Genomic DNA, 57235 nt, shown 5'->3' with positions numbered 1-57235 from the left:
AGCTCCATATTTGCAACGCCGCGACGAGATCGGCGCCATGGCTGCGGCCGTTGAAGTTTTTCGTCAAAATGCGATTGAGAAGAGCAGGCTGGAAGGTGAAGCCGTCCTGCAAAGGTCCAAATCCGACCAAGAGGTTCGTGCGCGGCACGCGGCTGAACGCAAACGCACCGAGGAGATGACCTTCGCCACATCGAGTATCGCTGCCGGATTGCGTGCGCTTTCGACCGGCGATCTTTCCTTTCACCTCGATCACCCATTCTCGGGAGAGTTCGAGACCTTGCGAGAGGACTTTAACAGTTCAATTGCAGAACTGTCGCGCGTCCTCATGGCGGTGGCTGCCAGCACAAGGTCAATAAACGATGGCTCAGGAAAGCTAACGTTGTCCTCTGAGGGCCTCGCGCATCGAACCGAACAGCAGGCCGCGTCCTTGGAACAGACTGCGGCGGCACTCGACCAAATTGCCGCCAATTGCACCAGCTCGGCGCAACGAGCCTCGGAAGCCCAAAAGGCGGCTTCGGCTGCGAACCAAAGAGCCTCAGAGTCGGCTACGATCGTCAAGTTGGCGCTCAGCGCGATGGACCGGATTGAGAGCTCATCACAGCAAATTTCCATGATCACCACGTTGATCGACACCATCGCTTTCCAGACGAACCTCCTTGCTCTCAACGCGGGGGTAGAAGCTGCACGCGCGGGCGACGCTGGGAAAGGATTTGCAGTTGTCGCCCAGGAGGTGCGCGAACTGGCTCAGAAGGCGGCCACCGCCGCTCGTGAAATAAAGCAGCTGATCGGCGTGTCTACCGAACAAGTCTCCGGTGGGGTAGCGCGGGTGAAAGATGCGGGGGACGCTCTAATAGCAATTGGACAATTGATCGATACGCTGAACGAACACATGCATGCCATCGCTATCGCGACTGGCGAACAAGCGTCGGGCCTCAAAGAAGTCGCCTCCGCCGTTAATATCATGGACGAAGTTACGCAGAAGAATGCCATAATGGTGCAGGATAATACGAGCGCTTGCGCTCGACTCGCTGCGGAGAGCAATACACTAGAGCGTTACATTGCCCGTTTTACGCTCATTCCACGCCATGAGAGATCAAGGCTTGTCGCCTAAGATGCGCTAATGGCTGAGGGCGTTCGTACGAGCGCCCTCATGACCGAGATTTCCTGGACTTGCTGCGGATCTCCCATGAGCTTTGGCGGTCGAAAGGCCACTAAGGCAAAATTGGAGAGCCTTGGTCAAGTAAGAAAATAGGAAGGCAGAAAGAACTCTGCAAAATCAAGGGCGATGCACATGATCCGGACCACCACTTCGTGAGCAACAGTCCTACCAAGAAGATCTTCGCCACGCACTTCACCGCGGTTAGCCGACGAGCTAGATCACGACGAGGCAACAAAGCCGGAATTATCCGGCATTTATGCTTGTTGATTTTGGTTGGTACTCGGCCGAAAAGCGTTTTGCCTGCATACGTTGCCGGAGTTTCAAACCGTTAGTCTAGGTCGATTCGCCGCGGCTACATTATGAGGTGATGAGATGGAGCTCAGCCGACGTACGAGCAACGAACATTGCCAGGATCGGGTTGCGCACCAGGCTGCATCGGAAGCTGACCGGGATGCTACATGCAAGCTTCTGGGGGGGGGGCCGCTCACTATAGGGCGCCCAATAGCTTCGCGGATCCTCCAATAGACGCCATTCGGACTGCCTCGTATGCCTGATCCAGAACTTCTCCAAAACGATGCGCCCGGCGCCATGCATTGGCGCGTTATCATCGCTGCCACGATCGGTAACGTGCTGGAGCTGTATGTTTTTTTTATCTATGGCGTCCTTGCCGTTACCATGGGCAAGTTAATCTTTTCTCCGAAGGTTCCCGAGCCGGGAGTATTCCTACAAGCGCGCAAAAGGCTTTCGAGGTCTGAAGACAGAGCCTTGCAGCATCCCAGTCGCTACTTATTGCTCGCATTCGGCCTGTTGACGATATATATGATCGCAGGAAACGTGTTGTTCGTCTACATGCCGTCCCTTGCGGCCCACGAATTGCGCCTTTCGAGCTCGGGCGCATTAGTCGTGTCGACTTGTTTGATAATAGCAACGACGCCCGTTTTGGCCGCTGTCTCAGACCGATTTGTCCGCAAACCATTGTTCGTGATTTCGACTGCCGCCCACTTGTTGCTCACCTTCTCCGCGCTCGTGTTCCTGGTGGACTTTCCATCCGTCACCCCCCTGACCGTTGTCCAATCATGCTTTGGTCTGGTGACTGCGACGTATGTCGGCCCCCTCTTGTCGGCATTGGCTGAGATCTTCCCTACGCGCATCCCCGCCGCTGCGATCTCATTGTTATACACCCTTGTCGCAGGCGCGTTCTCGCCAGCCCTGGCCGCCTGGGTAATCGCCGCGACCCCTGACCTGAACGCACCCGCATTTACCCGCTGCGGGCTTGGTCAGCGGTGCGGCTCTCTTTCCACTCAAAGACAGATACCGCGAACCACTGTTATGAGCTTAACGATGCCGGCAATCGCATTGTTCTTCGTGAGCCTTGAACACCTGCCGCCTCAATCGACGTACACAGGACGATTACCACCAATTTCGCGGAGCCGGTCGCCGGTGTTCCCGGACAAGTCCGACTTATGTTGGTTAAACGGGAAGGGTGCGCATGCAAAAGAACGTTGACGAACCTGAGATGTTCGAGTTTGGGCCCTTTTGCATTATCGCCTCCGAGAGGCTGTTGTTGAGAAACGGCGATCCGGTTGTTCTCGGTGGTCGTGCCCTCGACATACTCATCGCCCTGGTTGAGCAGGCGGGAGAGATTGTTAGCCATAGAGAGTTGATCAAGCGAACTTGGCCAGACGTCATCGTCGAAGAAACCAGTCTCCGAGTGCATGTAGCGGCGCTCAGAAAGACGCTGGGTGACGGTCAGAGTGGCGCGCGCTACATCACAAATGTGCCGGGTAGAGGCTACAGTTTTGTCGCCCCGATCCGCGGTTTGAAGCAGCCAGGGCCGGCAGCGGCTGCGCCGGTTAGCCGCATCGGGGAGTCGACCTTGCCTGCGAGTTTGCGGCGGATGGTCGGCCGAGACGAGAGCATCGCGACGATTTCCTCGGAGGTTATCTCCCGCGGGTTTGTCAGCATCATCGGCCCCGGCGGAGTCGGGAAAACAACCGTGGCTATCGCTGTTGCACACAGATTGGCGGCAGACTTCGCCGATGGCATCTTGTTCGTCGGCCTCAGTGTCATCCGGGACAGCTCACTCGTGATTACTACGATCGCGGGGGCGATTGGATGCTTCGAGCAGACGCAGGTCTCACTGCAAACACTGATCGCCTGCCTTGCAGATAAAAAAATCCTCATCATTCTCGATAGCTGTGAGCATGTGATTGGCTCGGTTGCAACATTGGCGGAACAGATCTTCCGAGCCGCCGCTTCGGTAAGCATTCTCGTCACGTCTCGCGAAGCGTTACGGGTCGACGATGAATTCGTCCACCTCCTCCAGCCGCTCGACATTCCCATGGACAATCTTTCTGCGCTGACTGCATCCGAGGCGATCGCCTGGTCCTCGGTACAACTCTTCATGGATCGAGCTAGCGCCGGTGGATATCGCTCCCCCCTTACCGATGATGAGGCGCCGATAATTGCGGAAATTTGCCGGCAGCTCGATGGGATGCCGCTAGCCATCGAGCTGACTGCGTGCAGAACGAGTACATATGGCATTCAAGGCTTGGGGCGATTGATTGGCGATCGCGTGATGTTGCTGTGGCAAAGGCGACGGAGCGTGCCCCGACATCAAACCCTCGAGGCCATGTTAGACTGGAGTTACGATCTTCTGCCGGAGTTCGAGCAGGCGGTATTCAGAACCCTATCCATCTTCGTTGGCGCATTCACCCTCGAGATGGTGCAAGCCTTGTTGCTCTACCTCGACGGCGATGGAATTCGTGTTGCAAATGCCCTTGCAGATTTGTTGGATAAGTCGTTGATTTCGGTATCCCGGAACGACGAGGCAACCTTTTACAAGCTTCTCGACACGACGCGAGCCTATGCTGCAGGCAAGCTGCTGGAGCAGGGTGAAACCAATGCTACAGCGAGGAGGCATGCGTTGTATTATGCGGAACGCCTTGCCGGGACGGCGAGCAGGCTCCAGAACAATCGCAATCTAACCCTGTACTCCCAACACGTCGGCGATATCAGGGCAGCGCTCGAATGGGGTTATTCGCCATCGGGAGATCGGTCCGCCTCCGTACCGCTCGGTGCCGGGGCAGTCCCTCTATTTTTGGGCATGTCGATGTTGCGTGAGTGCAGACGGTGGTCACTGCAGACGCTTCAATCCCTGCCGGAGGAAGATCTCGGATCATTGATCGAATTGAAGCTACAGTTGGCGTTAGCCGTTTCATCAAATCATGCTCACAGTGACAGTGAAGAAGTCAAGGCTGCCTTGGATCGCGGGCTTGTGCTGGCCGAGTCCTTGGATGACGTCGAGCATCAACTCGAGCTGCTTGCGGGATTAAACCTTTATGGCGCTCGAGTCGCGGACCAAGGCGGATCGTTGGCAGCCGCTGAAAGCTATGCGACGAAGGCGAGAAATCTCGGGCGCGCGCGGGAGATGGTTCTGGCTGAGTGGATGCTCGGCGCCAGCCATCACCTGGTGGGGAACCAATCATTAGCCCATGAGAGCTACGAACGGGGCTTCAAGCATGCGGCCACGGCCGGGATCAGTGACGTGCATTCATTTGGATACGACCATCAAGTGCGGGCTTTGATCGGGTTTGCTCGAACATTATGGTGTCGGGGCTTTCCGGATCAGGCTGCAGAGTTCGCGCATCAAGGTATCGAGGTAGCCGTCAGACAGGACCATCCCGTGTCGCTTTGTATTTGCCTTTTATACAGCGCACCGATTTTTCTGTGGCGGGGCGATCAACTGATCGCGGAAGAGTTAATCGACCGGCTGATCGCGAATGCCACCAGGTATTCCCTGCCCTTCTACAAAGCGGGTGGCCTAGGTTTGAAAGGCGATCTCATGCTGCGGAGAGGTAACGTTGAGCTCGCGGTCGAGATCTTGCGCACCGCGCTGTCCGCCATGCGGATGGAAAGGCGCTACATTCTCGCATCCACGATCTCACGCGCCTTGTCGGAGGGTTTGGCGCGTACTGGGCACTCGGCAGAAGCAGCGTTGATTATTGACGCGCTGGCGAATGAGGCTTCGTCTGGCCCCGGGACATTCGAACTCCCCGACTTGCTGCGCGCCCAGGCCCTGGTGCTCTTGAGCGCCTCCCCGGATAATTGGCATGCGGCAGAAACCTGTCTCCTCAACTCTCTCGACTGCGCGCGCCAACAGTCGGCGCTGGGATGGGAACTTCGCTCCGCGATTTTGTTGAGCCGCTGGTGGTCGGGTCGTGGACGTGCCAACGAGGCCCGACGTCTTTTGAAGGACGTTTTCGGCAGGTTTACCGAGGGGTTCGAGACCGCCGATCTGCGGGAGGCAAAGGATCTACTTAAGTTGCTCGAGTCAAGGCGTGTGTGTTGAGCGCCGCCGATGTCCAGATCGCGCCCATAAATTATACTTACACTTTATGACAACGATAAACTCGCCACCCAGCGTTGAGCCGAGCACTCCTCGCATGTTTGCAATGTCACGCCGCACCGTTTTGCCGCACTTTACCTGGACCGCCACGGCACGGTCTTTTTCGCAGGGCGTGTGGCGATCGAGGCCTCGCTCATGCGTCAATGGGCTGAACTGGTCGAGTATCGGCTGATCACCAAACTCTGGAGCTTCTCGGGCAATCGACAACAACTCGGCTTATGAACGCTCCGACACCATCGGCACTTAGTACAGAGCGTATGGTAACGACAATTGGGAAATCGATCAGGAACGGTTGATACGTTGGCGCTTCGCCACCGTCAACGAACATCCAATTGCCAAGAGCCAGCGAACGCTTGCGTGGCCCGTACGGCGCCGCCCTGAGGGCCATCCTGAACTTAGTAACTTTGCTTTTTAAATGCTTTCCAAAGCGATTGCCTAAGCAGTATGGAGCGGTCGATCACTCACTTGGCTGCCGCGCGGCGCCAATAGGATGCCGCAATCGCTGAGATCCCAACCTAACACCTTGCGAGACCACCGTTGCACGGACTACGCCCAGGTTTTCTGCGGGGACGTCGTTGTCGAGCTCGGTCAGTCGGCAGGCCAATTGCAGACTGACCCAGACGCGGCGAGCGCGACGGATCGGGTTCCGACGTTTACGGATGCTCGCGCATTTTCACGGAAATTTACGCGTTCGATCGTGGCTTCGCCGTTACAAATCTCATCGGCTGTTTCGTCATCGATCCAGCGCCGAAGTTTTGATCCTCAGCTGCATTCTTTGGGAGAAATCGATGAGTGACGAGCCCGTTTCCAACCGACTGGATCGCCGCGGCTTTCTGCGAGGGGTTGCCTTGGTTACCAGCACGGTCTCTTTCTCGGCACCAGTGGTCGCCGCAGAGGAGACCAAAGTCGAAGCGGGCGACCCAGCCGGCGAAAATCCTTCTCAAGACTTACCTGCCCCCGAGGCGGGATACCTGTCATTCGGACCCAACGAAGCAAGTTTTGTTGAAGCCTTGGTCAACGTTATGTGTCCAGCCGACAAACTTACGCCGAACGGCGTCGACTGCGGGCTGGCAATTTATTTCGATCGACAGCTCTCAGGTGGTTTCGGGAAGGGCGAGCGGCTCTACATGCAAGGGCCCTGGAAACCGGGGAAACCGCAATATGGTTATCAATTGCCGCTCACCCCTGAAAATTATTTTAAAGCCGGGGTTGCGACGGCGAACGAGGCAGCGCTTGCCAAGTTTGGGCGTAACTTCGCCGAGCTGAAACCTGAAGAAGCAGACGGCTTTTTGCACGAGATTGCTGCCAACAAGGTACAGGGTACGACCTTTCCGCTCGGGCCTTGGTTCAATGAACTCATCTATCCGTTGTTTGTTCAGGCCTGCTTCGCCGACCCGATCTATGGCGGCAATGTCGGCAAGGTGTTCTGGAGGATGATCGGCTACCCCGGTCTGCCTGCGGTGTATGCCGACGACATGATCCAATTTCGCGGTCGGCCATATCCAGGTGCGCGCGATCCAAAGGCGATTGCAGATTTTAGCTGAGGAGGTCGGTTATGGCGAAGATTTCGAAGCAGCGAACCGTCGTTATTTGTGGCGGAGGCTTCACGGCAGGCTTGGTTGCCAGGCAGTTGACTGCCAAGGGGATTGATGTCCTGGTTTTGGAACGTGGAGGCGATCACACTGGGGCAGCGGAAGCCAAACTCCCAAATCAACGCGATGAATTGAGGTGGGATGTTCATGCGGGGCTGATCCAGAATTGGTCTCTTGAGACCTATACATTGCGGCATTCGCGTCGCGAGGAAGCTTTCCCGATCCGTCGTTTAGAGGCGTTTCTTCCTGGCGAAGGCATGGGAGGCGCAGCTAACCATTGGAACGGCCAAACTTGGCGATGGGCGGAGTACGATCCAATCCTGCGCACCCGGCTTGAATCTCGATACGGCAAAAAGGCCATTCCTGCGGAAATTACGGTGCAGGATTGGGGCGTCACCTATGCAGAGCTCGAACCCTATCATACATTATGGGAGAACCTGTTTGGGATCTCGGGCAAAGCCGGCAACATCCAGGGCAAGATCCAACCCGGCGGCAATCCATTCGAGGCACCGCGACAGGGTGAGTATCCGCAGCCTGCACTGCCTCCGACCGAAGCCGGACTGATTTTCACGAAGGCGACGGAGAGCCTTGGTTACAAGCCGTTTCCGATGGCTGCAGCCAATTCGCTGGGCGCCTACACGAATCCTGATGGCGTCGAACTTGGGCAATGTCAGTTCTGTGGTCACTGCGAACGCTTCATTTGCGAGTCGAATGCCAAAGCCAGCCCTCAGGTGCTGCTTTATCCAATTCTGCAGAAGCGAAAAGACTTTGAACTCAAGTTTTTCTCGCATGTCACGGGGATCGACTACGACAAGAAAGCAAAGCGCGTCCGCAGTGTTCGTTATATCGATCTTTCCACCGGCGAGGAGCATGTGCAGCCGGCCGACATCATCGTCCTTGCATCCTTCACAATGGCAAACACCAAGCAACTGCTCGTATCCGGCATCGGCAAGCCCTACGACCCGGAGACCGGTGCGGGTGTGGTCGGCAAGAATTTCTGCCACCAAACCATGTCGGGCGTGAATGTCCATTTCAAGGAACGCTGGATCAATCCCTTTCTCGCCTCCGGTGCCTCGCAAACCTGCATTGACGAATTCAACGGCGACAATTTCGATCACAGCGGCTTGGGCTTCTTTGGTGGTGGCTACATTTATTCGAATGTCACCAGCGGTCGTCCTATCCTCAAACGTCTTGTGCCGCCGGGCACGCCAAGTTGGGGTAGCGCCTGGAAGGAAGCCAATGCGGACTGGTATTCGCACAGCTTCAACATTTACGTTCACGGAAGCTGGTATCCTCATCGGGAGAATTATCTCGACCTCGATCCGACATACCGCGATGCCTACGGTCAGCCCTTGCTGCGAATGACATTCGATCTTCGTGAAAACGAATTGCGAATGTCAGAATATCTCACGCAGAAGGCTGTGGAGGTTGCCAAGGCAAGTGGTGCCGATATTGTTGGAACGCCATCCCCGCGGAAGGGCCCCTATGACGCAAGGGTTTACCAGACAACGCATGTGACCGGTGGCACCGTCATGGGCGCCGACCCGCACACAAGTGTCGTATCCCCCCATCTCCAGCATTGGGACGCGGAAAATCTCTTCGTGGTGGGTGCTTCAGTCTATCCCTTCAATTCCGGCTATAATCCGACCGGTCCTTTAGGAGCGTTGTCGCTGCGTCTTGGAGACGATCTCCTGCGCTATGCGGCAAATCCACGGATGCTCTAATCCAAAAAGCAACTCTCTATGTACGAGGATTCAACCATGCGCTCTGTGTGTCGAACAATCGGTGCGGCCGCTGCTTTTTTTATGACTTCCGCAAACCTCAGTTTGGCGGTTGCTGGCGATGCGACAAGAGGCGAACAGGTATTTGCCAAATGCGCAGCCTGCCACGCCAAGGACGGTACCAATCGGACCGGACCAGGACTGCTTGGTATCGTTGGACGGCAAGCGGGCTCTGCGCAGGGCTATCATTATAGCCGTGCGATGAAGGCCGCTGGCGTGACCTGGAATGAACAGTCTCTGGATGCTTTTATCACAGCTCCGCAAAAGGCTGTTCCCGGCACGACGATGCCCTTTGCCGGAATCAAGGATGAGCAGCAGCGAGGCGATCTCATCGCCTATCTGAGCACGCTCAAATAACGATACGCCCAGCCCGTATTGTTCACTATCGAGGGAGACTTCATGCATCGATCAATCGGGTACGCCATAGGCGTTGGTCTATTCGGAATCGCTAGCAACATACAGCCGGCGACAGCACAGTTCCTGGAAAAGAGGGTTCTGACGCTTGCCGCCGCTGAGAAAATTGCCGAAGCCGCAAAGGCGGAAGCCGAACGACAACATTTGGCTGGCGTCATCGCGGTCGTCGATGACGGCGGCTGGCCGATCCTGTTGCTGCGGATGGACAACGCCTCCTATCTCGCTAGCGTGGAGCTGGCCCCAGGCAAGGCGCGTGCTGCCGCTCTTTTTAGAAAACCCACGGAAGCACTCGAAAACGCCATCAACAATGGCCGCATTGCTGCTGTGACCGCCCACGATTTCATCGAGATGAAAGGCGGTCTTCCGATTCTCGTCGACGGACAGACCATCGGCGGTATTGGCGCCAGTTTCGACACGCCCGATCACGATGCGCAGATCGCGCTGGTTGGGCTTGCCGCCCTTGAGCGCTAACTCAACGGTCCAGACCAGCGCCTTCCAGATAACATTAACCCGCTTCGGGAGCACGCTCCCGCATATCGGTTCCACTTTCTCAGAAGTTGGAGCCTCCAGCAAACCCGGCCTAGTTCATCCGCCGATCCTTACACGATCGATGAAATGGCGCGTGATGTGCTTTCGGTGTTGTCCGAACTGAAGATCAATGACTTTCACATGGCCGGCCTTTCTATTGGAGGCATAATCGCACAAGCCGCAGCCGCAATCGGTTGCGAAGTCTTCTCGGCAATCTCCGATGGGGGAGGTCATCGTCGTGCTAAAAGCAAATTCAAGAGTTGCGCCTTCAGCATCAATTGTATTCACGATCATTGGCTGAAAGCCGGGTATTTGGACCCGCGTCAGGCTGGCCAGTCAACGGCCCACGACGTCCAAAATCGCTGATTATCGGAGAGCTGCAGGCCGAGCAATCGTCGCGAGTTGCCGAGTGGATTGGGCATGGAAGGCTTTCCTGCGGTGGATTTTTTTGTCATCTCTTCGGATGTTAAAAACCTCCTCTGCAGCGCCATCGTTTTTGGATCGGAGATGTAGGTCATGCGCGCACGAATGAGGAAGACTGGCTCTGTCAATGACGCGGCGGCTCCCGGTCTCTAATCTCCGGGGTCGGGACATTGGTCAGATTGTCTTGAACGAGACTGGTTTCGACGTCAGCGCCCCGGACGAGTGTGAGATCGACGGGACAGCGGTCCGCGATCTCAAGTATGGCTTTGCGCTGCTCCTCTTCGAGCGGACCCACCAAGGTGACCGTGCGGACGAAAAGATCCGCAGGCGTCTCTTCGGGACGCTTGGAGTGAACCACCACCGTTCGGGCGTGCTCCAAGGGGTATCCCTTGCGCTCAGCATACATTCGCATCGTCATCGTTGTACAGGCGGCGAGGCCAGCAGAAATCAGCTCGTAGGGCGACAATCCAGTTCCCGTCCCACCAGCGTTCTCCGGCTCATCAGCAAGGAGCCGATGCGGACCGCTACGAATGGCAAGCTGATAGAGCCCGTGACCTGTCTCCTCGGCGACGACGCCGGTTGCTTCCTCGACCTGCGGCAGATCATCGACGAGCAAAGGGAGATAGCGTGACGCCCAGGCTGCGATGATCGTTGCCGCATAGTCGGCGTCGGCGCGGCGGGTGAGCAAATGGTCCGCGTCATCTAGCGAAACGAAGCTCTTTGGATGCTTGGCCGCTGCGAAGATGCGGGACGCATTTTCGATACTCACTGTGCTATCACGTGGGGCATGCAGAACCAACAAAGGGCGACGCAGTTGGGCAATGTGTGCTTCGAGGTCGTGCTGGCGGATATCCTCGACGAACGTCTTGCGAACGATGAAAGGCCGGTCAGCTAAGTACACTTCGGCTTCACCACTTTTCTCGATGCGCGTAAGACTTTCGGGAGTGAATTGATGGAGGACGTGCGCCACATCGGAGGGCGCACCGACCGTTGCGACGGCCCGGATCGTGGGCATCCTGCCGGCAGCTGCCAGCGCAGCTGCACCGCCCAGACTGTGTCCGACGAGAAGTGCCGGCTCCATCCCGGCTTCCGCCATGGCTGCGCCGGCGGCGACGAGATCATCGACATCGGCAGCAAACGTGCCCTCGGAAAATGAGCCGCCGCTGGATCCAATTCCGGCAAAGTCGAACCGGAGCACTCCGATGCCGATGAGGGCGAGGGCCCGTGCCAATCGCACCGACGCCAAGCTGTCCTTTCCGCATGTGAAACAATGCGCAATGAGTGCCCAACCCCGAGGGGTTGCCTGCGGCTGCTCGATGCGTCCCAAAAGGCGGTACCCGTTTGGACTATCGAGTTCGAATGACACATTGGACATGTCCACGTCCCTTCTTTCGCAGAAGGCCTCCGCAGCTACATCGACCGGTTCTGATCGGACTGCACAAAGATCGCCCGCAGTTCCAGGAAAAGAACCTTCTCACAGCTTTCGCCAACCAAAGATAGTAGGTACGATATAGACTAGGCTTCCCTCGTCGGCATCAGCCGCATGCAGCGAAACTGACTGTATTTCTGCGGGATCACTTCTGCACGATTGCCCTTTGAGTTCGGGGCGTCGGATAGTACTGGTGATCGATAACTCCCCCCGGCGTTCGGGACTGCAGAAGGTAGAAGAAAAGTCAAGGACGAGCGGCAGAGAATACCTTGAAAAAAGGCCGGCTATTTTGGCGTACCATGCGAAGAAGCTTATGGCCATGCACTGCGGTCAGGGCGGGTGCTATACGTATCGGGCCAGCTCAGTCAGGACGAGAAAGGGAATTTGAGAGGTCCGGCACCCGTGGATTTGACGGGAAAGGCGAGTGACTTTTCCACACGGAACTTCAGGTGCGTACAACCTATGCGAACGCGGTGAAGTTACTTGCCAAGTTCGGCATCACGTTGGAAGTGTGAGTTCATGCTGAACCGCGACTTGCGGGCCGCCTCAAGCTAGCCGGCATACCTCATGTACGCGAGCAGTTTTCATCGGAAGACCACGCCTTCCCTTCTGTCATTTCAGTCGCCCGTCTTTCGCGGTGGCTCGCCTATCCCACAATCCTGGACGAAATGTTCCTGCACCAAGCTCTCGATTTGCGCCGTTCCGACAATCGATACTTAATGTTTCATTTATTTCGCACTGACGACTGCATACAAGTCGTCTAAAAAACGCTGCACAGCCTTTGAGTAGCGCTTGTCTTTTTTTGTCAGTAAGACAATTGAACTTTCATACCCGTAATGTCCTGGTAGTATCTCTTTCATCTTGCTGGACTTGACCCACCGTGCCGCAAAGTCGAGCGGCAGAAAGCCAAGGTAACGGCCGCTCAACACCATCATCGCGACCGCTTCCAAATCATTGGCCCGGGAAGTGTTGACTTCCACAGGCTTTCGCCGGCGACCATCGGAAAAACGGATGTATTCGCGGAAGCAGCGTTCACATTTGTTGATCCGGTGAATGGAAGCCTCATTCAACTCCTCGTCGAACAGGGGATGCTCGCTTCCGCAGAAAAGCCCGATCCGCTCTGTTGCTAGAATTTGTCGGTCCGTGCCGTCCAGTTCTTTCTGGTGCACAGAGATGCCCACATCGACGCTTCCGTTCCGCACCAATTCTTCAATGAGATGATAGGGCTGCACCTCGACCGAGATGGAGGTGTATGGCGAGCGATCCTTAAACAGCCGTATGGTTTTTTCCAGCTGCAACTGGGGCAAATCGACAATCGCGTTCGCAATCGCAATGCGGATGCGCCCAACCAGGGAGCCACCATTTCACCGATCTTGATGAACCCACAGTTGCTGCCGACATCGGCAAGCAATTTCAGCGCTACCTGTCTATCCTCTATAGTTGGAAGAGCATTGCCATGCTCAGCGATGAAATGGGGCATGTCAGTGCAATCCGAAATATTCGGCCTGCTCCCATTCCGAAACCATCAGGTGATACCGCATCCATTCCTCGCAGCGGATCTGGCACAGGTATTCGAGAAACGTGTCACCAAATGTGTCCAGGGCCTGGCGATCAGGCCGCAGCAGTTTCATCACCTTTTCAAGTTCTCCGTAACAGGTCGCCGCCAGAAACTGATATTCCTGTGCGAGGTCTCGGGTCTGGATAGGCCGGCCCGGCGTTCTCGCCTGAGAATGCTCAAGGCTCGGATCGACGTTTTCAAACATGTGGAATGCCACGTTGTCCTGTCGTTTTTCATCGCCACTTGTCCTTTGGTCCAACGGGGCGCGGCAGGAATGAGCCGCGCGGACGCATGTGCGCAACAATCAGGCACTGCACCCGATCGCTAAAAGCTGACCTTCGTTCACGGTCACTCTCGGTACGTGCACAGTTCCTACACCACGGTGTCATTGGCGACCGGGCCATAGATTGCTTTGGGACCAACGCCATTTAGCATTGGCAGGGAATCGCTGTTGCCGCGCATCATGCAGTGATACTTGATTATCGTCACCTCCGTCCTGTCAAGCTGTTCCTTGGTCCGGCCGAAAATACGCCCGGGCTTTCCACAGCCCATTGGTCGTGGCCGTCGATGTCCAACCATGACGTTATGGATCGCGGTCGCCTGTTCCTGGCCATGTGCGCGCATCAGCTCGTTGTCGTTTAGCTTGTCGAAGCGGGTGAACATTGAATACCCAATAGCAAGTTGTCGTCATTGACCGGTAAATGACACTGGGTGATGATAATTCCGCGACTCACCGGATGCGGATCGCCTCGGGTAGGACTGGTTGGTAACTCGCGTGTGCGTTTCGCCATTTCCTGATGACGCAGCGCAACAAGATGCGTAAGCCATAATCCGCTTTCATCGGGATGTCGGTGTCCGCGACCTTGTCACGCAACTGTTTACTACCTGTCAGCTGGATCTCCCTCATGGAGCGGTGCAGGAAGGCCGTGTGCACCGGGTCAATGTCAATCTCCCACAATCCCCTTGGCGGCAAAAAACGTGCGTCTCTGGCGCGCGGAGTTCGCGAAAGAAGTGGCTCGGCCTCGTTCCACGACAGTTCTCTTCTGGTGGGAAAGAAAGGCTTGGCCGGGTGTCGAAGGCTGGTCAGGCCGACATCCGCAGGCTCCTGATCATCGGGGCAATGGCGCGCCTGAGTTGGGCGGGTCGCAAACCGCCAGTACAAGGAGCGTGGCTTTCGCGGATGCTCGCGAAGAAGCCGCGCATGCTGGTGGCGATCGCACTGGCGAACAAGATGGCTCGGACAATATGGGCCATGCTGACGAAGCAGGAAGATTATCGAGACCCAGCTCGGCAATGGCGGCGTGAAAGGAAACTGCTGCGGATAACCAGGACTGGCAAAGAGGTGTGAAAAGTCGAGACCTGAATGGGCGCATGATCGAACCGATCGGGAACGGGAAAACCAGTTTGGCACTTTGAGCCTGCAAGCTCGGGTTTAAGATTTGGACTCGCTCCGCAGATCACCATACCGGCCGGCGGCCTTTGCAAGCGCCGCAACGAAGGGCCTGACAGAAGACCGCACTCGATCACACGTCAAAGAAGGTCAGAAACTTCTTGCCAAACCGGCGGCAACCACAGAAGTGCCAACCGTGGGACGGGCAACGCAGCCCGTTGTCCTCTAGCCGGCCGTCAAAGGTCCGCGCCACGATCAATGCGGACAATCAGACCCCCCGCTCGCCTGGTCGTCTCGAAACAGCACGAGGCTCTCCCTCAGAAACTTGACCGGAACGACAATGCGGTTTGCCTACTAGTTCATTGCCCAGCGCTGCCGGATGGAACAGCGGCGCATGACGTTTCGAGGTCGGTGCCGGGGGATACTTCCCGGGAACTCCGGCCCATCAGCAAGTACGACGACCCGCGCGCGGTGAGCGCGGGGCTGAACTGCATGAGACTGAGAATTTCAAAGAGTATCTGCGCGCCGACATGGGCGGTGTTCGTCGTGGCGTCATAGGTCGGGGCAACCTCGACCACATCTGCTCCAACAAGGTTGGTCCCCTGCATGCCCCGGATCAAGTCCAACGCCTCGCGCGTTGTCAAGCCGCCGATTTCCGGTGTACCGGTGCCAGGCGCGAAAGCCGGGTCAATACTGTCGACATCAAATGAAAGGTAGGTGGGGCCGTCGCCGATGATGCGCCGTGCTTGCTTGATGATGGCTGCGGTGCCTTGTTCGGCCACATCCGACATCGGAATGACTGTCATTCCCGACACGTCCGAAAAGTCCCAGATGTAGCGCGCCGATCCACGTATTCCGATCTGTACCACCCGCGTGGGGTCAAGCACGCCGTCAAGGACCGCGTTACGGAATGGGCCGCCGTGGTGGAACTTTTCACCATCAAAAAAACCGCCCGTATCACAATGTGCGTCGATGTGGATCATGCCGACCGGCACCTTTTCACCGACAGCACGCAAGAGCGGATGGCTGATCGAATGGTCTCCACCCACTGCAATCGGGATAACGCCCTGTGCTACCAGATTGCGCGCAAACGCTTCGATATCCCTGTGGCTTTGTGCCAGGTCGAACCGGCTTTGAAACGGCACGTCGCCGATATCGGCGACATTCATTTCGTGCAACGGCGCGCAATTGAGAACCTCGTTATATGGCCCAATACGTTCGATGGTACGTAGGGCGCGCGGGCCGAACCGGGAACCGTTTCGGTTGGTCACACCAAGGTCCATCGGCACCCCAAAGAGCGCAACATCGAGATCGCTGATTTTCTGCTGGTCGCCAAGTTGTCGCGCGGCGAGAAGTGTCGGGATGCCACCATAGGGAAGGTCGCGCTTTCCCTGCCCGGAGAAGATCTTGTCAGCAACTCGCTGATAATCCGGATTTTTCATCCTAGGCTCAGATGGGCCCGAGTAACGCTGCCGAAGCTTTTCAAGTGTCTCTTTCGAAATCGCCACGTTCTCATTTCCTTTCTGCTTTCTATCAGGCTATTCGTCGCTCTGAGCCGCTTCAATGTTAACGATTCGAAGGATTGTTAAGCGGATATGTAACAACGCAGGTCATCCCTACGATAAGAGCTCAACATGCGATCTCAGCCAGCAGCGCAGCACGGTCAACTTGACAGTTGGCAATGAAGCGCGAACGACCTCGCAGGTTTCGACATGCCGTGTTGCGCCGATGCCGGCATCACCCAATCTTGCTGCATTCATGTGTTGCGATCGACCGTTCTGAATAGTTCGGCGCTGATCGCCATCAACTCGTTACCGGTGCCGCGAGTCCGTCCCATGCCAAAAGCTCGGAAACGGCGGCGAAAGCGTTTTCGGAAACGAAGTGATTGGACCGCTGTTTGAGAGTGTCATAACTGGATGCTCCCAATCCGCAAAACGACGGATTAAGTCAGTTCGACACCATGCTACGTCCTTCAGGCAAAATACGGACGTACTTACTTCTGCCCATAGTACTAAACCGTATGCGCCTTGAGCACTTCTTCGCGGATTGAAGAAAGCACGCGTTGCCGGGCTTGGATGAATAGGCGATCAGACAGGGTTTCTATCGACCGTGGGTAGGGCAGATCGACGTCCACGATCTCCTTAATGCGGCCGGGATGCGCGCTCATAACGAAAATACGCTGCCCGACAAAGACTGCCTCTTCGATGTCATGGGTGACAAAGAGGATTTGTTTGTGCATCTCGCTCCAGAGGTTAGTGATCAGCTCCTGCATCAAACCACGGGTCTGGCTGTCGAGTGCCCCAAAAGGTTCGTCCATCAGCAGCATTCGCGGGTTGTTGGCCAGCGCGCGGGCGATTGCGACACGTTGTTTCATGCCTCCCGACAGGGCGTTGGGGAAAGTATCCGCAAATTTGGTCAGGCCTGTCTGCGCCAGCAGGTAATCGGATTGCTCCCGCCGTTCGGCTGCAGACCTGCCGGCCAATTTGGGGCCGAATTCCATATTCTGGCGCACGGTAAGCCATGGGAAAAGCGTGTAACTCTGAAACACCATACCCCGATCAGCGCCCGGTCCCTTGATCAGGTCATCTCCAAGTTTGACGGTGCCCGAAGACACCTCCTGCAGCCCAGCTACGATGCGCAGCAGCGTGGATTTTCCGCAACCTGAGGGGCCCACAATGGTCGCAAATTGGTTGCTGGGAATATTCAGCGAGATATGCGATAGCGCCTGAATATGGGTCCCGCCGTGCCTCCTCGGAAAAGTCAAGGAGACGTCTGAAATCTTGAGATTGGCCATTAAAGCTCTCCGTCGATCGACCAAGGCAGGAAAACCCGCTTTACTAGTTTGAGGGCCTGATCGGACAACAGGCCGAGAAGCCCAATAAGGATGATTCCGAGAAAGATCACATCGGTGAACAGCCCGCGCATCGCGTTCAAGATCAGAAAGCCGAGGCCCTTGTTTGCCGAAACCAGTTCCGCGACGACGACATAAGTCCAAGCGACGCCCATGTTGACCCGCAAGGCGTCAACGATACCGGGCAGGCAAGCCGGAAACAGGATGCGCCCGACGACCTGAGGACACGACGCACCAAGTGTATACCCTGCCTCGAGCATGGCGATGTTGACGCGGTTCGAAACGTCCGAAACCATGATCGTCAGGTTGAACACGACGCCGATTAAAATCACGGCGACTTTCTGCTCGATCCCAATGCCGACCCAGAGTATTAGCAGCGGGATCAAGGCGGTGACAGGGAGATAGCGGATAAAATTCGTCACCGGTTCTATCAACGCTGCAACCGCCTGAAAACTACCCATCAGTACTCCGATGGGTATGGCGATCAGGGCTGCAAGAAAGAAGCCCATATAGACGACCGAGGCGCTTGCCCAAATGTCCTTCCAAATGGCGCCGGTTTGCATGGCTTTTACCAGGGCGACGAATACCGCCGTTGGTGTGGGCATGAAGTTGGCACTGACCATGCCTCCATACGTCAGGCTGCACCACAGCAACGCCAACGCGCCGCCGCTGGCCAGACCGAGGGAAATGTAAGTCGCGTAGGGGATTGATTTTTTTGGAGAGAAGAGAGTACTCATGAGGACCTACCACCTTGGCTACAATTTGGGCAGGCTGGGAGGGGTCCGGCCTGCCCACGGGGTGTCACCGAGTTGCCGCATACGACACGAGATCGCTGCCTTTGACAGTGACGCGCATCTTGTCGCGCGCGCTCCAAAGATCGATCGCTTTTTGCGCCACGCCAGCAATCAGGCCGGGTTGATCAGGCGTGCCAAAATACTCCGCGTTGCGCTCGGCGCTCATGAACTTGATTCCGGACATTACATCCGCCACTACTGCAGGATCTTCCAGCCATCCACCCAGGTTGCGGCCCATGATCTGCAAGGCTTCATCACGGTCGGTATCTATGAAGTCGACTGCTTTTCGCCAAGCGCGGTAGATTGCCGCGATTTGATCGGCCTTAGCCTTCTCATTCGCGGCGCTAGTAATGAGTACGTCGACAATCAGGCCTCGATGCGCGGTGGTCGTGGTAACAATATGCCCATGGTCCGTCGATCCACCGCGCGACAGGTAGGGCTCCCAAGTGACGGCGGCATCGACCTGTTTGGTGATAAAAGCGCTACCTGCGTCACTCGCCGCCATATTCACCGGCTCGATATCAGACAACGATATCCCCGCTTCGTTCAGGAGCACGTATAGAAAGAATTCCGTCACGGCGCCCGAGGCATAGGCGACTTTCTTGCCCTTGAGGTCGGCCAGCGTCGTAATATCCTTGTTGGCAACAATCCCATCGGCACCGTTCGACTCGTCAAGTGCGAAGAGATAACGGAAATCCTGTGTATCTGTGAGATAGAGAGGAGGCGTATCCACGGAAGTGACCAGATAGTCGATCTGATCTGACGCCATGGCTGCGAACCGCAACTTGGTGTCCTCTATCGGGATCAATTCAACATCCAATCCTTCTGACGCGAAGTAGCCTTTCTCTTGCGCGATGAAGAGCGGCCCGAAGCCGACCCATGTGGAATAGGAGATCCGTACTTTATCCGCGGCCATGGTCGACATTGCGGAAAATGCGACCATGACTGTCGTTGCGAGTGCTGCGAATAGCAGTCTTAATTTCGATGCACGAAACTTGAATAGCATTTGGTGTTGTTCCCGTTGCGATCTTTTGCGTGACCTTTGCCTCTTGTTGCTAACATGGTCCCTGCAGACGGAACAATTTTGCCGATGTTAAGCTTTGTTACGCGATAGGTTAATCAACACCTTCTGCAAACGTGCTCATCATCATCGCCTCGACCGTCACCAACCAAGCGCAAGTCTTCTCACAGCCTGATCATAGGTCTAGATATTGCCGATGACGAAGCCGCCCCGATGAAAAAAAGCTGATGGCTGGGTGCAGACCTCCGCTTCCATCCGGCGTGAGACGCGTACCCGGACCGGCCCGCTCGCTGATGGGATGGGGACATCTCTCGCTTGGATTTGAAGCTCGGCGGCTCGGTCCATGCCACTTGGAGTTCCAAGCCATTTGCGGCATCCGCCTGTGCTGGTACCTCCTCCACCGAAAGCTGCGACAGGGGCTTCACCCCTAATCGTTTCAGTTCATCGTGAACTTCCCGCATTTGAGGGAATAGCTTGTCGAGAGGGTTGGAAGATGAAGGGGGGTCGATGCTTGCCATGGCTGGCGGATGAAATCGTACGAATGAAGAACCATCTGAGGGCCCACTGATGGCGGCGATCCCGTTGGATCGCTTTGAAGGTCCTTGCTCGTTCATACCTCGCTCCTCCAACGCGTAACCAAACACGAAAATAGCGTTCTCGCGCAAATAGAACGAGACACAATCGGCCAATTCCTCGTGAAGAGCGACATGGAGCCCAGAGCCGGATGACTTCAGGTCGAATCGACCTGAAATCTGATCTGTCCATGGATAAGAAGTAAGCGCGGGATCTCACCCCTAAACCCTACCCGGCTGAAGCACGCTCAGTGCAGGCCTCCGACCCCGAGCAGCCGCTCAACGGCGTCGTGATCACTTGACAATGCCTCCGGCGTGCCGTTCCAGGCGAGCCGTCCTCGCTCGAGGATGATGACCTGATCGGCGAAATCCAGCGCGCTCTGGATGCGCTGTTCCACCAAGAGGATGGTCATGTCGCCGGTCTTGGCAAGTTCGGCGAAGGCGGTCATCAACTCCTCGCAGATCACGGGCGCAAGTCCTTCGAGGGGTTCGTCTAGCAGCAGCACGGAGGGTTGCCCGAGAATGGTGCGCGCTGTCGAAAGCATTTGCTGTTCTCCCCCGGAAAGCTGATTGCCGAGGTTCTTGCGGCGTTCCTTCAGGCGGGGGAACATGGCATAGGCTTCCTCGAGGGCGCTTTTCGGGCGGCCTTTGAGCCCGACGAATAGATTTTCTTCGACGGTTAGCGTCGGAAAGATGCAGCGTGCCTGGGGTACGTAGCCAAGACCGCGGTGAGCACGCGATGCGCTCGGCAGCGTGGTGACGTCGGACGAACCGAGGCGGATACGGCCATCATAGCGACGCGTCTGGCCGGCGAGCGTGGCCAGCAGTGTCGTCTTCCCCATGCCATTGCGTCCGAGGACGGCAAGTCGCGCGCCGGCCGGAACGGAGAAACTGACGCCGTCGAGAACGCGCGTGGGACCGTAACCGGCAGAAATATTTTCGACCTCAAGCGGCGTGGCTGCCATTAGCATAGCTCCCGAGATAGGCCTCGCGAACGCGAGCATCCTTAGTGATGTCGGCGGGTGAGCCGTCGAAGATGATTGTGCCGGCAGCAAGCACGATGACGCGCTTGGCGAAGCGGAAGACGAGATCCATGTCATGCTCGATCATGAGCACGGCGAGGTCGGCGGGAAGATCCGCCAGCGCCTGCTCGATGCGGCCGGTATCGCTCTGAGGCACCCCGGCAGCAGGCTCGTCGAGCAGTAGCACCTTCGGCCTCAACGCCAGCGCCACGGCGATCTCCAGCAGACGCTGTTGGCCGTAGGCGATCTCGCTGACCTTGCGATGCATCAGCGAGCCGAGGCCGAGCTTTCCGAGCAGGTCTCCAACCTCGGCCATGACATCCCGCATGGCGAGGAAATTGCCGAGCATCCGTCCCGAGCGGCCGTCGCGCTGCATGATCGCAAGCGCCACATGTTCGCCCGGCGTCATGTCCTGAAAGAGCCGGGTGACCTGGAAGGATCGGACGAGACCGCGTCGGACGCGGCCGATGGCGTCGACCTTCGTCACCGTTTCGCCCCCGAGGCGGACTTCTCCGGAATCGGGATGGAGGTTACCGGTCACAAGATTGACAAAGGTCGTCTTGCCAGCACCGTTCGGGCCGATGAGCGCGACACGGTCTCCCGGTGCCATGGCAAGGCTGACATTGTTGGTAACGGCCAGGCCGCCGAAGGCCTTCCGCAGGTTGTTGACCTCGAAGACGGCGCTCATCAATTGGCTTCCTTGCGACGGGCGAGGAAGGCGGCTGCTGTGCCGTAGAGCCCTTTCGGCGCGAAAAGAACGACGGCGATGAGGAGCGCGCCCACCATGGTCAGCCAATGGAACGGATTGGCCGCCGAGACATAATCCTCAAAGAGCACGAAGATGACAGTGCCGGAGAGCGCGCCAAAGAGCGAACCGGTGCCGCCGAGTACGAGCATCACGAGCGATTCTGCGGAGAGGGTGAAGGAGAGGCTGTCGAGGCCGACCACCTGGGTGGTGATGGCGTTCAACCCGCCGCCAATACCAGCGACGGCGCCGGAAATCACATACACCTTGATAAGTGTAGCTCTTGGCGAGGCGCCCATGGCGCGGATGCGCAGCGGATCCTCCTTGATGCCGCGGCAGAGCATGCCGAACGGGGAGCGGACGAGCAGACGCAGGATCACGAAAACGATGATCAGAAGGACGACGGCGAAAACATAGGCCGTGTAGCCATAGAGGTCGAATTCGAAATATCCGAGCAGGGGGCCAGGAGAGATCCCGGAAAGCCCGTCGCTGCCTCCGGTCCACGACGAAGCCTTGTTGGCGAACTCATGGAAGAGATTGATGAGGGCGATCGAAAGCACGAGCTGCGGCAGTCCGTGGGCACGCAGGATGATAGCGCCGCAGAGAAAGCCTGCCAACGCGCCGCCAAAAATGCCTGCGAGCATCATGAGCAGCGGATCGTTGATGCTGTAGTGAGCGGAAAGGATGCCTGCCGCATAGGCCCCGGATCCGAAGAGTGCCGCATGCCCTAGCGTGGCGACCCCACAATAGCCGGTAACGAGATCGAGCGAGAGCACGAGCAGCGCAATGGCGATAAGGCGCGTCAGCAGCGCGAGGTTGTCGGGAAAGACAAGAATGCCGAGCCCGGTGATCATGATGATTGCGGCAACGCTGACAAGATCGCGACCGATCGAGCGGCGCTGGCGCGCGGAAGCCTCGGCTGTCATAATATCTGCGTTGCTGCTGGTGTAAGTGGCGAGCGTCATCTTACCCTCCCAATAAGTCCGCGCGGGAAGACGCAGACGATGGCGATAACTGCGAGATAGAAGAAGAATTCGCCGAATTCCGGCATTAGGTAACGTCCTGTAGTATCGATCGCGCCGAGCAGAAGGCAGGCAAGCAGCGCTCCTGGGATCGAGCCCGCACCGCCGACCGAGACGACGACGAGGAATGTCACCATGTAGCGGAGCGCATAATAGGGCTCAATCGGCAGCAGTTCGGCGCCGACGACACCGCCAAGCGCTGCAAGACCGACGGCAACGCCGAAGCTGACCGCATAGATAATCTCAGTGCGAACGCCGAGTGCGTCGGCCATCGCCGCATTGTCGACGGAGGCGCGTAGCTTGACGCCGAAGCTCGTCCTGTCGATCACAAACCAAAGGCCGAGAGCGACGGCTAGACCACAGACGATGGCAAAGAGCCGGTGGATGGGAATGGTACGGAAGCCGAGGTCGGCCGATCCCTGAAGTGCCTCAGCAAGCGGAATGGTTTTCGGCGTCGGCCCCATGATGTAGTTCGCCAGGCCGATGATGCAGAAGGTGATGCCGATCGTCATCAGGACTTGCGTAAGCTCCCGCGCGCCATAGATGCGTCGACAGAGGAAGCGTTCGATCGGAATGGCAATGATTATGGTGACGGCAACCGCGACGACGATCGCGATCGCATAACCGAGCCCCAGATCGCGCGCGACATAGGACGCCACATAGCCGCCGATCATCGCGAAGGCGCCATGTGCCAGGTTGACGATGCGCATCAGTCCCATCGTCACCGAAAGGCCGATCGATATGACGAAGAGCACCATGCCATAGGCAAGCGCATCCACGGCTATGCTGAAGATTGTTTGCATCTCGTCCTCCCTGCTTGCTCCCGCCTCCAGTAGACGGCAAAAAACGATTGTCGGATTGAGCTCCGTCATTCATCTGTCGTCCTAATGAGGCCTCGAGGCCGTCAGACGACTTAGCGAATGTCGTGAACCACCCGTCCATCGACCATCGTCAACAATACTTTCACCTTTCGTAGGTCCGGCGCCGAAGGTTCGAACGGATCCTCCCCGACCACGATCAAATCAGCCGCCATCCCTAATGTCAGAGACCCACGCCAATGCTCATGCTTCATAACTGCTGAGCCACCCATCGTATAACAATGGAGAGCTTGGCGTACGGAAAGAGCTTCGCCGAGGCCTATTGGACTGCTTGTCTCTCTGGCACCTCTGCTCACAAAGTCCTCCACTCCTTGCCAGGGAGAAAAGCGCCCGGTTGGTGCGTCAGAGCTGCCAGCATAGAGCACACCCGCATCCAGTGCTGATCTGGCTGGATAATAATGTTCGGCTCTTTTCCCGAAACCATTCAGGATAGACCTGTTCATCTGTGTGAGGAAACTCGGCTGCATAACTATTGCAGCGTTCAGATCTCGCATCCGCGCCATGGAATTTTCAGGTGGGCAGAAAAAGTGTTCAATCCGGTGGCGGCTATCGGGCCTCTCTACCGTTTCGTTCGCCTTCTCGAATGCACTGATCACCGCCGCTATCGCGCGATCTCCTGTCGCGTGAACAGCTACCTGCCAGCCGTTGCAATGAGCTTTGATGATTTCCTCTTCAAGTTCGGCTGGATCCATGACAAAGGCGCCAAGGGAGTCCGCGTCGAGAAAGGGTTCGCTGACCGCTGCGGATCGACCACCCACGATGCCATCGGCGAAGAATTTAAGCGTCATCACCTGCCATCGGGGGTCCTGGAGAGGTTTAAATCCTTTAGCGGCGGCCTGTTCAGCGTTGAGTTTCAACATGAAGCCTAGACGAAGAGGCAATTGATCTGCGCCCTGCCGGAGGTCGTTCCATACCAGGTTCTCGTCATCAAACGGCGCGGTGAAGCCAACCGCCGCATCAACTGCAGCGGCGATACCCTCCTTGGCACAGTCGTGCAGAACCTGGTGTAGGCTGTCGACAAGCACGTGACGAGGTGGTGCCGGAACGGCCGCAAATGCTATCTCGGCGGCGGTTTCTTTCAAAATACCACTTAATTCCCCCCGGTCGTCTCGATCAATTTCGCGGCCGGCCGGAGAGGATGATTGTGAATGGAGACCAAGAGATTTCAGGGCAGCGCTGTTTGCAAGCGCGATATGTCCGCAGAACCGACGGATGAGAGCTGGTCGATCTCCGGTGACGGCATCGATCTCTGCAAGTGTCGGAAACCGGCGTTCATTGACTTTGTTCTCATCAAAATCGCTCGCTTGTACCCAGCCGCCGTTGAACGACGAGCTTTGTGCTTCGGCCAAGAGTTTCAGGCAGCCTCCGATTGACGGTGCAACGGCGCTGCCCAGAGAGATGTGCAGGCGCGAATTTGCTATGGCAAACAGATGGATATGTGGGTCTGTCAAGGCCGGTAGGACCGTTGCGCCTTCAAGGTCAATGGTCTGTGAGGCCGCCGGTGCGTTCTTGGCATCGCCGACCCATGCCACCTGTCCGTTATTGACGACGAGTGCATTCACCGGGTCTCGATCGAACGCAGTTCTATAGATCACGCCGTTGATAAGGCGCGTGGTAGGAGCGGAAGACATGGAAGCTCCGGCTGTTCAGGATTGAAGGGAACGCCGCAGCCAGCGCTGCGGCGTTGGCCAACCGATTTATCGTGCGCTGAGACCCCAATCAGGCTGCGCATCGAAGGTCTCGATTTCCCTATTGAAGAGCTTACCATTGTCTTTGGCGACTTCGCGCAGATAGACGTTCTGGGTGATGTGGCGGGTCTTCGGGTCGATCGTGACCGGGCCGCGCGGACTGACCCATGCCATCCCCTCCACCGAGGCGATCGCCTTGTCAGGGTCGGCCTTGCCGTCGGTAGCCTTCACCATCTCGTAAATGACGCGTCCGCCATCGTAGGCCGCGACCGCTGCCATAGTGATGTCGTCGGGATTTCCTCCGCTCTTTTGCACATCCGCGAAGAACGACTTGTTCTCTGCAGAGGCATGCGCTGCGGAGTAATGGTAGGTCGAAAGAATGCCTATGGCACCGTCGCCCAGACTCGGAAGATCGGGTTCCGTCAACACGTCTCCGGTCGACATCAGCTTGACGCCGGCCTGTTTAAGCCCGTTGTCGATATAAGCCTTCACGAATCCCAGGGTCGGCGGTCCTCCTGGAAGAAAGGTGAAGATCGTATCGGCACCGGAATCCTTGATCCGCTGCATGATCGGACTGAAATCGGTCGTTGCCAGAGGCATGCGGATCGTCTCCACGACCTGCCCGCCACCCTCCTCGAACGTCTTCTTAAAAGCAGCTTCCGTATCGAGGCCCGGGCCGTAGTCGCTGACGGCGATTGCGACCTTTTTGGCGTTATTCTTGAGGGCAACCTTTGCTGCGGGAACGGTGTTCTGCCACATCGTGAATGACGTGCGGACGATGTAAGGACTTTTTTCTACGATCGAAGACGTTGCTGCGTTCAGCACGATCATTGGCGTCTTCGCCTGCTTCAAGAGTGCAGCTGCAGCGATCGCATTCGGCGTGAAGTAGAACCCGGCAAGGTACTGAACCTTCTCCTTGACGATCAGTTCCTGGGCGAGCGCCTTGGATTTGGCGGGGTCCGGCCCCTCCTCGTCCCGCCAGACGAACTGGATGTCGTGATCGCCAACCTTGGTTCCGTTTTCTTCGGCCCAGGCGTTCAATCCCATTTGGAAGTTTTTTCCAAAGAGCGAATACGGCCCCGACATGGGTGCGATGACGCCGACCTTGATCGTATCGGCATGCGCCAGAGACGCCGACAGACAGACCGCGGCCGCTATAAGTTTCACTTTCATGTTGATATTCATGGTCGTTCCCCTGTTGTGGATTTTTGTCAGAACATCTCGAAATATTCGCGCTGCTCCCATTCCGTGACTTCTGCCTGATATCTCTCGATCTCGGCGTTCTTTATGTGGACGTAGTAATCGACGAAGCTCGCGCCCATCGCCTCCCGAAAGAAGGGGTCGTCGCGCAGGGCGAAGACGGCTTCGCGCAACGTTTTCGGCAAGAGGGCAGCCTCTGCCTCGTAGGGTGTATCGGCTGACGGACCAGGATCGGCGTTGTTGTCGACGCCATCGAGGCCCGAAAGTAGCTGCGAGGCCATGTAGAGATAGGGATTTGCCGCTGGTTCACCGATCCGGTTTTCCAGTCGCGTGGCGCCGTCATTCGGCCCACCGAGAACGCGGATCATCGCGCCTCGATTGTCCCGTCCCCAAATTGCCCGGTCCGGGGCGTTGGAATAGGCGCGGTAACGCTTGTAGCCATTGAGCGTTGGTGTCGTGAACACGGCCGATGCGCGGGCGTGTTCCAGCAGTCCACCGAGATAGGCCTTGCCGAACGGTGAAAGATGCTCGTCTTCGTGCAGCGACATGAAGACGTTCTTGCCGGTTTCGCGCGAAACAAGCGACTGATGAAGATGCCATCCGGACGAGACCACATTTGGGATCCGCGGCCGACACATGAAGGTCGCGTGATAGCCATGCCGATGACAGATCTGCTTGACCGCGCTGCGAAAGAGAATCATCGTGTCGGCTGGCGCCATGCCGACGGAAGGTGCGAAAGTGAATTCGCACTGGCTCGGCCCATATTCGACTTCCATCGAGCGCAACGGAAGCCCGAGCGCGAGCACGTCCCGCCGGATGATGTCGAGCACCGGTTCAAGCTGATCGTATCGTTGCTCCGTCAGATATTGATACCCGTGAGAGAGAATCGATACCTCAGGTGGCTCGCCCGGTTGGCCAGCGTCTGAGGGCGCCATTTTGGGATCTGTCAGCTTGAAGACATGAAATTCGACTTCCAGGCCAGCGACGAAATCCAGTTGACGCTTATCGAGACCGGCAAGCACTCTCTTGAACAATCCCCGCGTCGAAAACGGCACGGAGCGCCCATCGGCAAAATGCAGGTCGCATAGGAGCCAAGCATCGTGCGGTGCCCACGGCAGGACCTTGAAGGTTTCCGGATCCGGAACCATCAATACATCAGCCGCGCCTTGCATCTCGCGCATCCCGAAACCGCCGCCAGTCGAAAACACAGGGAAGACGGTCCTATGAGACGTATCCTTGGCCAGCATCGTCGTCGTGATGCTGCATCCATTTTCCAGGATCCGGAGCGCCTCGTCAGCGACGAGCGCCTTGCCGCGCAGGATACCGTGTTGATCCGCAAAGGAGAGACGGATGGTTTCTACACCCGCGTGCTCCACGCGCTTCCGAAGCGCTCTCGCGGCCTCGTGTTGTGACTCCGTCCACAGCCCGTGACGGGTGACGAAGCTCGTTCTTTCCTCTCCCATGACCGCACCCCCTCTCACTCGGCGGCTGGAAGAGCAATTTTCTCGGCAATCTCGGTCGGCACCGGAGCGGCCCACGGCGCGTTTCGCCGGCGCTTGACGTCAACTTCCATCCAATAGGTTTCCCAGCCCTGCGTCGGACCGATGCCGTCCATCGTGGCCGGACCCTGGATGCTCTTTGCATGAGCCTCATCGAGGAACAACAACGGCTTGCCGCCTTGGACTGCCTTTTCGATTTCCTGGCGCAGGAGGCGGCGATAAAGAACAATGGCCTTGTCCGATTGGCCGAGATGCTCTCGCGTCCTGTCCTGGATGCGGCCCATGGACTCCACCGCCCATTGATCGTGGACGTTGATGTCAAGTCCCATTCCTGTATAGGTCTCGTTCGCCTGTTCGTGCGGGTCGAACCCGTAGTCATTGCTACGATTGCGCCGCGACTTGTAATCCGGAAGCTCGTAGAGCTCGAGACGCTGTGCGCGCATTTTCTTCTTGTCGACAGGTGTCGTGTAGCTCGTGAAAACAGCATACCAATAGCAGGTCTCGTCGTCGACGGGGACATGCCACTGCGTGATCGTCATCTCCGTGCTCATTGGAATGACGAAGCCATGCGGAAAAACCTGGTTTGTCACGCGGACATGCGTAACACCGTCGTCGATCTGACGAAGGGCAATCAGACGAAGCCCATATTCGGTTCTTTCCACATTGATGATCGGCCTGTCATATTCACGCAGGATCTTCGTCATCGGCATTTCACTGTCGGCAGAGGCGCCACGGAATTGCTTTCCGTAGGCAGCCGTCGGATCTTCGTCATGGAAGAAGCGGTGCAGGAAGGATGCATGCGCGGGATCTATACCGACTTCAAGCGCCTGAAGCCAATTGCATTCGATCAGACCCTTGAAGGCAAATGTGTAAGCGTCAGGGGCAACGAAGCAGTCCATCTCCGGAAAAGCCGGCGGCTCGCCGTCGCCGAGATAGGCCCAGAGCATGCCAGCCTTCTCCACGACTGGATAGGCTCGCTGCCTAATGTTCTTGCACAGCTGGGAATCTGCAGGCTCAGCCGGTGTTTCCAGACACTTACCCTCGACGTCGAAGAGCCAACCATGGAATGCGCACCGTAGCCCGCCATTCTCCAATCGACCAAAGGCCAGATCGGCGCCGCGATGCGGGCAATCTCTGTCAACCAGGCCGTATCGACCATTTTCATCGCGGAATAGGACGAGGTTCTCGCCCAGAAGCCGAACGGGACGTATTGGGCGAGGATCCTCTAGCTCATCGATCAGTGCGACCGGCTGCCAGTACATGCGCATGAGTTTTCCACCAGGTGTGCCTGGGCCGACACGGGTGATCTGATCGTTTTGCTCTTGGCTCATCATGGCGAAGTTCCTCCTTAAGCTTGCCAAACGTTCGCACACCGAACATATGGGCGAATTTTATACAACGTGCGCCGATTAGCAAGCCCAAAAAACGCATAACCAATTTTTAGGCCGAGACTGGCACCCACCGATATTGACTTACAGGATAAAAACGGACATATGTTCGCTCATCGAACATGGGAGGTTCACATGCCGACGGTGCGCTACATGCTTAAAGACGGGTCTTCTCGCGAAGTCACGATCGACTGTAGAACGAGTGTCATGATGGCAGCGATACGTAACGGCATCCCGGGGATTGATGCTGAATGCGGCGGAAGCCTAGATTGCGCAACCTGTCATATCTACGTCGCCGAAGAGGACTTCAAACATCTGCCACCGGCATCCGAACAAGAAGATGAGCTTCTTGGGTCGGTTGCAGCCCCTAGAAAACCAACGAGCAGGCTCGGCTGCCAAGTGACGGTGCCTGCGGATCAGGCGGTCTTGACGGTGATCGTTCCGGGGAGGCAGTCATGACGGGTTTTGTCATCATCGGTGCGTCTTACACAGGCCTAGCCGCCGCGGCCGCCGCGCGCGAAGCTGGCTATAGCGAGCCAATTTACCTGGTCACCGACGAAAACAATCTTCCGTATCAGAGGCCACCCCTTTCAAAAGGTTTTGTCTCTGGTACCGTCACCGGCGAGGATCTTGTTCTTCGCGATCAGCAATTTTTTGATAGCAACGCGATCGAATTCTTACCTTCGAAACGAGCATGTAAGATCTCAACCCGTGACCAACGTGTTTATTTTGATAATGGTGCTGATCTGACGTTCAGCAGCATTCTGCTGGCAACGGGATCGAGACCCAGGCAGATGCCGTCCGCCCCGGCAGAGGCGGAAAATCTTTGCTACCTCAGATCGATGAAGGACGCCGAAGATATCCGCGATAAGGTATCGTCGGTCTCCGAGATCCTGATCATCGGTGGTGGCTTTATCGGCCTGGAATTAGCGGCAAGCCTTTGCAAGCTTGGCAAGTCCGTCACCGTTATCGACGCTGCGGGACGCCTACTGGAGCGTGCCGTTTCGCCGGCGATGTCCCATTATCTCCTCGGCATGCATCGCGCCAACGGAGTAAAGGTCCATCTGGACCAGGTCGTCACGCAATTTCAATGCGTGGGGCGGATGGTCCGTTCGGTAGAACTTGCGTCGGGTCGATGCCTTGGGGCCGAGTTAGTTATTGTCGGGATCGGCGGTGTAGCGAACCAGGAATTAGCCGCCGAAGCCGGCGCAATCTGTGCAAATGGCATCGATGTCGATCAGTCGGCTCGCAGTAGCCTACCGCGAGTCTTGGCTGCGGGAGACTGTGCGACCTACACGAACTCGCGAACAGGTGTGAGGCTTCGCCTCGAATCTGTTCAACACGCGCAGGACCAAGGCCGGGTGGCGGGTCTCACCATTGCTGGCCGAAATGCATCCTACGAGAGCGTTCCTCGCTTCTGGTCGGACCAATATGACGTCAAATTACAGATGTGCGGCCTTAGCGCAGGGGCAGATGAAGCCGTCCTGCGCGGCAATCCCGACGAAGGCCGGTTCACAGTATTCTTTTTCAAGCAAAACCAATTCATCGGCGCCGAAAGCGTAAACCGGGGCGCTGAACAACTGGCATGCCGGAAATTGCTCTCCCAGTCCGTTTCGCCTTCAAAGGAGCAGGCGGCCGACACTTCATTCAACCTGAACTCGCTGAGCGCATGAAAGTCTTCTGGCTCTTTAAAAATGAGCGGTCATCGTGTATCTCGGCGGGAGGAACAACCTTGCTGGAACAACAATGCCTCGGATGAACCGGACTACCTTGGAGGTTCAAAACAAGAACGAGAACCCCGAGATCATTGAAAGTCTCGACCGGGGCCTGCGTGTTCTTCAGATGCTTGGCACAAAACAAAAGGCAATGACGTTGAGCGACGTGGCTAAGGCCAGCGATCTCCCCCGTGCGACAGCGCGACGGATCCTGCAGACACTGGAAAAAGGCGGCTTCGTTCTCAGCGACGGCAAGCTTTTTTCCTTGACACCACGTGTACTTAGCCTCGCGTCAGCCTATTTGTCTTCGAACCAGGTTGCTTGGGTTATGCAGCCATTGATGGACAGGCTTGCAACTGAAGCGAAAGAAGTCTGCTCGCTCGCGGTGCTTGATGGCGACCACGTCGTCTTCATCGCAAGAGCCAGCCCGCTTCGAGTCTTCGCGGGCGGTTTAGAGATAGGCTTTCGGTTGCCGGCATTCTGCTCATCAGTGGGACGGGTCCTGCTTGGCAGATATACCAATGATGAGCTAGCCGCATTCTTCGAGGGGATCGATTTGATCCCCTCCACCCCAAAGACGATTGTAGACAAGGAACTCCTCATCGCGACGATAATCACAGATCGCAAAAAAGGTTACTCCTTGGTCGATCAGGAAGCGGAAGAAGGGTTTCGTTCAATCGCCGTCCCAGTCAAACGCTACGATGGAACGATCATCGCGGCGATCAACATCGGAGCTCACGTCGACCGCGTTTCCACAGGCGACATGATCGATAACTATCTGCCGCTTCTAAATCAGGCCACGGCAGAGGTTAAAAGTCTCCTCGTTTGACAAGATGGCGACCGATTGCATAGGGGGTTGTCGGCGCGGTTGCCTGACTCAAGCTGTCAATGAAGGTCGGCTATCTCCTGTAGTTCCCGAAAGTGCGTTCCCACCGCGTTTACGGTCGCTACCGGGCGGTCAGCGAGATAGCAGTCGAAAGTGGCTTTAGTGCACAGATCGGCATGCGAGGGCAGCTTGCTCTTTGATGGTGTTGGCTATTTGTTTCCGCCATTGTTGCGTTGCGCCCACCAGATTTGGGCGTGCACTGCTGAGCATCCGGTTAAGAATGGCGACGTCGATGGCAGCCTCGATCTGTTGAGCGGGGAATGAACGGGCCCGCAAGCGGCGGCCGATGATCCCTTTGTATCGACCTATTGTCGTTTCAACTAACGCCCGGTTGCCATAGCCGGTGGTAGCCTGCCATTTCAACCGACCATCAATCTGGATCGATGCGACATGAAGATCCCGCTGATTTGGCGGGTTAGTGTCTTGCCTTGCGACAGCCGTTGAGCGCGGTGGAATGACGATCTTTGCTTTGGCACTGTCGCGCAGTAGAGCCTGCTAGGTTGGATCGCCGTTTTGCAAAAGATGGGATATTCGGCTTGAGCCCATCCTTGGAAGTTGGGTGCTGAGGTGCTGCGCTTCGAGCTGATGATAGAACGTGGTCTGTATGAGCAGCCACAAGCATCAGGAAAGGAAGCGCAGCATGAAGTATTAGGCCGGACTGGACGTTTCTGTGAAAGAGACAGCGATCTGCATCGTGGATGAAACGGGAGCGATCTGCCGCGCGATGAAAGTCCCCAGCCACCCGGAAGACCTTGTGCAGGCCTTGAAGAGTGCCGAGTGCCGACTTGTCCGGGTCGGATTTGAAGCCGGCCCGTTGTCGCAATGGCTGTTCAGCGGCCTGACCGAAGCGGATTTACCGACAATCTGCATAGAGACACGGCATACAAAGGCGTTTCTCAAGGCTCAGGTGAACAAGACCGACCGTAACGACGCGCGGGGTATCGCGCAGATGATGCGGGTCAAGCTGTTCCGGCCCGTGCATGTGAAGACGCTGACGAGCCAAAAGCGGCGGATGCTGCTGACGGCGCGCAAGCTGCCACAGGAAAAGGCCATCGCCATCGAGAACGACATTCGCGGGCTGCTCTGCAACTTCGGTCTCAAGGTCGGCATGATCGCGACGAAGGCAAATGAAACGTTCCCAGCCGACACTGTTAAGCCCGATGATGAAGGATTCCATCTTGTTTAAACCTGCTCGAAAAGCTGCCGAATTTCTTTAAACTGAGTGATTGCAGCAAACGCCGCTACTTTAACGTTGCTGAAAGAATGTTCCGACAATCTTCATGTACGGTTGCGACGTCTGATCCAAGCTTCGATTTATCAAATTTCGATAAATGCCTGAGAATGATCTCCTCCTCTCTGTGCCATGGCAAGATGATTTTGTCTTAGGCAAAAAAATGTCCTGAGCACAAGCATGTTCGAGCCTGATTCATAAATCAATTTGCATTGATGAACGAAATTCGGGAAGGATCGATTGTGTAAAGGACGAACAAGCCGTCCAGAGGATACTTACACTGGTGTTGATCGTCTTCAATGAGTTAAAAATACCGCGTAGGAAAAGCATAGCCGATCCGGCCGATCGTCTTTGTTCGATGCCGGCGTTGTCAACGCGCGCATATGCGCCTGGCGGCAACCGCCCTTCGCAACCGATTGCACTGCCCTCACCTTTCCAGGACCAGACAGCGGCGGTGTGCCATGAAACAGGGTGGAGCGATGAAGGTCAAAAATGGTAATCGCACTGAGAATTTCCGCATACCTCGTCCCGCGTTTATGCAGGTAAGACATGGCCAATCACGTTGATATCATTCTGGAGAATATCCAGCAGGGCGTCGCAATCTTTGACGATGACCTTCATGTTACGATGTTCAACAATCGGCTGAAAGAATTGCTGCCCGCGCCTGAAGGGACAATCTGCGTAGGCGCCAGCGCAGCAGCAATAGCCGCCGAGATTCCGAGCCTCAGGTCTTCGCCTCCCCTGTCCGTGGGCGATCAAGAGGACTGGCTGACACATCTGCTGACCCGGTCGACATCGCTTCATCTGGAGTTTGTAACTGACGATCGCATGCTCTTAGTGACTTCTGTCCCAACTCGCGGTGGCGGGTGGTTGGTCACGTGCGACGATATTTCGATGCGTGTAAGGATGGAAAGGGCCCTTGCCGAACAAAACCATCGTTTGGATGCGGCGCTGGCTAATATGCCGCATGGACTGTGCATGTTCGACGCCGACAAGAATCTGCTGCTGTGTAATGCCGCATACTCCCGGCTATACGATTTGCCGCGGCATCTAACGCTGCCTGGGACATCCCTTGAGCAAATTCTGAGCTACCGCAAGATCGCTGGCAATGCTCCTATCCAGATCGGCAAGTATTTCGACGTGGTGGTGGAAGCGGCGCTAAAAGGGTCAATCGCCAGCCGGAAAGTCTCATTGACCGACGGCAGGGTGATAAAGATAACGCATAGGCCGATGGAAAATGGCTCTTACGTCGCAACTCATGAAGACGTCACCGACGCCGTTCGCGCCGAAGAACAAATCAAACATATGGCTGGTCACGATCCACTGACAGGGCTCCCCAATCGATCCCTTTTGCGCGAGAAAATTGACAACAGAATAGCACTCACTGGTACCGAGAGTTGCATCTCGCTTTTCATTCTGGATCTGGATCACTTCAAAGAGATAAACAATGCGTTCGGGCATGCGGCAGGCGATCTCCTGTTGAAAGCGGTCGCGGAGAGATTGAAGGAAAGCCTGCATAATGGCGAAGCAATTGCGAGGCTGGGTGGCGATGAATTTGTTGTCCTGCTGGAGGGTGCTCCCGCCGAAGAGCACGCCTCGCTTCTCGCCCAAACGCTCGTGGATGACATTGGCAGACCTTTTGAAATTGACGGGCAACTTTTTCAAATTGGCGTGAGCATCGGCGTTGCGACAGTTGATGACGGTGACACGGCCGACGCTTTGCTGCGCCACGCCCACACAGCCCTCCACAACGCGAAGTCCAGCGGCCGCGGCGTCTATCGCATCTTTGAACCGACCATGGATGCGAGCATCCAGCGGCGGCGCAGGCTAGAAGCTGACCTGAAGCAGGCGCTGGCAAGCAAGCAGTTTGAAATCTACTACCAGCCACAGGTTGATACGGGCAGCGAAGAAATCGTGGGCTTCGAGGCACTATTGCGTTGGAATCATCCCGAGCAAGGCTCAATTTCTCCCGCTGAATTCATTCCCCTCGCGGAGTCGTCTGGGCTGATCGTTCCCATTGGGGAATGGGTTTTGCGGCAAGCTTGCAGGGACGCCGCGAATTGGCCGCCCCATGTCAGGGTTGCACTCAACCTATCTCCGCTTCAATGCAGAAGCCAGACGCTTGCTCAAAGCGTTGTCTCTGCCCTCAGCGAGTCCGGACTGCCCGCTTTTCGGCTTGAACTGGAAATTACTGAATCCGTCCTGCTCACCGACAGCGAGGCGGCATTGGTCACCCTTCATCACATTAAGAGCCTCGGCGTTCGGATCGCAATGGACGACTTCGGTATCGGATATTCATCGTTGAATTATCTGAGGCTTTTTCCTTTCGACAAGATCAAGATCGACAAGTCTTTCATTCGCGAACTCGGGCACTCCAAGGACTGTGCCGCCATTGTGAAAGCCGTGGTAGACCTCGGCGCGGGTCTTGGAATAACGACGACCGCCGAGGGTGTCGAAACCAGGGAGCAGCTTCTTCGCGTTAGGGAGCAAGGGTGTACCGAAATACAAGGATATCTTTTCGGAAAGCCCCAACCATTGGCCGACGTCCGCGACCTTTTGCAACGCCGCTCAACCGCCGCGCCACAGTCTGCGGCACGTTAGAATCAATCACTGCGATGCCGGAGCTCGTCAACATCTACTCATTCAAGACGTCGAAGAGGACGTTGCTGACCATCAAGCGATGGATTTTAGCGGCAGAGGCGATCAGGGAACGGAGCCGGAGTCTTTCCGCATTATGGAAACCCGCCATCAATTCTGGGAAAATGGACGATGTCACTTCAACGTTTAGGAAACGCTCCTTCTTCTAGGAAGTAACGACGCCGTTGAAGCAAAGCTATCCGAGTAGCCGGCCTTCTCACCCGAAGGCCTCGCCTCATGGATGCGGACCGCATTCTTTCCGCTGTGTTTCGCCATATACATCAGCCGGTCAGCTTCCCGCAAAAGATCGCTCCTTCCGATCTCGATACCCGGTGACACGATCACCGCGCCCATGCTGCAGGTCACGGCATAGCCGCTTCGGCTGAGGATCTCAGTGAATCGCAGATGTAAGCTTTTGGCCATCGCTCGAGTATCTTCGGCCCGGTCAATAACAGTCAGTGTGGCGAACTCGTCGCCTCCCAAGCGGCCTATACGGTCGGTTGGCCGCAACGCCTTTTCGGCCGCATAGGTGAATTCTCGCAATACCGCGTCACCGGCGTCATGGCCGAACTGATCATTGACCTTCTTGAAGCCGTCGAGATCGATGAATGTCAACAAGACCTCGTTACCCGTCATCCGCGCCCGAAGCAGCAGCGCATCAAACTCCGCATTGAAGCCAGCCTTATTCAGCACGCCCGTCATTCTGTCCCGATGCGCGAGATGGTGCATCTGAGCAAAAACGCGACGCGCACCAAGGACAACCGCTGCATTGAAGACGAACGCCACCATCTGGGCGACGCCATTGTAAACCCCGATCCATAGGACTGGGTGCGCGTTAAGCAGAGGATATTTCATGCAAGCGAGAATGGTGACGGCGAGGGTTACTGCAAGCCCTTCCCAACCGCCGAAATACCAACAGGCGGTCGAGATCGGGATGACGTAGAGCGTCGCGATGCACAGTTCGAATTCCATCGTGTTATAGTCGAGCGCGCATATGGCCAATGTCACGCCGAGCACAAGAGCGCCAGCCTGGACGTAGGTCAGTCGCGAAAGCCACGCGCCCGCATGATCGATCAACCGTGGGCGAAAATCACACACTTTGTCGAGCCGAATGTTATGCATTTCGCACTGCCTCCCGAGCGGCAGCCATCAATCAAGGCGACGCTCCTGACGCGGCGGCATCCAGCTATCATCAGTTTCTTAAGTTTCATCCGGCTATTTCATTACAATGCAAGCAATTGCCGCTTTCGTCAGTTCGATAGTCGGGGCACCTTCGTGGATCGAGTATCACGTGTCTCCATCCCCGGTGCGGACCAGGCGCGGCGCCAAAGCTCTGGACGGAATCGCGATGAAATTGAAACTCGGATTGTGGCTCTTGAAGGGAGTCGAACCGTCGACCAGGCGATTTCCGTCATGTGGCATATCGTTGATTTATGGAACCACAGCTTCTGATCTATTTAAAAAGGTCTTACGAAATTTAACTCGGCTGAAAACTTGCCTTAACTCCGATAAATGCCCTTTGCGCGCAAGAATTGAGGCGGCTGAACCCCGGGCGACAAGCCATGACCTGTCGTTCTTTCTTGACAAAGCAATCTGATGTCAACTCAACTATCAGCCTCGAGCCCAATCAAAATAGCTATCAGGCGACTGGATGCAGTAAAGGTTTACCGCACCGACAGGGAATGGCAGGAAGTAGAATCCTATTTGCAAGGGATGTGCTTTCATCACAATCACCGCATCTCCGATTTACCGCGGGTCATTTCGAGATAGGTAGCCGTTCTCCGGCTCTCACCGCGCCTTTCAGTCGATTGCCCGATGGCGCTAATGGACAGACATAGCGGGAAGAATATGCGCACGAAGGAAAATAGGAGAAGTTGAAATCGAGCACTAGTGTGCCGTCCGGACGGACAACTCCGAGATCCGCTCCCTTGATGGTGTCGAGGAGATATCGGCCACCGCCATACGTCTCGGTCCCTGAGGTCGCGTCGACAAACGGCAGGAACACGCCACCGCCGTACCCCTCAATCCAGTAAAGGGTCAATTCGCCACCCAATCTGGTCTCCAGCCCCGTTGTACGGGAGAATGCATACATCGACAGGTCGCCATCCACCCTGTTGCGACGGTTGTCCGTTCCGGCGTTACCGGGACAAGCTGTACCGTCAGGCGCAACGAGGGATCATAAGAAAATGTCGTCGGCCCTTCGAACGTCTTGCGGTCCGCCGATTCAATTGGCGACTGAGGATGGTCGCGAAACAGGGTCGAACGGGTGCCGCACCAAAGCCTCCAGGCAGCAACCGCATCCGGACTAGAACGTACCTCGTAGTAGAGATTTGCGATCTTCTCGCGCCATTCCCACAGTTGTTGAGTCTCGTTCAAATCATTTCCTCCCATGTCAGAAATTACGCGGCTTTCGTTCATCGAAACGCTCGCTCAATCATCGCGGCACAACTATATACCTGCCGGATTTGCTCTGCCTACGTCACCATGTGCGACGCACATTTGGGTGCTATGTCAACGAGGACATGACCACAGCTAAAAAGCTTCGGCAAGCCGCATCGGTTTCCGGCCATCGAACAGGCAGCCTGCGCGCTCGGCCGGCGACGATGATCATCGACGGCGAGGCCGTTGTGCTCGACGAAGAGGGGCGGCCCAATTTCGGGCCGCTGCAACAATCGCTTGGCGCATCCGGCAAAAATGCGGGTAACCGTGCCTCCGACGCAATCCTATACGCATTCGATCTCATCTATCTGGACGGACACGATCTGCGCAATGTCGAATACGGATCGCGCCGACATCTCCTCGAAGACGTGCTGAACGGCAAAGACGGCGCCTTTCGGCTATCGGAAACACTCGACGCCGAACCCGCCGTCCTGTTGGAGTATGTCTGCCGCCTCGGTCTGGAAGGGATCGTCGGCAAGCATTGTGATCAGCCCTATCGTTCCGGCCGAACCGGAGATTGGCATCTTCCTACCGTCAGCTTGAGTGCAAATGCTGCCCTGAACCCCATGAACCGTGGCTCTCAGGCGGTCACGCGAAACGCGCAATCATCCAGAAAATGCAGCGTGGGTGTAGATGTTCTACACGAGTGAAATTATTTTGCTCTTGAATGGATACGAACCAACGGCCCCTAGAGTTTCCAGAAAACTCCAGCGTAGCGTTAAGAGGGTAATGATGCAGCAGTAGGGAGTCCGCTTCGCCCCTATCATTCATATGAGCGAGGATAAAGCATTCGACGGGAACGCCGTTGGTACTCGATCGATACGCCTCCATGAAGAAATTGTCGCCCCAATTTCCGTAATAGTGTGTATTCTTGGAATTCATACAGTGTACGGGCGCAAGTGAACTGCATGCTTTAGGACTGCGCCCTCGGGAGTTGCATCCTGTGCAAGTTTGCCCAGCCGCGGGGGCGGTCCGTCTGGACGTGGAGGGGTTGGCGACGTGTGGGTAAACTTCATGGTTCTACTCCAGCATGAGTGTTGCAAATGCGCTGCCGCCGACCTTTTTTGGCACTCAAGCGCTGACCATTCTTGACGAGCCAGCGCAAAAATGCCGGGGAATGGCCGGGCCGTGAGAAATTTAGTCGCTTTAAGGGCAAGGGCCTGCGGAACGGGTTGTCGGCCGAAGAAAACAGGGTGCTTGCCAATACTCCCCATATTGATCAAGCAATGGTACTGATCCTCCGAGGCCTTACGAAATCGAAGCTTGGTGCTCACAAAGGGACGAGCGCTAAACAGTATTAAGCCTACCGCTGAGGACCTGGCGACGATGGGCAAGGCGATCTGTCGAAGCCGCTCGTATCCGTTGCCAGTCCCGCCTCCCTAGACTAACACGCAGTCTCTGACCAACTGCTTCCATAATTGGCATCCACCAATTTGGTGGTCACCAAGCATCTATACGGGCATCGCTAGGAGAATGATCGCTGATGCACCAGACCGGTTGAATAGCGCCCGCGCTTCGCCCGGTGCTAGTCTACAACTATCCAGCTGTCTTAACGTTACCGACTCGGTCGATGTCTCAACCGTCACTTCGCCCGAAATCACCACGTAGATTTTTTCAACGTTCGCATCCTTCAAGGAGGTTCGCGCACTAGGAAGCAGGTGCGACAGACCAATCCAAATCGTGTCGGTGTTCGTTGCCTCCTTTCCCTGAAGGCGCAGGCATTGCATGTCATAGTGCTCGGCCGCCTCGTACGGTCGAGCTTCGTTGTACCGCGTTACTTGCATGTTTGGTCCTCACGGCTTCAACAATATGCGGTCCGGCGTTCCACGCAGAACGGATGCATATGCCTTGGCTGCATCATTGAGCCCGTAGCAGGTGGCGGAATTGATCGGAAAGGGCTTGAGCAGGCCTTCCTCGAACTTCGCTTTCAGCCGGTCGAAGATCCGTGCTCCGTCGACCGACGACAGTGCGAGCGTATCGATGCCGATGTATTTGTGGCGACCGCGGAAGAAGTTGAAGATATCAAACGGCACGGCGCGATCGAAGGTCGAGATAAAGATTTGCCGCGCCTGCTTCGCCATGGCCTTGTTGGCCAATTCGAAATACGGGCTGCCAACGGTATTGAAGACGATGTCAGCACCATGGCCGCCCGTCTGCTCGCGAACGATGGCCGCCACATCGTCCTTGCTGCTATCCAGCATTTCGACCGGGCCGTTCGTATGGCCTAACAACGGTTGGCCGTCATATTCGACTGCGAAGACCTTGGCGCCGGTCATCGTCGCAAGCTGGATTGCCGCCTGCCCCACCTTTCCGTTGCCACCGCAGACGAGCACCACATCGGTTGGCTGCACACCGCCGGCTTCGCGCAGTCCTTCATAAGCCGTGATAAAGGGAACGCCGATGGAGCCGGCCTCTTCCATTGTGAAATTGCCGGGCTTCTGGCGCACTGCCTTCTCATCGAGGACCATCCATTTGGCATGGCTGCCGTCCTGGCTGATGCCGAGCTCGCCGCCACCGCCCCAGATCTCCCAGCCGATCATGTGTCTTGGTCCTTCGCGCACGATGCCGCCGAAATCGCGCCCGGGCGTGCGTGGCCAGATGGCGTGCGGCATATGTCCGAGCGAGGCCTTGACATCGCTTGGATTAACGCCGGCTGCTACGATCTCGACCAGCACCTGCCCGGGTCCGGGTCGCGGCACGCTTACATCGGAAACCTCGATCTGCAGGTTGTCGAGATCCGGCGACGGCGTTGTGACGCGCAGCGCCTTGCCCAACTTGGCGTCGATCTGGATATTCATGGTATTGTCCTTTCTGAGACCGGGTCGGCCATCGGGATTTCAGGGCTTCAGGTTGAGAATCTCGCGGGCTTGCGACGGGCTTGCGATGCGGCCGCCCATCTTTTCGATGATGTCGCGAGCGCGCTCGACGAGTTCGCCGTTGCCCTTCGCAAGGACGCCCTTGGCGATGTATGAAGTGTCTTCCAGGCCGACACGCACGTGTCCGCCGAGCAGGTACGCCTGTGCCACCATCGGAAACGACATCCGCCCGACACCAAACCCTGTCCAGACTGCATCCTGCGGCAGCATGCGCGCTGCCGTCGCCATCGCATCGGTGGTCGACGGGAGGCCATACTTGACCCCGGTGACGATTGTGAACATCGCGGGCGATTTCAGCACGCCGGCTTTGAGCAGGTCGTGGGCGAGCTGGATGTCGCCGGTGTCGAAAACTTCCAGTTCCGATTTCGCGCCGGCGCTTTCGATGATTTCGGCCATGATCTTCACGTTACCGGGGGTGTTGATCACCACTTCGGCGCCAAAAGTCATTGTATTCAGATCAAGCGTGGCGATGTCGGGCTTCAGCGCGACGATATGCTCAACGCGATGCTCGGGCCGCATCAACGTGGTTCGCGGCCCGGCTACCGCCGGGTTTTCATCGCTTGGATGGTAACGGCCGCCCGGCCCGGTGGTGACGTTGAGGATGACTGCGTCGTTCTTCGCCCGGATCCGTTCGATGACCTCGCGGTAATGCGCGATCTCCATCGACGGTTTTCCGGTCTCCGGATGGCGGACATGGATATGCACGACAGCTGCGCCTGCATCCGCCGCCTCCAGACAGGAATTGGCGATTTCTTCGGGCGTGACCGGCAGACCGGGATGGTTTTCGCGCGTCGTGAGATTGCCGGTAATCGCGCAGGTGATGATGACGTTCTGCTGCATCAGAGATGCCTCCCCCCGTCGATGACGATACGAGTGCCCGTCGAGAATTTGAGATGGGTCGCACAGGCAAGAACGGCTTCGGCCACGTCGGTCGGCGTCGTAATGCGCTTCAACGGCGTGGCGGCGGCCGCCTTATCCTTGAACTCCTGGCCGCGACCGGGAACAAACTCGGTATCGACGACGCCGGGAGAAACAGCCATCACCCGGATCGCCGGAGCCAGGGCCCGGGCGAGCGAATTCGTCATGATATCGAGGCCCGCCTTTGCCCCGCAATAGGCGATATTCGATCCGATGCCGGTGAAAGCGGCAATCGAGGAGACATTGACGATAAGGCCGTGGCCGCTCTTTGCCAGCGCCGGCGCAAAGGCGCGAATGGTCGCAAAGACGCCCCGCCAATTGTTGACGAAGACCTGGTCGATGAGCTCGTCGGTGAGCGCCTCGAGATCAGCGTGTGCTACAGGCTTCGTGACGCCCGCCGCGTTCACGAGAATATCGGCGCGTCCGCAGGCCGAGAGCACGGCGGTGCAGAAAGTGCCGATCGACGAGGTATCCTCGATCGAAACGGGAAGTGCGATATGGCCGCTTCCCGGCAACGCCTCCGCGATCGCCCTTGCCTTCTCCTCCCCGGATCGATAGCCGACCACGACGGCCGCACCCGCTTGGGCAAGCAGGCGGCATGTCTCGCTGCCGATGCCGCCGGATCCGCCGACAACGATCGCGACCTGGCCCTTAAGGGTGTCAGACTGAACAATCTCGCTCATTGTCATGCCTTTGTTCCGGAGATGGGCGGGATGGGATAAGTCGGCTCGCCTTCGAGCAGCTTGAAAGTGTAGTCGCAGGTATAGAATGGGAGCTGCTCGCCCGGATATTCCGGATGCGGCTCGCGATGCTCGACGAAATCGCCGACAATCTGCGCCTTCGCACCGAACACGACATCGGTCACAAGGGCTTCCTGCTTATCGGAAAAGATTTGGGTTATCAGCGTCTTGTGACCGGGCGCCGACACGATGAAGTGTATGTGCGCCGGCCGCATCGGATGACGCTTCTGCGCATGGAGCAAAACGCCGACCGGACCATCCGTTGGAACAGGGTAGCCAGCGGGCTTGACCGACTTGAAGCGGAAACTGCCCGTCTCGTCGGTATGGAAGAGGCCACGTAGATTGAAATCGTCCTGCTCGCTGTCCTGGTTTTCGTAAAGGCCGACAGGCGAGGCCTGCCAAATGTCGAGTTTTGCGCCCGCAACAGGCGCTCCATCGACGCCGATCACCCGACCGGAGAAGAACAGCGCTGGTCCCGGCGTCTCCGAGCGCGCGATGCATTCGCCATCCGAACATTCCGGGGCGTGACCACGATAGAACGGGCCGAGGAGCGCCGACATCGTCTCGCCCTGCATGCCGTCATTGTTGATGAGGTCGATCAGGGTGGACGCGCCGAGAACGTCGGCGGCCAGCACGACCTCGTTGTTGGTCTCGTGCGTATGATGGCCGAGCGCTGCGATCCAGCGCAGGCCATACTCGAATTCCTCTTCGGTCGGGCGGGTCTCGACGATGAACTGATGAAGATGGTTGATCAAGGCGTCCATGATCGCCTTGAGGCGTGGATTGGTCGTCTTCGCCATGGCGGCCAGGACCGTGGGCTTGACGTCCGCGATTGTCGCAATCAGCTTGGGTTCGATGGTTACGTGTTGCATTGTCGTCTCCTCCTGTGTGCCGGCACGGCCGCTCATGCGGCGGCATGCGCCGTCCGTTTCAGGGATTGCAGGTGTGGGTATTTTTCGGTCAATAGAGACCCGTGATAGTAAGTCTGCGAGAAAGCATCGCTCGCCTTGATGTTGCGCAGCCAAAGATCGATCTGAGGTGAATCGGCCCAGAGATGACCGAGGTTGATATCGCCCATACGGACGATGACCGGCATGATGGCGATGTCAACCAATGTCAGATCGGCACCGAGCAGCCAGGGGCCGCCGCCTTCGCGCAGCCAATGGGCCATGCGGTCGATCCCTCGCTTGAGCCGGCCGATTGCTTCGTCCATCTCCGACTGGGGGAAGCCGGTCCTCCCCATCTTCAGGAGAAACTCGCGACGCAGGGGCTTGCTTTCGCAGACGGCGAGGAATTCCCCTTCCGTCATTGCCTGGTAATGCGGCAGGAAGGCCAAATTGTACGAAGGTACGCGAACGGCCGGCGTCGGCACTTCATCGATGAAGCGCATCATCGCCCGCATGCGTGCGAGATCCAAAGGCGCGCGCGGCCGCAACGGCGCCACGTCGCCAAGCGTGTCTTCGAGGTACTCCATGATGACGGCGGAATCAACGACCGGCGTGCCGTTGTGGACAAGCGTCGGGACGACGCCGTTCGGGTTGATCGCAAGATACTCGGGCTTCAGCTGGTCGCCCTTGAACAGGTCGAGCCTGTGCTCCTCGAAGGCCTTCCCCTTGGTGTGAAGCGTATAGCGAACGCGCTGACTGCAGGTCGATTGCGGTGCGTTGTACAGTACGTATTCAGACATGGCTTTCTCCTCCTGCTGCCTTGGCAAGTTCATTTCGAACGGTGAGCGGTCGGTCGTATTGCTACGGTCAGTCCCAGTTCAGGATCCGGGGAAGCTTGCCTTTCTTGGCAAGAGTTCCCACGAGGCCAAGGGGAAAGAAGACAAGCCCGAGTGCCATGATGAGACCGGTTCCCAGGATGTTGAGTTCAGAGGCGCCCATCGTCGCCACGAAGAGCTCGTTCAGCACGACAATGGCGACCGCCCCGATGACCGGCCCCGCGATCGTGCCCTTTCCTCCGAGAATGCACATCAGGACGAGGTTCGCCGAGATGCCGATGATGAGAAAGATATTGGGACGCAAATACGTCAGGTATTCGCCCCACACCGCACCGGCCATGCCCACGAAGAATGCCGACAACGCGAAGGCGAGCACTTTATAAAGGCGGGTGTTGATCCCGGCACTTTCAGCCTTGACCTCATCCTTTGAGATGGCACGCAGACCGAGGCCGAACTTGGAGTGCTTTATCCTGTAGCTTGCCCAGACCGTGAAGGCCGCAATTGCGATGAACGCATAATAGTACGGCAATTTCGTCCACTGCGCCGACAGGCTGTTGGCCGGAAGCGTCAGGCCATTCGTGCCGCCGATGAATGCCCAGTTGTCGAACAGGATCCGCGCAATCATCAGAAGAGCGATCGAGGAGATAATGAAGCTCGGCCCACGTACTCTCAGGGTAATGAGCCCAACGAGGTACCCCACCGCGGCTGCGACGAGCCCGGCAAGAGGGGCCGTCACAATCGTCGAGACGCCGTAGCGCGCAAGGAGCATTCCCGCGACGTAGCCGCCGATTCCGAAGAAGACGCTATGGCCGAGCGAAATGTAACCCGCAAAACCGCCCAGAATGTTCCAACCCGATGCCATCGCAGCAAAGACGCGGCGAAAAGCACGAGATGAAGGAGATAGTTAAAGTTGCCAGCAAACTGCAGCAGCGGTAGTGCGACCAGTGCTGCCAAAAGCACGAGCGGGAACCAGATCGCGCGGGTCTGATCGGCTTTGAGTGCCAGCTTCTCGTTGTGCGCACGCCTGGCTTCGAGCACGGTGCTGGTGCTGGAGTGGGGAAAAGTGACGGTCATTATGCCATCTCCGATTTTTCGCCGAACAGACCCTGTGGCCGGACGAGCAGGATGATGAAAAGAGCGAGGAAGAAGGTCATTGTCGACCAGGTCGCGCCAATCCAGGTGCCGACGAAGGCTGCAATGACGGACAGACCGAGGGCTGCGACGACGGTGCCGAGGATGCTGCCCATGCCACCGAGAACCACGACAGACATCAGCATCGCCATCCATTCCCAATGCTTGGCCGGGAAGAAGCTGAACACGAAACTGACAAGCGAGCCGGCGGCACCTGCAAGCCCAATGCCAATGCCGAAGGCAAGGATGCTGATCGCATTAACGTTGACGCCGAGCAGTTCAGCGGCTTCGCGGTTCTGTGTCGTCGCACGGATGGCGTATCCCAGCCGTGAATATTTGAGAAACAGCGTCAGAGCACCGATGATTAGCATTGAGACGATACCGGCATAGAGCTGGCCCGTCGGAATGAAGAGGTCGCCGATAAAGATCGCGTCGGTCGCGTACGCCGGAGAAGTGACGCGCTGTGTGTTGCTGAAGAGACCACCGAGGAGCCCCTCCACCATCGTTGCCAGCGCAAAAGTGAGAAGCACCGTCATCTCGGAGTACTTTGCGCTCTTGGCCTCGCGCTCGAAGAGGAGCTTGTAAAGCACGACACCGACTACCGCCATCACGATCGAAGCGACCGGCAGCATGAGGATCGGATCGAGGCCCAGCAGTTTGAAAGCCCAATAGGCGATATATGCGCCGCCAATGATCAGCGCCGGATGAGCGAGGTTTACGATCCGCATGACGCCAAAGACCAGCGACAGTCCGGACCCCATGAGAGCGATGACGCCGCCGAGCGCTAGTCCGAGAACCAATATCTGGATGAATTCGGCCATGTTGTTCTCCTTCAGGCGGCTTTCTTACCGCCAAGGTAGAGTTCCTGGATGCGAGGATCGGCAAGGATTTCCGAGGCCGGCCCTTCGAAGAGGGTTTGCCCGAGGTCAAGCACGACGCCCCAGTCGGAATTCTTCAGTCCCATCAAGGCGTTTTGTTCCACGAGCAGTACTGTGATGCCTTCCGACGACATCATCTTCATGATGTCGAACATCTCCTGGATGACCTTTGGCGCAAGACCGAGCGAGGGTTCATCCAGCATGACGATGCTGGGCTTGATGATCAGCGTGCGCGCCATTGCCAGCGTCTGCTGTTGCCCGCCGGACATCGTACCGGCGAACTGATCAGCCTTTTCCTTGAGCATTGGAAAACGCTCGAGGATTTCGTCGACGCGGCGGTGAAGCTCTTTCTGATCATCGAGGATGAAGCCGCCCATCCGCAGGTTTTCGCGCACAGTCATCTTCGGGAAGAGCGCCCGCTCCTGAGGCACGAAGCAGATGCCTTCGCGCAGGATCTGGTCCGGGCGCATCCCGTTCAGCCTTTTGCCCTTGAAGATCACGTCACCCTTGCGGATAGTGAGCATGCCGCAGATCGACTTCAGTAGCGTCGATTTTCCGGCGCCGTTCGGGCCGATGATGCAATGAACCTTGCCTGGCTCGACCGTAAGATGCGCGCCATCGAGGATGGCAGGACCATCTCCGTAGCCTGCGGTGATATTGGTGACCTGGAGAAGTTCGCCCATCAAGCCGCCTCCTCTTCCAGCACACCACCGAGATAGGCGTCGAGCACCTGTGCGTCCTTGCGGACGATATCCGGGGTACCCGAACATATAACCCGGCCTTGCGCCATAACGACCACCTTGTGGGATAGCCGCATGATCAGGTCCATGTTGTGTTCGACGATGAGAACGGTGAGCCCTTTTTCGTTGAGCGCGCGGATGCGGTCGACGATTTCTTCCATTAGCGATGGATTGACGCCGCCCGCCGGCTCGTCGAGCAGGACGATTTTCGGATCGGACATCAGGAGTGCTGCAAGATCCATCAGTTTCTTCTGTCCATAAGACAGATTGTGTCCATCCTCGTAGGCAATACGCGTGATTCCCAGAAAATCGAGGATCGACAGTGCCTTATCCTTCTCCTCCCGGCTCATGGCCGGACGGAAAAGGCCACGCAGACCATCGACTTTCGACTGGACGATGACGTTTTCGATTACGGTCATGTCCGATAGATTGCGCGAGATCTGAAAGGTGCGGCTGAGGCCCTTGGCCGTTATCTTGTGCGGAAACAGGTGATCGATACGCTCGCCGTCCAGCCAGACTTCACCGGAGGTCGGGGTGACCGTGCGGCTGATGCAGTTGAAAGCGGTGGTCTTGCCTGCCCCGTTCGGTCCGATCAGTGCAGTGATAGACCCTCTTTCAACCGCGAAGGAGGCGCCGTCCACGGCTCGCAACCCTCCATAATGCTTGCAAAGATTTCTGACCTCGAGCATCGCCCGGCCTCCTTGTCGTCTGCTGGCTTGGGATCGCGGGGAGGCTTTCCAGCCACCCGCGAAGGGTCTCGTCAGAAACCTGCTTTGGGATAGCTCAACGGCGAAACGCCTTGAAACTCATCCTTGGGATAGACGAACTTCAACTCGCCGCTCTGCCACTGCGTCATGATGTACGATTTGTCCTTGGCAAGGCCGCGGTCGTCCCAAGAGAAGCGGCCAAGCACCGTGCGCACGGGGTTGTCCTTGGTGCGCTCGTGAAGCCATTCGCCCATCTTCGCATTGTCGGTCGAACCGGACCCGGCAATTGCCTGTTCGATGCCCTGGCAGACGGCAAACGGAATGGCGCTGTCTTCATCGGGATCGACGCCATATGCGGCGTTGAAGGCCTTGACGAAGTCGGCATTCGTGAACGGCTTGCCGGCCAACGTGCTTTCGAAGGGTGCATCCTTGTGCCAGTTGGCGTGAACCATGACGCCTTCGGCCGCGCTCGCGCCGACACCCTCGATGAACTCATACTGGGCGCCCTGGCTGAGATAGACGAACTTCGGCTTCGCACCTACCGTCTTGAGTGCACGCGTGAGCTGGACAGCCTCTTCCTCGGACGCTGTCAGACCGATGATCAGCTCGGCGCCGGAACGCTTGATTGAATTCGCAAGGTTCAGCCAGTCGTTGAAGCCATCGTCTGGCCACTTCTCTTGCATGACGACGTCAATGCCGGCCTCTTTGAGATATCCAGGCGCAAGGTCGGCGATCTGCTTGTTCGTTGCCGCATCGATCACCTTTTCGCCAAGTAGGCCGGAGGCGATCGCATTTGCGAAGAAGTCATCAGCATGGACAATGGCAGCTGACTTGGGCCCCTGTCCTGCTGGGATTAGGTCCTTGATAACATTGACCACATCTTTGCCGGTATATTCGGCTGCCCCGACCTGAAAATAGAAGAGGTTCTTGTAGCCCTGCTCGTAGATGCGCAAGGCCCCGCCAGAGGGCACGGCATGAACCATGTTGTACTTGGACAGGATACTTGCGACCGGATAAGTTAGACGGCTCGAAAACGTCCCGTATACGGCGTCGACCTTGTCGACGTTGATGAAACGCTCGTACTGATTGATTGCGGTTGCAGGATCCGAACGATTGTCGCTGACGATAAGATCGACATGTCGGCCGAGGATGCCCCCGGCGTCGTTGATCAGTTTCGTGCAGAGTTCATATCCGCGTTTATGTTTTTCGCCGCTGACGGCTAGGCCGCCTGTGATCGGCAGTGATGCGCCGATCTTGATGTTTTCTGCCTGCGCCATCGCCACGCTAAACGCAAGGGCAGCCGTTACTGCAAAAGGGACTGAGAGTTTCATCGATGCTCCTCCATTCTCTGAAACCTGATCCGCAATCGATTGCAGAAAGAGACAAAAAAATTTGCCAACGGTAGGGGCAAATCCTTACCCGGTGCCTCCACACCAGGAACGTGCGCATTTTCACGCAATCGATTGCGTAATCCCTAGCATGCCCATCTAGAAGCCGTCAACAATTTCGTGCAATCGATTGCTTATTTCGGCACAGGCTTTAAAATGGTTTAGGGAGAGGGAACGAGCATGTTGAAAAAACGAATTACATTGAAGGACATAGCTCGAGAGACAGGCGTTCATGTCTCCACGGTTTCTCGTGCTCTGGACCCTGTGGAGCGGAGACATCTAACAGAGGAAGTCGCCAATCGCATCCAGGCGGCAGCGCATACACTTGGATACCGACCCAATCGAGTCGCTGCGGGGCTTCGGACGAATAGAACGATGACGGTCGGTGTGATAATTCCCGATATTACCAACGTGATCTTTCCACCAATTCTTCGCGGAATTGAAAGTGTGCTTGAGCCGCTGGGTTACGCGTCCATTATCGTCAACACGGACAGCGATGTGGAACGGGAGGAACGTCTTATCGACGTGCTACGTGACCGCGGCGTCGATGGGATAATCCATGCCGCGGTACTGCGTAACGATCCGGCCATCGCCAGGGCGGCTCAGGACGGATTACCCGTTGTGACCTTGAATAGAAAGGTGGACGGGTCACCCATTCCTTCGGTCGTCAACGACGAGGATTCTGGAATTTGTCAGATGTTACGACATCTGCGGAGCCTCGGTCATAGGCACATTGCCCACATTGCTGGCCCGCAAGGTTTGTCGACGGGCCAGCTCCGCTTGGTGGCGTTCCGCAGGGCAGCAGAGGATATGAATGTTAACGTCGCAGATGAACTGGTCGTCGTTGCGTCGCGGTTCGACGAGGCCGAAGGAGCACGGTGCCTTTCGACATTGCTGGCCTCTGCCAAACCCTTTACGGCCGTTCTCTGCGCTAACGACCGATTGGCATTGGGCGCCATTGAGGCACTGAGGGAGCGAAATATCGCCTGTCCGGAGCAGATTTCGATTACCGGCTTCAATGACATGCCGTTTCTGAATCTTATTCAGCCGAAGCTCACTACAGTCCGCATCCAGCAATATGGCGCAGGAAAGGCCGCCGCGGATGTCTTGCTGCAGCTTCTGAACTCGGATGACAACGCAACGATTCCTGTAGAGACCATTTTGCCTGTAGAGCTCGTTGTCCGTGAAAGCACCGCGTCGGCGGCCGCTCGAAGCTGACATGGGACACCGTCCACTGCAGCCTACGCCTCTCGGACGGGCGCTTGCCGATCACAGCCAGACTATGCTCTCGGCGTCGCACAGAGCATCGGATGTCATTGCGAGCTTTCGCGATGGCAACAGTGGCGTCGTGCGCATCGCGGCTGCCGCCGCGTGGACGCTCTCGGCACGGAATGCGGGTTATTGAAATTGGCTGTGTCGAGACGACCGGTCAACGTTGCCCCAATCGATCAAACTGGGCGTCAGTGGGGTCGCTGGCCGGAACTTGTTAAAAAAGCCGGGGCAAAGCCCCCGGCTGCGACAAGCCATCGTCAAAGAGTTGTGGCGCTCGGCATGGTGCGCGCTTCGCGTTCAGAGTTCACCGAACCCACCGTCAACGACCAATTCGGATCCGAGCATGTAGCTGGATGCGTCGCTGGCAAGGAACAGCACGGCGGCGGCGATTTCTTCGGGCTGTCCAAGCCGACCGATCGGAATCAGGCTGCTTGCCCCGGAGAGGTAGTCACGGAATTCCGCTTCGGTCTGTCCAGGATGCTCCGATTGGCCTACGCCGCGAAGAATGGGCGTCTCTATAAGGCCCGGACTGACAGCGTTGACGCGGATGCGCCTGCCTAGCAATTCCGCCGACAACGTGCGAGCGAGGGAACGCACGGCCGCCTTCGATGCTGAGAGCATCGCTCGACCAGGCACACCAACCTGATTGAGCCAGCCTGTGTTCAGGATGATCGAGCCACCCTCCCTCATGATCGGCTCCGCCGCTTGAATGGAAAAGAACACCGACTTTAAGTTCGTGTCCATGAGGCGGTCGTACTGAGCCTCGTCGGTGGTGGACAACGGCGTAACATAGGCGACGCCGGCGTTCGCGAAGAAGATGTCGAGAGCGCCGAATGCCTCCCGAACGTCGATCGCCATATTTTGCAAAGCGTCGCGGGAAAGCACGTCTGTCTGCAGTAGCAGGACATCCTGCCCGATCGTCTCCCGCGCCCGCTCGAGCGCCGCCCGATCGCGGCCGGTGATCGCAAGGCGAGCGCCGTTCTTGTGTAGGAGTTTGGCGGTCGCTAGACCAATGCCCGAGGTGCCGCCGGTGATAAGCGCTGTCTTTCCGTTTAGCATGCTCTTTCCTTTGCTGGGGTTAGGATTTGAGGTTGCTGACGGCGTCGAGCACATGGCTGCTGTAGACCATGGCCGCACCGGCATTGAGGTTGATGGCGACGCCCAGCGCTTCGGCAATCTCCTCGTCGCTGACGCCGAGTTTGACGGCTTCCGCCGAATGAAAGGCAATGCAGCCGTCGCAGCGGGTCGTCACCGCGACTGCCAAGGCGATCAGTTCGCGCATTTTGGCATCGAGGTGGCCGGTCTTTGCGCCCGCACCTGCCAGGAGGGCGGCGCCCTTGAGCGTATCCGGCGTCCTTGCCGCCAGTTGCTTGAGGCGGAAATTGACGTCCTGGATCTTTTTCTTCCAATCGAGCATGAGATGACTCCAAGTTGCGGTGTTAAGGCCCTTCAAGTGGCCGCCTGAGGAGGCGGGGCTGGCGTTCCCGCTCAGGTCGCGCAACCGCGAGGCTGCGCGCGGATGAGATACCAGTCGCGCCCAGCTTGAGAATTCAATGTCCTGCTCCGGCGTGCTCTTGCCTTTTGCAGGGATCGCGCGTCACTTTGTGGCGTGATGCTCGTGGGACAATTTCGCCGAGGCGGGTATCGTGAACGGCACCGTCACCGCCTGACCGGGAATGAGGTCGTGGTTAGCGTCCACCAAGGCGATCTTCACCTTGTGCGGGCCGGGTGGAAACCCGGCGATGTCGACGGTGTTGTTGTCACTCGCGTCGGCCCACCACCAGGGCAGGTCGTCGACAATGATGTGCAGGTGCCCGATACGGGGAGATGCCTGGACGGCGCCGGTCCCGAAGACAGGCACGATGCGCAGGTTCTCCACTCGGTATTGGGCCCAGAAGACGCCCAGGGCCAGCCCCTCCGGAAGCGGTGGATCCACAATCAGCTTGGGTGCGGGTTCGTTCTCGACGGCTACATACGGTGAAGCGCCGCGGATTTCCCTTGCGGTCTGAGCGAGGGCGCCTGTGGCGAACAACGTGCCAGCGGCGACGGCTGCGAGCGTCTTGATGAGCATGGTCATTTGTATTCTCCTCTGGTTTGCATGTTTCTGACTGCCTGTTGCATAAAGCGGAACGCCCGGCCCTTGAGGGGTACCCGGAGGCGAGGCTGAGCACGGCAATGCGCTTTCCTCTACGCGGTACCGAGCTCAGAGGGCGGCTCCGGCCAGCGCCTCGGGAAACGGGGAGGCGAAGAATCCCAGATCAGATTATGGGCAGGCCCACTGCCAATCGCGACGTAGGGTGAAGTGCCGCGGATGTCCCTCGCGCTGTGGATCGCGGCATGGGCGAAGGTACTCGTGGCTAGCACGGTCCCGACGGCGGCAAACGTCTGAATGAGCATGATCATTGCATTGTCTCCCTTTAGAGCAGCGTTGGGATGTCGGACATTCGGCCGCGACGCGAGGAACATAGACGGTTCCAGTCTGGGCGATCAGACGGTAAACTTGGGAGACATCCTTTCACCGGGTGAAAGGCTATGGACCGTCTCGATGCCATGACCATTCTGCTTGCTGCTGTAGACGCGGGGAGCCTCTCTGCCGCCGGTCGACAGCTTGGCCTTCCTTTGACGACGGTCAGCAGACGAGTTTCCGAGCTGGAGGAGCACCTGAAAACCCGGTTGCTGCTGCGCGGCAGCCGCAAGCTGACACTGACTGATTCAGGCCGGAGCTACATCGCATCATGCCGGCGGATTCTGGATGATATCGCAGAAGCCGAACGCGGTGCCGCCGGAGAGTACGTGACACCGCGGGGGGAACTGACGATCAGCGTCTCACAAATCATGGGGCGCGTTCACGTCATGCCCGTCGTTCAGGAATTTCTGGAGGCCTACCCGGATATTCGCGTGCGCGTTCTGCTGAACGATCGGAGGGTGGACCTGATGGAGGAGGATGTGGATATTGCGCTCCGTGTCGGCGAACTAGCCGACAGCAGCATGATTGCTCTACGTCTGGGATATTTCCGCCGGATGCTCTGTGCCAGCCCTGCTTATCTGAAAATCCGCGGTGTGCCGAAAAAACCCTCCGATCTCGGCTCGCATAACTGTGTGGCCTATGACCGTGCGATCATACCGGGGACAGGCGGGTCAAACTGGGAATTTGGTTCGAAAGAGACACTCGAAATTGTCCCGATCCCCTATCGGCTTCTCGAGAATTCGGTCGAGGCCGCCGCCAGCGCCGCGGTGGCTGGGGCTGGAGTTGCGCGGATGCCGTCTTACCTGGCAAGTCAGTTTCTAAAGGCGGGCCTGCTGGTGACGTTGCTGGAAGAGTATGAATCTCCCCTCCTCCCAGCCAGTCTGATCTACCCAAGCCAACGCAAGGTGCCGCTTAAGCTGCGCGCCTTCCTGGATTTCTCCCTACCGCGTCTGCGGGAACGAATTTGCAAGTTGCCAGCACAGCCTTGGATCCATTCGGAACCCGAGGCGTAGGCGGTGTGCTATGATGATTTTTCCGCCGCCGTCAGTCGGATGAATCTGCAACCAGTCGAAGGCTGCACCGGAGGAAGTTTTCGAACAACTGGCGCGGCGTCAATGAGCCGCTTCGAGCGCGAGCCAGCGGTATCGATGGCATGCGCCGGGCCCTCGTCGAGAAATCAGAACCGAACACGCGATCAATCACAACAGCTTTTGCAACAGCGTTCTCAGCCCCGGCTGCGAGGATTCTGCGGCCGCTACCTTGGCCGGAAACCAACAGCTTTTCCGGACCGACTTCTCGGGATAGCTGTTGGCTACGGAGGCGACCTCCAGCAGGTGAACCGAGACCCGGTAGAGATGCGAACTGCCTTCCTTCCGATAGGTGAACGAACCGAAGACTGCCTTATCAACAGCGCCGGACGCGCCGGCTTCCTCGAAGGCTTCCCGCGCGGCCGCGGCGGCGGTCGCTTCGCCGGGGTCAAGGTGTCCCTTGGGAACGCCCCACCGGCCGTTACGCCGGCTGCCGACGAGAAGGATATGCAACCGTCCCTTCTTGTCTCGGCGACAACAGATCGCTCCGGCCTGCTCGATTTCGCGCGCGTCGACTTGCCGTTCGGACTGAGGCTGCGATCCGTCGTGTGCCATTTCTGTCCTTGCTGCGGGTTTGGGCTCTCCGCTTTATCCAGCCTTCATCACGCTTTGATGAACCCGAACCAACTATCGGTTCTACGCGTTGTCCGGCTACAAGACATGGAGGGGTACCGTTGCCGTCAGAAATCGAAATCAAGCTCGACGTCACGCCTCAAGCGATGGAAACCCTTCTTGGTTCCGACCTGTTGGGCGCGCCGCAGCAGGTCCTGCGGCAAAAGTCGACGTATTTCGACACGGCGGACCGACAGCTCTTCGAGCGCGGCTTCACTCTCCGCGTCCGACAGACAGGAGACGTTCGTGTTCAGACGGTGAAGGCAAGCGGAGAGAGCGCATCGCTCTTCGCGCGGTCGGAATGGGAGACGCCGCTTGAACAGGACAGGCCGGTCCTCGATCATTCGACCCCTCTTGAAAGTGAGTTCGGCAACGGCCTCGCGGTCGAAATTAAGTTCCAGGTCGAGATCGAACGCCGTATCTGGAATGTCAATGAGGCAGGTTCGAAGATCGAGATCGTGCTCGATCGAGGCGACGTCATGTCCGGCGACCGCAGGACGCCCGTCCGAGAAATGGAACTCGAACTGAAGGACGGCGATCCCGCCCAGCTATTCGTATTCACGCGCAAGCTGGAGGCTATCGCCCCTATCCGCTTCGGCGTCCAGTCGAAGGCGGAGCGAGGCTTTATGCTTGTCGGCCCGCAAGGCAGAACGGCTTCATCTGCAGCGGAACATGCGAACTGCCACGTCCTTCCAGACGGTAGCGACATCGTGCTTCCGGCAATTTCGCCTGAACGAAGACACCCTCCTGCGGCATCGCAACGCCGAGGCGCTGCATCAGGCTCGCGTGGCGCTTCGGAGGCTTCGGTCCGCGTTCTCGCTCTACAAGCCGATGCTTCCGGGACCAGAACCGCAACGGCTCAAGGACGAGCTTCGGTGGTTAGCCGGTGTCCTCGGCGAGGCTCGCAATGTTGATGTGCTCCTTCCGAAGGCGAATGACGTCGACATGCGCCGGCGCCTCCACGAGGCTCGGGAGGTTGCCTACGACGACGCCGTCGAAGCACTGGAGTCCGCTCGGGCGCGCGCCCTGGTGCTGGACTTCAACGAGTGGCTCCACTGTGGAGACTACCTCACCGACGCGCAGACGGCCGAGGTTCGCGAGATGTCCGCAGACGACTTCGCGTGCTCGGCGTTCGACCGCATGCGGAAAAAGCTCAAGAAGCATGGCAAGGCGCTGGCGGAGATTGACGACGAACATCGCCACGAGGTTAGGAAGGACGCGAAGAAGCTGCGCTACGCGGCCGAGTTCTTCGGTTCGCTTTTCGACGACAAACGCGGGCAGCGACGGCACAAGCGTTTCATTTCCGCAATGGAGGATCTGCAGGATCATCTCGGCGCCCTGAATGACCTCGCCACCGGTCCGGAAGTGCTACGCAAGCATGGACTGTGGGATCATCCGGCGCATGAGAGCGTCATCTCGCACGAGAACAAGGCAAGCCTGATCGGCTCCGCTCAGGCTGCGCTGGGCGACGTTATCGATACAAAACGGTTCTGGAAATGAACGCGGCGATCGGATTGCCCTCTTGGACATCGATCCCTACGTTTCGAGCGACGCCACATCGATGTCACTGGCCGGCTCTCGGCAGAGTGCTCCCTGACTGGAAGGAGTTGGTGCATTTGCAAGCGTCGTCTGCTAGGCTTTTCGGCGCCGACGATTCCAGAGCGGTTGGGATTTTGACGGATACATTTGGCCGTGAGTTGGGAGAGCGGATGAATGTGGCGATTGGCTCGTGTCTTGTCTGGTTTGGCGGTTCTCATCGGGCTAGGTGCGCTTCTCTGGTTCGCAACGAGACCACCTCCGTTGATCGTCCAGGGCGAAGTTTCGGCCAATCGGGTGGATATCAGCCCGCGCGTCTCCGGTAGAATCGTGAAGCTCAACGCTGACGTCGGCGACAATGTTGAAAGCGGCGCGACCATTGCGGAGCTGGAAAGCCCGCAGCTTGTCGCGGGCCTGCATATGGCCAAGGCGGCCCTGGCCGTGGCGGAAGCGGATCTTGTTCGGGTCAATAGCACCCGGCCGGAAACCATTGCCGCGCGGAAGGCGGAACTGGCAGCGGCCGCGGCCGACGTTACGTTGTATCAAGAGGATTTCGATCGTCAGGCAAAGCTGATCACCACCGGCGCCTCGACGCAATCGCGCGTGGACGAAACGACCCGCAACCTCGAAGCCGCGATCCGCAAGCGCGAGTCAGCCGAGGCCAATCTCGAACTCGCCGTCGCCGGAGCCAGCAAGGAGGAAAAGGCGCTTGCCGCGACACAGGTCGAGCAGGCACGCTCTTCCCTCAACCAACAAGAGGTCGACATTGCGGAACTGACGATCCGCGCGCCGATTTCCGGCCAGGTCACCACGCGTATAGCCGAACTTGGGGAGAACTTCTCGCCCGGCGCGCCGCTGTTTTCGTTGATCGACCTGCAGAATCCGTGGT

Annotated in this window: 52 protein-coding genes and 7 pseudogenes (1 of these 59 cut by a window edge); 23 read left to right on the top strand and 36 right to left on the bottom strand. The window is 57.4% G+C overall.

Annotated elements, in window-relative coordinates; translation table 11 throughout:
* From ACPYOJ_RS11170 to ACPYOJ_RS11130, 9 genes and pseudogenes are all read left to right on the top strand, one after another.
* Positions 1-1111, top strand: partial view of a HAMP domain-containing methyl-accepting chemotaxis protein gene (locus tag ACPYOJ_RS11170; RefSeq protein ID WP_481416312.1) — the 3' portion only. The gene continues 692 nt to the left of window position 1, outside the view; the window shows 1111 of its 1803 coding nt (coding positions 693-1803); the start codon falls outside the window, past its left edge; the stop codon is at positions 1109-1111.
* Between the two features lie 594 nt (positions 1112-1705).
* Complete coding sequence (locus tag ACPYOJ_RS11165) at positions 1706-2665, top strand: MFS transporter (RefSeq protein ID WP_481416311.1); 960 nt, start codon at positions 1706-1708, stop codon at positions 2663-2665.
* Positions 2649-5510, top strand: coding sequence for an ATP-binding protein (locus ACPYOJ_RS11160; RefSeq protein WP_481416310.1), 2862 nt, complete (start codon positions 2649-2651; stop codon positions 5508-5510). The genes ACPYOJ_RS11165 and ACPYOJ_RS11160 overlap by 17 nt, the downstream gene beginning before the upstream one ends.
* A gap of 135 nt (positions 5511-5645) precedes the next feature.
* The gene (locus tag ACPYOJ_RS11155; protein WP_481416333.1) at positions 5646-5789 is read left to right on the top strand and encodes a DUF1348 family protein; all 144 of its coding nucleotides are present in this window, start codon (positions 5646-5648) and stop codon (positions 5787-5789) included.
* 37 nt (positions 5790-5826) lie between these two features.
* Positions 5827-5982, top strand: a pseudogene (locus tag ACPYOJ_RS11150) (DUF1348 domain-containing protein); the annotation flags it as partial.
* A gap of 373 nt (positions 5983-6355) precedes the next feature.
* Positions 6356-7111 carry a gluconate 2-dehydrogenase subunit 3 family protein gene (locus ACPYOJ_RS11145; protein ID WP_481416309.1) on the top strand — a complete coding sequence of 252 codons (756 nt, stop codon included), beginning with the start codon at positions 6356-6358 and terminating at the stop codon, positions 7109-7111.
* A gap of 11 nt (positions 7112-7122) precedes the next feature.
* On the top strand, positions 7123-8883 hold the full coding sequence (locus ACPYOJ_RS11140) for a GMC family oxidoreductase (protein WP_481416308.1): 1761 nt from the start codon (positions 7123-7125) through the stop codon (positions 8881-8883).
* Between the two features lie 18 nt (positions 8884-8901).
* On the top strand, positions 8902-9297 hold the full coding sequence (locus ACPYOJ_RS11135; protein ID WP_481416307.1) for a c-type cytochrome: 396 nt from the start codon (positions 8902-8904) through the stop codon (positions 9295-9297).
* 42 nt (positions 9298-9339) lie between these two features.
* Entirely contained in the window at positions 9340-9825 is a 486-nt protein-coding gene (locus ACPYOJ_RS11130; RefSeq protein WP_481416306.1) for a GlcG/HbpS family heme-binding protein, read from the top strand.
* 114 nt (positions 9826-9939) lie between these two features.
* On the opposite strand, the gene ACPYOJ_RS11125 is transcribed toward ACPYOJ_RS11130, so the two are convergent.
* The 5 genes from ACPYOJ_RS11125 to ACPYOJ_RS11105 all read right to left on the bottom strand — a co-directional run bounded on the left by ACPYOJ_RS11125 (position 9940) and on the right by ACPYOJ_RS11105 (position 13955).
* On the bottom strand, positions 9940-10176 hold the full coding sequence (locus ACPYOJ_RS11125; RefSeq protein ID WP_481416305.1) for a hypothetical protein: 237 nt from the start codon (positions 10174-10176) through the stop codon (positions 9940-9942).
* A gap of 253 nt (positions 10177-10429) precedes the next feature.
* Complete coding sequence (locus tag ACPYOJ_RS11120; protein WP_481416304.1) at positions 10430-11680, bottom strand: bifunctional alpha/beta hydrolase/OsmC family protein; 1251 nt, start codon at positions 11678-11680, stop codon at positions 10430-10432.
* Positions 11681-12462: 782 nt separating this feature from the next.
* Positions 12463-13086: a substrate-binding domain-containing protein gene (locus ACPYOJ_RS11115; RefSeq protein WP_481416332.1), complete on the bottom strand. Its 624-nt coding sequence runs from the start codon at positions 13084-13086 to the stop codon at positions 12463-12465.
* Positions 13087-13215: 129 nt separating this feature from the next.
* Complete coding sequence (locus tag ACPYOJ_RS11110) at positions 13216-13497, bottom strand: hypothetical protein (protein ID WP_481416303.1); 282 nt, start codon at positions 13495-13497, stop codon at positions 13216-13218.
* A 167-nt stretch (positions 13498-13664) separates the two neighbouring features.
* Complete coding sequence (locus tag ACPYOJ_RS11105; RefSeq protein ID WP_481416302.1) at positions 13665-13955, bottom strand: hypothetical protein; 291 nt, start codon at positions 13953-13955, stop codon at positions 13665-13667.
* A 349-nt stretch (positions 13956-14304) separates the two neighbouring features.
* Here ACPYOJ_RS11105 and ACPYOJ_RS11100 point away from each other — a divergent pair.
* Positions 14305-14640: pseudogene (locus ACPYOJ_RS11100) on the top strand (transposase); the annotation flags it as partial.
* A gap of 401 nt (positions 14641-15041) precedes the next feature.
* Here the strand turns inward: ACPYOJ_RS11100 and speB are convergent.
* The 12 genes from speB to ACPYOJ_RS11040 form a co-directional block, all read right to left on the bottom strand.
* Positions 15042-16190, bottom strand: a complete 1149-nt coding sequence (gene speB / locus ACPYOJ_RS11095; RefSeq protein ID WP_481416301.1) for an agmatinase — start codon at positions 16188-16190, stop codon at positions 15042-15044.
* 503 nt (positions 16191-16693) lie between these two features.
* Positions 16694-17476 (bottom strand): ABC transporter ATP-binding protein, encoded by a 783-nt coding sequence (locus ACPYOJ_RS11090; RefSeq protein ID WP_481416300.1) that lies wholly within the window; start codon positions 17474-17476, stop codon positions 16694-16696.
* Positions 17476-18270: an ABC transporter permease gene (locus tag ACPYOJ_RS11085; RefSeq protein ID WP_481416299.1), complete on the bottom strand. Its 795-nt coding sequence runs from the start codon at positions 18268-18270 to the stop codon at positions 17476-17478. Before ACPYOJ_RS11085 ends, ACPYOJ_RS11090 begins: the two co-directional genes overlap by 1 nt.
* A gap of 64 nt (positions 18271-18334) precedes the next feature.
* Entirely contained in the window at positions 18335-19333 is a 999-nt protein-coding gene (locus ACPYOJ_RS11080) for an ABC transporter substrate-binding protein (protein ID WP_481416298.1), read from the bottom strand.
* An 835-nt stretch (positions 19334-20168) separates the two neighbouring features.
* Positions 20169-20885 carry an ABC transporter ATP-binding protein gene (locus ACPYOJ_RS11075; RefSeq protein WP_481416297.1) on the bottom strand — a complete coding sequence of 239 codons (717 nt, stop codon included), beginning with the start codon at positions 20883-20885 and terminating at the stop codon, positions 20169-20171.
* Positions 20866-21630 (bottom strand): ABC transporter ATP-binding protein, encoded by a 765-nt coding sequence (locus tag ACPYOJ_RS11070; protein ID WP_481416296.1) that lies wholly within the window; start codon positions 21628-21630, stop codon positions 20866-20868. The genes ACPYOJ_RS11075 and ACPYOJ_RS11070 overlap by 20 nt, the downstream gene beginning before the upstream one ends.
* Positions 21630-22613 carry a branched-chain amino acid ABC transporter permease gene (locus tag ACPYOJ_RS11065; protein ID WP_481416331.1) on the bottom strand — a complete coding sequence of 328 codons (984 nt, stop codon included), beginning with the start codon at positions 22611-22613 and terminating at the stop codon, positions 21630-21632. Before ACPYOJ_RS11065 ends, ACPYOJ_RS11070 begins: the two co-directional genes overlap by 1 nt.
* Positions 22614-22648: 35 nt before the next feature.
* Positions 22649-23512: a branched-chain amino acid ABC transporter permease gene (locus ACPYOJ_RS11060; protein ID WP_481416295.1), complete on the bottom strand. Its 864-nt coding sequence runs from the start codon at positions 23510-23512 to the stop codon at positions 22649-22651.
* A gap of 110 nt (positions 23513-23622) precedes the next feature.
* On the bottom strand, positions 23623-25218 hold the full coding sequence (locus tag ACPYOJ_RS11055; protein ID WP_481416294.1) for an amidohydrolase: 1596 nt from the start codon (positions 25216-25218) through the stop codon (positions 23623-23625).
* Between the two features lie 66 nt (positions 25219-25284).
* The gene (locus tag ACPYOJ_RS11050; protein ID WP_481416293.1) at positions 25285-26460 is read right to left on the bottom strand and encodes an ABC transporter substrate-binding protein; all 1176 of its coding nucleotides are present in this window, start codon (positions 26458-26460) and stop codon (positions 25285-25287) included.
* Between the two features lie 26 nt (positions 26461-26486).
* On the bottom strand, positions 26487-27938 hold the full coding sequence (locus ACPYOJ_RS11045) for a glutamine synthetase family protein (RefSeq protein ID WP_481416292.1): 1452 nt from the start codon (positions 27936-27938) through the stop codon (positions 26487-26489).
* Between the two features lie 14 nt (positions 27939-27952).
* Entirely contained in the window at positions 27953-29308 is a 1356-nt protein-coding gene (locus tag ACPYOJ_RS11040) for an aromatic ring-hydroxylating dioxygenase subunit alpha (RefSeq protein ID WP_481416291.1), read from the bottom strand.
* Positions 29309-29497: 189 nt separating this feature from the next.
* Here ACPYOJ_RS11040 and ACPYOJ_RS11035 point away from each other — a divergent pair, with 189 nt between their 5' ends.
* The 3 genes from ACPYOJ_RS11035 (at position 29498) to ACPYOJ_RS11025 (ending at position 31906) form a co-directional block, all read left to right on the top strand.
* Positions 29498-29821 carry a 2Fe-2S iron-sulfur cluster-binding protein gene (locus tag ACPYOJ_RS11035; RefSeq protein ID WP_481416290.1) on the top strand — a complete coding sequence of 108 codons (324 nt, stop codon included), beginning with the start codon at positions 29498-29500 and terminating at the stop codon, positions 29819-29821.
* The gene (locus ACPYOJ_RS11030; protein ID WP_481416289.1) at positions 29818-31035 is read left to right on the top strand and encodes an NAD(P)/FAD-dependent oxidoreductase; all 1218 of its coding nucleotides are present in this window, start codon (positions 29818-29820) and stop codon (positions 31033-31035) included. The genes ACPYOJ_RS11035 and ACPYOJ_RS11030 overlap by 4 nt, the downstream gene beginning before the upstream one ends.
* A 73-nt stretch (positions 31036-31108) precedes the next feature.
* Positions 31109-31906 carry an IclR family transcriptional regulator domain-containing protein gene (locus ACPYOJ_RS11025; protein WP_481416288.1) on the top strand — a complete coding sequence of 266 codons (798 nt, stop codon included), beginning with the start codon at positions 31109-31111 and terminating at the stop codon, positions 31904-31906.
* A 156-nt stretch (positions 31907-32062) separates the two neighbouring features.
* Here the strand turns inward: ACPYOJ_RS11025 and ACPYOJ_RS11020 are convergent.
* A pseudogene (locus ACPYOJ_RS11020) lies at positions 32063-32455 on the bottom strand (hypothetical protein); the annotation flags it as partial.
* 166 nt (positions 32456-32621) lie between these two features.
* Here ACPYOJ_RS11020 and ACPYOJ_RS11015 point away from each other — a divergent pair.
* Together ACPYOJ_RS11015 and ACPYOJ_RS11010 are read left to right on the top strand one after the other, a co-directional pair.
* Positions 32622-33116 (top strand): annotated as a pseudogene (locus ACPYOJ_RS11015) (IS110 family transposase); the annotation flags it as partial.
* A 627-nt stretch (positions 33117-33743) separates the two neighbouring features.
* The gene (locus tag ACPYOJ_RS11010) at positions 33744-35795 is read left to right on the top strand and encodes an EAL domain-containing protein (RefSeq protein WP_481416287.1); all 2052 of its coding nucleotides are present in this window, start codon (positions 33744-33746) and stop codon (positions 35793-35795) included.
* 183 nt (positions 35796-35978) lie between these two features.
* Here ACPYOJ_RS11010 and ACPYOJ_RS11005 read toward each other — a convergent pair whose 3' ends face one another.
* The gene (locus ACPYOJ_RS11005; protein ID WP_481416286.1) at positions 35979-36848 is read right to left on the bottom strand and encodes a GGDEF domain-containing protein; all 870 of its coding nucleotides are present in this window, start codon (positions 36846-36848) and stop codon (positions 35979-35981) included.
* A 48-nt stretch (positions 36849-36896) separates the two neighbouring features.
* On the opposite strand from ACPYOJ_RS11005, the gene ACPYOJ_RS11000 reads away from it, so the two are divergent.
* Entirely contained in the window at positions 36897-37283 is a 387-nt protein-coding gene (locus tag ACPYOJ_RS11000) for a hypothetical protein (RefSeq protein ID WP_481416285.1), read from the top strand.
* A 304-nt stretch (positions 37284-37587) separates the two neighbouring features.
* Here the strand turns inward: ACPYOJ_RS11000 and ACPYOJ_RS10995 are convergent, their stop codons facing one another.
* On the bottom strand, positions 37588-37884 hold the full coding sequence (locus tag ACPYOJ_RS10995; protein ID WP_481416284.1) for a DUF1684 domain-containing protein: 297 nt from the start codon (positions 37882-37884) through the stop codon (positions 37588-37590).
* Positions 37869-38249, bottom strand: coding sequence for a hypothetical protein (locus tag ACPYOJ_RS10990; RefSeq protein WP_481416283.1), 381 nt, complete (start codon positions 38247-38249; stop codon positions 37869-37871). The genes ACPYOJ_RS10995 and ACPYOJ_RS10990 overlap by 16 nt, the downstream gene beginning before the upstream one ends.
* Positions 38250-38384: 135 nt before the next feature.
* On the opposite strand from ACPYOJ_RS10990, the pseudogene ACPYOJ_RS10985 reads away from it, so the two are divergent.
* Positions 38385-38791, top strand: a pseudogene (locus tag ACPYOJ_RS10985) (ATP-dependent DNA ligase); the annotation flags it as partial.
* A 1272-nt stretch (positions 38792-40063) separates the two neighbouring features.
* On the opposite strand, the gene ACPYOJ_RS10980 reads toward ACPYOJ_RS10985, so the two are convergent.
* The 10 genes from ACPYOJ_RS10980 to ACPYOJ_RS10935 all read right to left on the bottom strand — a co-directional run bounded on the left by ACPYOJ_RS10980 (position 40064) and on the right by ACPYOJ_RS10935 (position 49314).
* Positions 40064-41068, bottom strand: coding sequence for a quinone oxidoreductase family protein (locus ACPYOJ_RS10980; protein ID WP_481416282.1), 1005 nt, complete (start codon positions 41066-41068; stop codon positions 40064-40066).
* Positions 41069-41107: 39 nt separating this feature from the next.
* A complete protein-coding gene (locus tag ACPYOJ_RS10975) occupies positions 41108-41986 on the bottom strand; it encodes a beta-keto acid cleavage family enzyme (RefSeq protein WP_481416281.1) in 879 nt (292 codons plus the stop codon).
* Positions 41986-42747, bottom strand: coding sequence for an SDR family NAD(P)-dependent oxidoreductase (locus ACPYOJ_RS10970; protein WP_481416280.1), 762 nt, complete (start codon positions 42745-42747; stop codon positions 41986-41988). Before ACPYOJ_RS10970 ends, ACPYOJ_RS10975 begins: the two co-directional genes overlap by 1 nt.
* A gap of 2 nt (positions 42748-42749) precedes the next feature.
* Positions 42750-43676: a dioxygenase family protein gene (locus tag ACPYOJ_RS10965; RefSeq protein ID WP_481416279.1), complete on the bottom strand. Its 927-nt coding sequence runs from the start codon at positions 43674-43676 to the stop codon at positions 42750-42752.
* A gap of 32 nt (positions 43677-43708) precedes the next feature.
* Entirely contained in the window at positions 43709-44491 is a 783-nt protein-coding gene (locus tag ACPYOJ_RS10960) for a glutathione S-transferase family protein (protein ID WP_481416278.1), read from the bottom strand.
* A gap of 67 nt (positions 44492-44558) precedes the next feature.
* Positions 44559-45389, bottom strand: coding sequence for a branched-chain amino acid ABC transporter permease (locus ACPYOJ_RS10955; RefSeq protein ID WP_481416277.1), 831 nt, complete (start codon positions 45387-45389; stop codon positions 44559-44561).
* A 211-nt stretch (positions 45390-45600) separates the two neighbouring features.
* The gene (locus tag ACPYOJ_RS10950; RefSeq protein WP_481416276.1) at positions 45601-46479 is read right to left on the bottom strand and encodes a branched-chain amino acid ABC transporter permease; all 879 of its coding nucleotides are present in this window, start codon (positions 46477-46479) and stop codon (positions 45601-45603) included.
* A gap of 11 nt (positions 46480-46490) precedes the next feature.
* On the bottom strand, positions 46491-47219 hold the full coding sequence (locus tag ACPYOJ_RS10945) for an ABC transporter ATP-binding protein (RefSeq protein WP_481416275.1): 729 nt from the start codon (positions 47217-47219) through the stop codon (positions 46491-46493).
* Positions 47219-47965, bottom strand: a complete 747-nt coding sequence (locus ACPYOJ_RS10940; protein ID WP_481416274.1) for an ABC transporter ATP-binding protein — start codon at positions 47963-47965, stop codon at positions 47219-47221. The genes ACPYOJ_RS10945 and ACPYOJ_RS10940 overlap by 1 nt, the downstream gene beginning before the upstream one ends.
* Before the next feature lie 71 nt (positions 47966-48036).
* Positions 48037-49314 (bottom strand): amino acid ABC transporter substrate-binding protein, encoded by a 1278-nt coding sequence (locus tag ACPYOJ_RS10935; RefSeq protein WP_481416273.1) that lies wholly within the window; start codon positions 49312-49314, stop codon positions 48037-48039.
* 237 nt (positions 49315-49551) lie between these two features.
* On the opposite strand from ACPYOJ_RS10935, the gene ACPYOJ_RS10930 reads away from it, so the two are divergent.
* Positions 49552-50589: a LacI family DNA-binding transcriptional regulator gene (locus ACPYOJ_RS10930; protein WP_481416272.1), complete on the top strand. Its 1038-nt coding sequence runs from the start codon at positions 49552-49554 to the stop codon at positions 50587-50589.
* Positions 50590-50593: 4 nt separating this feature from the next.
* A pseudogene (locus tag ACPYOJ_RS10925) lies at positions 50594-50728 on the top strand (LysR family transcriptional regulator); the annotation flags it as partial.
* 212 nt (positions 50729-50940) lie between these two features.
* Here the strand turns inward: ACPYOJ_RS10925 and ACPYOJ_RS10920 are convergent.
* The 4 genes from ACPYOJ_RS10920 to ACPYOJ_RS10905 all read right to left on the bottom strand — a co-directional run bounded on the left by ACPYOJ_RS10920 (position 50941) and on the right by ACPYOJ_RS10905 (position 53046).
* The gene (locus ACPYOJ_RS10920) at positions 50941-51702 is read right to left on the bottom strand and encodes an SDR family oxidoreductase (protein WP_481416271.1); all 762 of its coding nucleotides are present in this window, start codon (positions 51700-51702) and stop codon (positions 50941-50943) included.
* A 19-nt stretch (positions 51703-51721) separates the two neighbouring features.
* Positions 51722-52060: a carboxymuconolactone decarboxylase family protein gene (locus ACPYOJ_RS10915; protein WP_481416270.1), complete on the bottom strand. Its 339-nt coding sequence runs from the start codon at positions 52058-52060 to the stop codon at positions 51722-51724.
* Between the two features lie 180 nt (positions 52061-52240).
* Positions 52241-52720 (bottom strand): DUF6130 family protein, encoded by a 480-nt coding sequence (locus ACPYOJ_RS10910; protein WP_481416269.1) that lies wholly within the window; start codon positions 52718-52720, stop codon positions 52241-52243.
* 110 nt (positions 52721-52830) lie between these two features.
* Positions 52831-53046 carry a hypothetical protein gene (locus ACPYOJ_RS10905; protein ID WP_481416268.1) on the bottom strand — a complete coding sequence of 72 codons (216 nt, stop codon included), beginning with the start codon at positions 53044-53046 and terminating at the stop codon, positions 52831-52833.
* 129 nt (positions 53047-53175) lie between these two features.
* Here ACPYOJ_RS10905 and ACPYOJ_RS10900 point away from each other — a divergent pair, with 129 nt between their 5' ends.
* The gene (locus tag ACPYOJ_RS10900; RefSeq protein WP_481416267.1) at positions 53176-54123 is read left to right on the top strand and encodes a LysR family transcriptional regulator; all 948 of its coding nucleotides are present in this window, start codon (positions 53176-53178) and stop codon (positions 54121-54123) included.
* A gap of 186 nt (positions 54124-54309) precedes the next feature.
* Here the strand turns inward: ACPYOJ_RS10900 and ACPYOJ_RS10895 are convergent, their stop codons facing one another.
* Positions 54310-54753 carry an NUDIX hydrolase gene (locus tag ACPYOJ_RS10895; protein WP_481416266.1) on the bottom strand — a complete coding sequence of 148 codons (444 nt, stop codon included), beginning with the start codon at positions 54751-54753 and terminating at the stop codon, positions 54310-54312.
* A 164-nt stretch (positions 54754-54917) separates the two neighbouring features.
* Between ACPYOJ_RS10895 and ACPYOJ_RS10890 the strand changes: the two are divergent.
* From ACPYOJ_RS10890 to ACPYOJ_RS10880, 3 genes and pseudogenes are all read left to right on the top strand, one after another.
* Positions 54918-55373: pseudogene (locus ACPYOJ_RS10890) on the top strand (CYTH domain-containing protein); the annotation flags it as partial.
* Between the two features lie 109 nt (positions 55374-55482).
* Positions 55483-56310 (top strand): CHAD domain-containing protein, encoded by an 828-nt coding sequence (locus tag ACPYOJ_RS10885; RefSeq protein WP_481416265.1) that lies wholly within the window; start codon positions 55483-55485, stop codon positions 56308-56310.
* Between the two features lie 213 nt (positions 56311-56523).
* Positions 56524-57235, top strand: a 712-nt coding sequence (locus ACPYOJ_RS10880) for an HlyD family secretion protein (protein WP_481416264.1), incomplete at its 3' end; no start/stop codon positions are given.

This window comes from Rhizobium sp. SVR5-9E (assembly GCF_056755095.1).
Note: the sequence above shows the minus strand (reverse complement) of the source record. Positions and strands in the feature narration are given on the sequence as shown.

Coding starts and splice junctions, on each gene's coding strand:
- ACPYOJ_RS11050 (WP_481416293.1), bottom strand. CDS start 26,460: ATGAATATCAACATGAAAGTGAAACTTATAGCGGCCGCGGTCTGTCTG.
- ACPYOJ_RS11065 (WP_481416331.1), bottom strand. CDS start 22,613: ATGACAGCCGAGGCTTCCGCGCGCCAGCGCCGCTCGATCGGTCGCGAT.
- ACPYOJ_RS10895 (WP_481416266.1), bottom strand. CDS start 54,753: ATGGCACACGACGGATCGCAGCCTCAGTCCGAACGGCAAGTCGACGCG.
- ACPYOJ_RS11075 (WP_481416297.1), bottom strand. CDS start 20,885: ATGGCAGCCACGCCGCTTGAGGTCGAAAATATTTCTGCCGGTTACGGT.
- ACPYOJ_RS11125 (WP_481416305.1), bottom strand. CDS start 10,176: ATGATCGTGAATACAATTGATGCTGAAGGCGCAACTCTTGAATTTGCT.
- ACPYOJ_RS11120 (WP_481416304.1), bottom strand. CDS start 11,680: ATGTCCAATGTGTCATTCGAACTCGATAGTCCAAACGGGTACCGCCTT.
- ACPYOJ_RS10970 (WP_481416280.1), bottom strand. CDS start 42,747: ATGAGCGAGATTGTTCAGTCTGACACCCTTAAGGGCCAGGTCGCGATC.
- ACPYOJ_RS10975 (WP_481416281.1), bottom strand. CDS start 41,986: ATGCAGCAGAACGTCATCATCACCTGCGCGATTACCGGCAATCTCACG.
- ACPYOJ_RS11105 (WP_481416302.1), bottom strand. CDS start 13,955: ATGTTCACCCGCTTCGACAAGCTAAACGACAACGAGCTGATGCGCGCA.
- ACPYOJ_RS11135 (WP_481416307.1), top strand. CDS start 8,902: ATGTACGAGGATTCAACCATGCGCTCTGTGTGTCGAACAATCGGTGCG.
- ACPYOJ_RS10955 (WP_481416277.1), bottom strand. CDS start 45,389: ATGGCATCGGGTTGGAACATTCTGGGCGGTTTTGCGGGTTACATTTCG.
- ACPYOJ_RS10980 (WP_481416282.1), bottom strand. CDS start 41,068: ATGAATATCCAGATCGACGCCAAGTTGGGCAAGGCGCTGCGCGTCACA.
- ACPYOJ_RS10885 (WP_481416265.1), top strand. CDS start 55,483: ATGCGAACTGCCACGTCCTTCCAGACGGTAGCGACATCGTGCTTCCGG.
- ACPYOJ_RS11080 (WP_481416298.1), bottom strand. CDS start 19,333: ATGCTATTCAAGTTTCGTGCATCGAAATTAAGACTGCTATTCGCAGCA.
- ACPYOJ_RS11160 (WP_481416310.1), top strand. CDS start 2,649: ATGCAAAAGAACGTTGACGAACCTGAGATGTTCGAGTTTGGGCCCTTT.
- ACPYOJ_RS10960 (WP_481416278.1), bottom strand. CDS start 44,491: ATGTCTGAATACGTACTGTACAACGCACCGCAATCGACCTGCAGTCAG.
- ACPYOJ_RS11110 (WP_481416303.1), bottom strand. CDS start 13,497: ATGTTTGAAAACGTCGATCCGAGCCTTGAGCATTCTCAGGCGAGAACG.
- ACPYOJ_RS11030 (WP_481416289.1), top strand. CDS start 29,818: ATGACGGGTTTTGTCATCATCGGTGCGTCTTACACAGGCCTAGCCGCC.
- ACPYOJ_RS11010 (WP_481416287.1), top strand. CDS start 33,744: ATGGCCAATCACGTTGATATCATTCTGGAGAATATCCAGCAGGGCGTC.
- ACPYOJ_RS10930 (WP_481416272.1), top strand. CDS start 49,552: ATGTTGAAAAAACGAATTACATTGAAGGACATAGCTCGAGAGACAGGC.
- ACPYOJ_RS10920 (WP_481416271.1), bottom strand. CDS start 51,702: ATGCTAAACGGAAAGACAGCGCTTATCACCGGCGGCACCTCGGGCATT.
- ACPYOJ_RS10905 (WP_481416268.1), bottom strand. CDS start 53,046: ATGATCATGCTCATTCAGACGTTTGCCGCCGTCGGGACCGTGCTAGCC.
- ACPYOJ_RS11035 (WP_481416290.1), top strand. CDS start 29,498: ATGCCGACGGTGCGCTACATGCTTAAAGACGGGTCTTCTCGCGAAGTC.
- ACPYOJ_RS11145 (WP_481416309.1), top strand. CDS start 6,356: ATGAGTGACGAGCCCGTTTCCAACCGACTGGATCGCCGCGGCTTTCTG.
- ACPYOJ_RS11130 (WP_481416306.1), top strand. CDS start 9,340: ATGCATCGATCAATCGGGTACGCCATAGGCGTTGGTCTATTCGGAATC.
- ACPYOJ_RS11000 (WP_481416285.1), top strand. CDS start 36,897: ATGATCGATCAACCGTGGGCGAAAATCACACACTTTGTCGAGCCGAAT.
- ACPYOJ_RS10940 (WP_481416274.1), bottom strand. CDS start 47,965: ATGCTCGAGGTCAGAAATCTTTGCAAGCATTATGGAGGGTTGCGAGCC.
- ACPYOJ_RS11060 (WP_481416295.1), bottom strand. CDS start 23,512: ATGCAAACAATCTTCAGCATAGCCGTGGATGCGCTTGCCTATGGCATG.
- ACPYOJ_RS10945 (WP_481416275.1), bottom strand. CDS start 47,219: ATGGGCGAACTTCTCCAGGTCACCAATATCACCGCAGGCTACGGAGAT.
- ACPYOJ_RS10935 (WP_481416273.1), bottom strand. CDS start 49,314: ATGAAACTCTCAGTCCCTTTTGCAGTAACGGCTGCCCTTGCGTTTAGC.
- ACPYOJ_RS10910 (WP_481416269.1), bottom strand. CDS start 52,720: ATGACCATGCTCATCAAGACGCTCGCAGCCGTCGCCGCTGGCACGTTG.
- ACPYOJ_RS10990 (WP_481416283.1), bottom strand. CDS start 38,249: ATGAACGAAAGCCGCGTAATTTCTGACATGGGAGGAAATGATTTGAAC.
- ACPYOJ_RS10950 (WP_481416276.1), bottom strand. CDS start 46,479: ATGGCCGAATTCATCCAGATATTGGTTCTCGGACTAGCGCTCGGCGGC.
- ACPYOJ_RS11090 (WP_481416300.1), bottom strand. CDS start 17,476: ATGGCCAATCTCAAGATTTCAGACGTCTCCTTGACTTTTCCGAGGAGG.
- ACPYOJ_RS11070 (WP_481416296.1), bottom strand. CDS start 21,630: ATGAGCGCCGTCTTCGAGGTCAACAACCTGCGGAAGGCCTTCGGCGGC.
- ACPYOJ_RS11045 (WP_481416292.1), bottom strand. CDS start 27,938: ATGGGAGAGGAAAGAACGAGCTTCGTCACCCGTCACGGGCTGTGGACG.
- ACPYOJ_RS11085 (WP_481416299.1), bottom strand. CDS start 18,270: ATGAGTACTCTCTTCTCTCCAAAAAAATCAATCCCCTACGCGACTTAC.
- ACPYOJ_RS11055 (WP_481416294.1), bottom strand. CDS start 25,218: ATGTCTTCCGCTCCTACCACGCGCCTTATCAACGGCGTGATCTATAGA.
- ACPYOJ_RS11025 (WP_481416288.1), top strand. CDS start 31,109: ATGCCTCGGATGAACCGGACTACCTTGGAGGTTCAAAACAAGAACGAG.
- ACPYOJ_RS11165 (WP_481416311.1), top strand. CDS start 1,706: ATGCCTGATCCAGAACTTCTCCAAAACGATGCGCCCGGCGCCATGCAT.
- ACPYOJ_RS10965 (WP_481416279.1), bottom strand. CDS start 43,676: ATGCAACACGTAACCATCGAACCCAAGCTGATTGCGACAATCGCGGAC.
- ACPYOJ_RS10900 (WP_481416267.1), top strand. CDS start 53,176: ATGGACCGTCTCGATGCCATGACCATTCTGCTTGCTGCTGTAGACGCG.
- ACPYOJ_RS11140 (WP_481416308.1), top strand. CDS start 7,123: ATGGCGAAGATTTCGAAGCAGCGAACCGTCGTTATTTGTGGCGGAGGC.
- ACPYOJ_RS10915 (WP_481416270.1), bottom strand. CDS start 52,060: ATGCTCGATTGGAAGAAAAAGATCCAGGACGTCAATTTCCGCCTCAAG.
- ACPYOJ_RS11040 (WP_481416291.1), bottom strand. CDS start 29,308: ATGATGAGCCAAGAGCAAAACGATCAGATCACCCGTGTCGGCCCAGGC.